Consider the following 55,850-nt stretch of genomic DNA (forward strand, 5'->3'; position numbering starts at 1 on the left):
ACCCGCGCGGCCAGGTCGGCGTCCGCACCGGAAACGTGCTGGGCGACATCGGCGTTCTGGTGAGCGGCGGTGTACAGGTACACCGCGCGCAGGCCTTCGGCGTAGGCCTTCTGCATCATCAGCGACCGGCGCACGTCGGGGTGCCGGGTGATGGTCACCTTCGGTGCGGACTTGTCCGCCATCTGGGTCAGATCGCTGCCCTGCACCCGGTTCTTCGCGTATTCGAGGGCATTGAGGTAGCCGGTCGACAAGGTGGCGATGGCCTTGGTGCCCACCATCATGCGAGCTTCCTCGATGACGTGGAACATCTGCGCGATGCCGTTGTGCACCTCGCCGACCAGCCAGCCCTTGGCCGGGACGCCGTGGCCGCCGAAGGTGAGTTCACAGGTGGCGGACGCTTTCAGGCCCATCTTGTGCTCGACGTTGGTGACGAACACGCCGTTGCGGTCGCCCAGCTCACCGGTCTCGTGGTCGAAGTGGAACTTCGGTACGAAGAACAGCGACAGGCCCTTGGTGCCCGGTCCCGCGCCCTCGGGGCGAGCCAGCACCAGGTGGGCGATGTTGCCGAACAAGTCGTCGGAGTCGGCGGAGGTGATGAACCGCTTCACGCCCTCGATGTGCCAGGTGCCGTCTTCCTGCTTGATCGCCTTGGTGCGCCCGGCGCCGACGTCGGAACCGGCATCGGGCTCGGTCAGCACCATGGTGGCGCCCCAGTTGAGTTCGGTGATGAATCGCGCCCAGCGCCGCTGCTGCTCGGTGCCGATGCCGTCGATGATGTGGGCCATCATCGGCCCGGTCAGATACATGTAGGCCGCGGGCTGCGCCCCGAGCACGAATTCGCTGATGGCCCAGCTGACCATCGAGGGGGCGGGCACTCCCCCGACCGCCTCGGACTTGCCGACGCGCCACCATTCGGCGTCGTACCAGGCGCGCACCGCCTTCTTGAACGACTCCGGCAGGCTGACCGAGTGGGTGGCCGGATCGAAAACCGGCGGGTTGCGGTCGGTTTCGGCATACGGTTCGGCGACCGGCCCTTCGGCCAGGCGCGCGGCCTCCGCCAGCATCGATCGCACGGTGTCGCCGTCCAGGTCCCCGAACGCTCCGGTCCGCGGGATGTCGTCGAGTCCGTACACCTCGAACAAATTGAACTCGAGGTCACGCACGTTGCTCTTGTAATGGCTCACGAGCCAGGGCCTTTCGAGAAACGGCCGGTGTACCGGCGAGGGATTCGGCGGGCGCACGGATAGGTGCTCACCCACGGCACACTGTGCGGCACCGATGCCGCGAAATCAATCTCATGTTAATAACCACTAAGTAGATGGTCGGATGTCCAACGGCATTCAATCCGCTGCTAGCACGTAATTGGCGCAGATAAGTTAATACTCGCTAAGTGGTGCAAATCACTGCGAGGGGGCGCGTCCGGGATTTCCCGCCGTTTCGATCCGCTCCCCGATGGCCACGAGGACATCGACGAGATCGGCGCGCCGCCGGAAGCGGGGATTGCGTACGGCATCGATGACGACGGTGACGATCGCGCGGCTGAGCACCCGCGCGACGGGCGCGGATAGATCCGGCCGCACCGCCTGCAGCATGCGGGCCCACTGGGCGATGCCGTCGAGGCGCACCCTCCGGTAGCGCTGCACCCCGTCGCCAGGAAGATGCCGGGTCTCGCTGACCGTGATCGCCAGGAGGTCGGGTTCGTCGACGCCCAATTGCGCGAAGCTGCGCATGAGCGAGCGCAGGGACTCCTCGGCGCTGCGGCCCTCGGCGATCGCCCGGGCGAGCAGCAGTCGGAGCCACTCGTCCTGGCGCCGGACGATCTGGTCCAGCAACTCCGCCTTGCTGGAGAAATGGTGATACAGGGCGGGTCCGGTGACGCCGACGGCCGCACCGATGTCCTCGATGCCCACCGCGGCATAACCGCGGGTGCTGAACAACCGCGCCGCCTCGGCGAGCATCCGCTCCGAGCGCAGCGCCCGGTCCAGTGCGGTGTTGCCGATCTCGGTGCGCGGTGGCCGGCTCGGCGCGTGGCCGTCCGGGTGTTCGGGCATCCGGGTCGTGATCACCGCCGCGACGGCGGCGTCGAGCACTTGCGCGGCGGCAGGGGCGGGCAACTCGGCGCGGTGATAGGAGGGGCTGACCGCGATCGACAGCACGCACCAGCTCAGCAGTTCGACATCGGCCGTGCTCAGTTCGGGTCGGCGTAGGTGGATCGTGTGGCGTAGGTAGCGGGTGAGCCGCGCGGCGCGGACGAGCACCGCGGTCTTGTCGGCGGTGGTCAGATTGCGGAACTCCAGTTGCCACAGCCGCGGCAGGCCGCGCAACTCCAGCGCGACCCGGACCAATTCGGCCGTTACCGCGGCACCGGAGTCATCGGCGCGATAGGCGGCGTCCAGCCGGTTCAAGGTGTCGTCGAGGCCAACCAGCAGGCATTGGCCCAAAAGTTGCTGTTTGTTGCGGAAGTGTCGATACAACGCCGTCGCCGAGATGCCTACCGCCGCCGCGATGTCGGCCATCGTCGTGCCGTAATAGCCGCCGTGCGTGAAGGCGTCGACCGCGGCGTCCAGGATCATCTCGCGCCGATGCGGTGGTCTCCGCCGTGGTTGTCCGCTGTTCGCCTGTGTGCCCATCGCGGTCAGTGTCGCGCATCGGACGGTCCGCGCCGGCTATCGGGCCGCCTCCCCGGTCGACCCGATAGCTGGTGCGCCGTGGCGATCTGTCGCGGCCACCGGTCCGTATGACGATTTCGTCACAGGCCACGCCGATGTCCTACTGTCGAGTAGGCTTCCCGCAGCTATCACCAGCCCGGGGATCGTTGTCCCACCAGGTAAGCAGAGGGAGCCCGCCCGTGAGCGCTGACACCGCGGACGCCACAGCACTGTCCACCATCGCGGCCCGCCTGCGCATTGCGACGACCGTCATCCTGCGGCGCGCCCGGAGAGATCCCGACGAACGGCGGCTGTCCGCGACGCAATGGGCGGTCCTGGGACGGCTGCATCGATACGGCGCCATGGCCGCGGTCGACTTGGCGCGGCTGGAGATGCTGCGGCCGCAGACAATGCGCAACGTGGTCGACGGCTTGCGCGACCAGGGTCTGATTGTCGGTGTGCGCGACCCGAACGACGGACGCCGGGTGAATCTGACCCTCACCGACGAAGGTCGCGCGTGGGTGTGCGGACATCAAGCGTCCGCGAACGACGCGCTGGCGCAAGCGTTGTCGGAGAGTTTGCGGACGGGTGAGTTGCACAAGGTCGGCGAGGCGCTGGATCTGCTCGAGCGCATCGCCTACGGTGACCGGGGAGCGGATGCGCTGATCGCGGGCGGTCTCGGCGCCGGGTCACTGGTGGCCGACTCGCGATGACTCGGCCGCCGCCCGGCCGTTTCCAGCAGCGCCCGTGAGGCCTGCCGCAGGTGCCGTTCGGCGAGTGTAGAGCAGTGCGTCCGAGCACCTGGTCATGGCGCGGCCACCAAGTCCACATCGAGCGGGTGAGCGGCTCGTGATGCGCTCCGAGCCCGCGCCGGCGGGGTGGGTAAGGTCTGAAGCGTCGTGGAACGGACGCCACGATGCCGCCGCCGAACAGCTTCGCGCGGACGCGCCGCCCTGTCGAACGAAGAGAGCTGATTGATGCCGACCTCTACAGCGCGCGCACAGATCGGGGTCACCGGTCTGGCGGTCATGGGTAGCAACATCGCACGGAACTTCGCCAGGCACGGCTATACCGTTGCGCTGCACAACCGCAGCATCGCCAAGACCGACGCACTGCTCGAGGCCCACGGCGACGACGGCGAGTTCGTGCGAACCGAAACGATCGAGGAGTTCGTCGCCGCGCTGGAGAAGCCGCGCCGGGTGCTCATCATGGTGAAGGCAGGCGCCCCGACCGACGCGGTCATCGAGGAACTCGCGGACGCGATGGAGCCGGGCGACATCATCATCGATGGTGGAAACGCCCTCTACACCGACACCATTCGGCGGGAAGCCGCGATGCGCGAGCGCGGGCTGAACTTCGTCGGAGCGGGCATCTCCGGTGGCGAGGAGGGCGCCCTCAACGGCCCCGCGATCATGCCCGGCGGCCCCGAGGAGTCCTACGACTCGCTCGGGCCGCTGCTGGAATCCATCGCGGCGAAGGTCGACGGAACGCCCTGCTGCACCCACATCGGCCCGGACGGCTCCGGACATTTCGTCAAGATGGTGCACAACGGCATCGAGTACGCCGACATGCAGCTGATCGGTGAGGCCTACCACCTGTTCCGCGACGCGCTCGGTTTCGACGCCAAACAGATCGCCGACGTGTTCACCCAGTGGAACTCCGGCGACCTGGAGAGCTACCTGGTCGAGATCACCGCCGAGGTGCTGAACCAGGTCGACGCGAAGACGGGCAAGCCGCTGGTCGACGTGATCGTCGACGCGGCGGAGCAGAAGGGCACCGGTCGCTGGACGGTGAAGTCCGCGCTCGACCTCGGCGTGCCGGTGACCGGAATCGCCGAAGCGGTGTTCGCGCGGGCGCTGTCCGGTTCGCGCGAGCAGCGCAAGGCCGCCCGGGGTCTGGCTTCCGGGCGGCTGGCCGACAAGCCCACCGACGTGGAGCGGTTCACCGAGGACATCCGGCAGGCGCTCTACGCCTCGAAGGTGGTCGCCTACGCGCAGGGCTTCGACCAGATCGCCGCGGGCAGCGCCGAATACGACTGGAACCTGCGCCCGGGCGATCTCGCGACGATCTGGCGCGGCGGCTGCATCATCCGCGCCCGGTTCCTCAACCGGATCAAGGACGCCTACGACGAGAACCCGGCGCTGCCGAGCTTGATTCTCGCACCGTACTTCCGTGAGGCGATCGAGACGGCCATCGACAGCTGGCGCCGCGTTGTGGCCACCGCGACACTGCTCGGCATTCCGGTGCCCGCGTTCGCGTCGTCGCTGTCCTACTACGACGCCCTGCGCGCCGAGCGTCTCCCGGCCGCGCTCACCCAGGGGCAGCGTGATTTCTTCGGCGCGCACACCTACGAGCGGGTGGACGCCGAAGGCAAGTTCCACACGCTGTGGAGCGGGGACCGCAGCGAGGTTCGCGCCGACTAGCCGGACGCGCTGTCGCAGTGCGGGATTCGCTTCCGCACTGCGACAGCGGGCGCTGTCACTCCCGTGATCCGGCAGCTCGCTCCCACGCACCCCGGCGGAGCAGGCGTAGCCCGTTGAGCCCGACGAGGACGGTGGATCCCTCGTGCCCGGCGACGCCGAGGGGGAGCGGCAGGGTCCCGGCGAGGTCCCAGAAGACCAGCACGCCGATGCAGGTGGCGGCGATGGCCAAGTTGGCGATCACCACCCGTCGCGCCTGCCGGGACAACGCGATCACCGCCGGGATCGTGGTCAGGTCGTCGCGCACGACGACGGCGTCCGCGGTCTGCAAGGTCAGATCGGATCCGGCGCCGCCCATAGCGATGCCGACCTCGGCCGCGGCGAGCGCCGGGGCATCGTTGATGCCGTCACCGACCACGGTCAGTTTCCGCCCGTCTGCCTGCAACTCGCGCACCGCGATCATTTTGTCGTCGGGCAGCAGGTCCGCCCGGACGTCGCTGATGCCGACACGCGCGGCGAGCCGATCGGCGGTGGCGGTGTTGTCGCCGGTCAGCAGTATCGGCGCGCTGCCGGTCAGCGCGGTCGTCGCGCGCACGGCCGCCACCGCTTCGGGCCGGAGCTGATCGGTCAGTGCGAGCACTCCGATCGGTTCGTGCTCGCGGGTCACGACCACAGCGGTGTAGCCGCTCGCGTGGAAGGCGTCGACAGTTGTGTGGGCGTCGGGGGCGGGTTCCCACGCGGCGGGGGAGCCGACGCCGATGAGACGGCCACCGACACGGGCGGTCACGCCGCGACCGGGGTGGGCCGTGAACTCGGTGACCTCGGGCAGCCGCAGCTCTCGGGTGCGGGCCGCGCGCACGATCGCCGCCGCGAGGGGGTGCTCGCTCGGGTGCTCGGCCGCCGCGGCGAGCCGAAGCACCTCGGCGTCGGTGAATCGCTGGTCCAGGCACCGGATCTCGGCGAGTTCCGGGATGCCGCGGGTCAGGGTGCCGGTCTTGTCGAAGGCGATGTGCGTGGTGGCGCCGAGCTTTTCCATGACCACCGCGGATTTGACCAGGACACCGTGACGCCCCGCGTTGGCGACGGCCGCCAGCAGGGGCGGCATGGTGGCCAGCACCACCGCGCAGGGGGAGGCGACGATCATGAACGTCATCGCTCGCAGCAGCGCTCGCCGCACGTCGTCCCCGAGCAGCAGCGGGATGGCGAACACCGCGAGGGTGACCGCGACCATGCCGGCGGAGTAGCGCTGTTCCACTTTCTCGATGAAAAGCTGGGTGCGCGCTTTGGTTCGGGCCGCCTGTTCGACCAGGGCCGCGATGCGCGCTACCACCGAGTCCCGCGCGCGGCGCACGACACGGATGCGCAGGGCGCCCGTGCCGTTGAGGGTGCCCGCGTACACCTCGTCGCCCTCGGTTTTGTTCACCGGCAACGGTTCGCCGGTGATGGTGGCTTGATCGACCTCACTGCCGCCGGAGAGGACGGTCGCGTCCGCGGCGATCCGCTCGCCGGGCCGCACCACGAGGACGTCTCCGACGCGCAGTTCGGTGGCGTGGACCGTCTCTTCCTCGCCGCCGCGCGCGACCCGGGTCGCGGTGTCGGGGGTGAGGTCGAGCAGTCCGCGCACCGAGTCCTCGGTCCGGGCGGTGGCCAGCGCTTCCAGGGCGCCGGAGGTCGCGAAGATGACGATCAGCAACGCGCCGTCGGTGATCTGGCCGATGGCCGCCGCCCCGATCGCCGCGGCGACCATGAGCAGGTCGACGTCGAGCGTCTTGTCGCGGAGAGCCTGTAGGCCGGCCCACCCGGGTTCCCAGCCGCCTGCGGCGTAGCAGGCCAGGTACAGGCCCCAGCGCAGCCACTGGGGGCCATCGGTCAGCTGCACCGCCAGCCCGGCGCAGAAGAAGACCACGGCCGCTGCGGCCCAACATGCTTCGGGCAGAGTGAACAGCCGGGTCCGGCGCAGGGGCACGCGACCGGATGGCGGAGTCGGACGGGTCGGCGCGAGCGTCGGCGCGGCCACGGGTCACCTCCAGAACGGCAACGAACAGACGGCCCGAACCATACCAGAACACATGAACACGTATTCATTTGTTCCTAGAGTATGCTGTTCAATCATGGGACACGGCGTCGATGGCAGGGACCGCCCCGCCGTGCGCTTGGATCCCGAATCGGCCACCCATGTGGCGACCACGTTGCAGGCGCTGGCCACACCGAGCCGCTTGATGATCCTCACCGAACTGCGCCAGGGGCCACTGCCGGTGAGCGCGCTGGCCGATGCCATCGGCATGGAACAGTCCGCCGTCTCCCACCAGCTTCGGCTGCTGCGCAATCTGGGTCTGGTCACGGGCACTCGCACCGGCCGCAGCATCGTCTACAGCCTCTACGACAACCACGTCGCTCAACTGCTGGACGAGGCGATCTACCACAGCGAACACCTGCGCCTCGGCTTGTCCGACCGTCCTGACGCCGCGGTCTGACCGACCCCGCGCACTGGCGATCCGGCTGCTCGGCAAGTCTTTCACCCGCTTCGGGTGATGTCGGCCCGGTGCGGCGGTGGCACCGTCCAGGAAATGACGGCCCCGGCGATGGTGGACAACCGGTACGAGTTCGCGAATGGCTATCCGATCGAGTCTTCCGCGACTCGGGCATGGGATGACAGCGTGTTCCAGCGCGCCGTGGTCGCGTACCGGTTCTGGTATCCGACCGTGTCGATGGAAGGAATCTTCAACGGCAACAGGGAGATCGGACTGAACGACAACCGCGCGGTCGGAATCGCCTCTACCGGGCCGCGGCATATCGGGTTCACTCTGAATTCCGATACCCCGTATGGTGCCGCGGTGCTGGATCTGTCGGCGGGGCCGATGGTGGTCGAGCTTCCGCCGGGACCGTACATCGGCCTGGTCGGCGATCATCATCAACGGTGGATCACCGATCTCGGCATTCCCGGGCCCGACCGAGGGCAGGGTGGCACTTACGTCATCGTTCCTCCCGGCTACGCGGGTGCGCTGCCGGATAGGGCGCACGTCGGGCGATCCGCGTCCTTCAAAGTGCTGCTCGCCGTGCGCGCGCTGCCGCTCGGTGGCGACCTGGCCGAGGCGATGGATGCGCTGCGGGCGGTCCGGGTGCATCCGCTCGAGGAGGCGGGCGCGGTGCTGGACCTGATCGGCACCACCGAGGTGGCCATGGACTCCACCTGTTTGTGCTGGGAAGCCGACATCTCCTACTGGCGGGTGCTGCACGGGATTCTCGAGACGGAACCGGTGGTGCCGGAGTTCTTACCGATGTACGGGCTGCTCGGGGCGATCGGTCTCGAGCGAGGCGTTCGGTTCGCGCCCGACCGCCGGTCCGCGGCGCTGTTGACGGCCGCGGCGCGGACCGGGCGCGGTCAATTGCTCGTCTCCGCGTTCGCCAGTGGCCGGCCGGACCGCATGGCCTGGCCGGACCGTCGCTGGGAATGGGTGGGACTGGTCACCGACAACGGCGACTTCCGGACCGCCTCCGGTCTCGACCTCGAAGCGCGCGACCGGTGGTTCGCCCAAGCGATCATCGCCGCACCGGCCATGTTCCGGCGGCAGGTGGGCGGCGGATCGCTGTATTGGCTCGCCGTGCGGGACGGGCGAGGGGATTACTTGGACGGCAGTGCCACTTACACCCTCGATATACCGCGGCCGGTGCCGGCCGGGCTGTTCTGGTCCGTGACGGTCTACGACGCGCAGACCCGCTCGCAGGTCCAGGCAGACCAGGGCAAGGCCGCCCTCCGGTCGCTGTTCGAGTTGTGCGACCTCCCGCCCGACGGCCCCGTGCGGCTGCACTTCGGCCCCATTCCTCCTGACGGAGCGGAGAACCGCTGGCTGCAAACCGTCCCCGGCCGCGGATGGTTCGCCTATCTGCGCATCTACGGACCCGAGGAAGCGGCGTTCGACCAGACTTGGCGGCCCGGCGATTTCGAGCGCACGAGCTGATCGAGTGTGGGCGACGGCCTCGTCTAGCGTTCGAGGTATGAAAAATCTCGTACCTGATGACGCGCCGTACGTCCTCGTCGGTTTCGCCCACCCCAAGCGGGAGCGCGCGGCGGAACTGCGTGAGCTGCTGCTGTCCTTCGTCGAGCCGACGCGCGCCGAAGAAGGTTCGTTGGAGTATCACTTTCACGAGGACAAGGACCGGCCGGGCACGTTCGTCTTCTACGAGGTATGGCGGTCCAAGGAGGATCTCGATCGCCATTTGGCCCTGCCGCGCATGCGGGCGTTCTGGGACGAGCGCATGGACTACCTCGAACGGGATCTCGACATCCGCTGGCTGTCGATGCACAGCCCGTATCCGCGCCCGGTCGCTGGCTGACAACCTGATCGATCCGCTGCTTGACCTGGAGCGCACTCCAGCACTTAGGGTGCGCTCATACAGGGTTGTCCAGGAGAAGGGATCACTTCATGGAGCTCGGTTTTCACATACCAATCTTCGATATCGACGGTGGCACCACCGCCATCGCCGGTGAGCTGGCAAGGGTGGGGGCGGCGGCGGAGGAATCCGGCGCGACGTGGCTGTCGTTCATGGACCACTACTTCCAGATCGAGCCGACCGGCCTGCCCGCGGAGGCGAACATGCTGGAGGGGTACACGACCCTCGGCTACCTGGCCGCGCACACTTCGCGCATCGACCTCGGATTGCTCGTCACCGGCGTGACCTACCGTCACCCCGGTCTGCTCGCCAAAATCGTCACCACCCTCGACGTCCTGTCGGGCGGCCGGGCGGTCCTCGGGATCGGCGCCGCGTGGTTCGAGCGCGAGCATCGCGGGCTCGGTGTGCCGTACCCGCCGACCGCCGAACGGTTCGAGCGGCTGGAGGAGACGCTGCGCATCTGCCGCCAGATGTGGGACCCGCAGGACAACGGGCCGTTCGACGGGAAGTACTACCAGCTGGCCGAGACGCTGTGCTCGCCGCAGCCCATCAACCGGCCGAAGGTGCTCATCGGCGGCGGGGGAGAGCGCAAGACGCTGCGATTGGTCGCGCAGTACGGCGACGCCTGCAACCTGTTCGGCTCATCGCCCGCGGACGTCGAGCACAAACTCGACGTGCTGCGCGGGCATTGCGACGACGTCGGCCGCGACTATGACGAGATCCGCAAGACGATCATCGCCAACAACCCGCGGCCGAGCCCGGAAAACCGCGACGAATTCGTCCGGCAGATGGCCGACTACGCCGAACTCGGCATCGAGACCGCCATCGTCACTCCGACCACCGGCTCACCGGCGGCATGGATCGATGGCATGGCGCCTGCCGTCCAGCAACTGGCGGAACTCGGCTGAAGTATCCGGCGCGGGCCCGGATCGCTTCCGGGCACGGCCGGTGCGCCGATCATCGGCGCGCGCCATATGAACCGGCGGGGCAGCGGTCCTACAGTTTGTAGCCGATCTGACGCAACAGCTGCTTCCGGGCCGCCTGGTCGTCGGCATCTTCCACGCCGAGCGGCGCCGAACCGTCGATCACTCCGATGATTCCTCTGCCGAGTTCGGTTTCCGCGATCAGAACCTCGACGGGATTGGCTGTGGCGCAGTAGATTCCGCAGACCTCCGGGACCTGCTGCACGGCGTTCAGCACGTTGACGGGATAGCCCTCGCGGAGAAAGACGATGAACGAGTGTCCCGCACCGATGTCGACCGCGTTCTTGGTGGCGAGCTCGACGAGTGCGTCGTCGTTGCCGGAGCGGCGGACCAGGCGCGGTCCGGAGGCCTCGCAGAACGCCAGCCCGAAGCGCAGGTGCGGACCGACTCCGACCAGCGCCTCGTGCAGGTCTTCCACGGTCTTGATGAAATGGGACTGTCCGATGACGACGTTGAGATCATCCGGTTTGTCGATGCGCACGGCTGTCAGCTCCACAGCGACATACTGCGCCCCGACGACGTCGATTCATAGCATTTCGACATTTGTTCCGCGCGTCGCGAACGGTCCCGTCATCACCCGCCGTGGGTGCCCCCCGGCCGGAAAGGCAGGTCCACGACCAGTGCCGTGGCGTTGTCCCTTCCACCGGCCAGGAGGGCGGCATCCACCAAAGTGTTCGCGATCGTGGGGGCCGCGTCGCCCTGCGCGAGGATGGCTTTGACCGCGGCGATGCCGAGTGGCTTGTGTACGCCGTCGGTGCTCAGCAGGAGTCTGCCCGTGCTCGACCCGGTGGCGGCGTACCCGATCGCGTCCGGCCGCACGGTGCGCGCCGAGGTGGTGACCAGATGATCCATTCGCGCGGTGGAGGCCAGCCCGCGGGTGCGGTACAGCTCGGCGACGGTGTGGTCGGTCGTGATCTGGTGCAACACTCGCCCGTTCCAGCGATACGCGCGACAGTCGCCGACCCACGCCACCTCGCAGGGTCCATCGGCCTGATCGGCGGCCGGAAGCACCGCGACCACGAGCACGCTGTCGGCCGAAGGCTCCGGGACCTCGCGCAGGAGTTCCTCCTGGGCCGCGAGAATTCCCGCGCGCGCTCCATCGGCGGCGGCGCAGCGCGCCGCCGCGGCGGCGACCGTGCGTGCCGCGCGGGCTCCGAGCAGATGATCTCCGACGCCGTCGGCGACGACATACGCCGTCGCTCCGGTCACGGCGTCGGTCTCGATCGCCACCGCGTCGGCGTTGATCGACCGTGACGCGCGCCGACTGGCCGAAGCGCCGGTCGGGCCGCCCAGCCGCGGTGTCGGGATCCGCGGCATGCTCGCGGTGGTGCCGGTAAACACGAACTGGTCTCCTCGTTGCTGGGCTCTGAGTGCTGCCGACCAGCACCCTTCAAGGACACCGCATCAGTATTTGGACTTGGCGAGAGTCCGTTGTGTGAACGCTGAGAATTCGCTTTCGATCAGGTCACGACGGGCGTCCCGGCCGGTGGCGCCGCCCGCCTTCCGGCCGGAGCAGACGCTGCCGCCGGTGGGCGGACGAAGGGCGCATTGACCGATCACCCCTGTACCTTGTGCCGCAGTCCACAGCGCGGGATGCATTTCGCAACAATGTTTCTGGATTCCGGCAATCGCTCGGCTCACTGTTCGTTGCTCGGCGCATTTACGTTCTCGGCTGTGCAGCAGGGGTGCACGCAGCACACAAATCACCGAAGCCGGTCACTTTTGTCCGGTTTGTTCGGCTCTTGCCGCACAATTCGACGGATATCTGCGGCGACCGCAAATTCGGAGCCGTCGGCTCGTTACGTCCCAGCACAGCTGCCGGAACGGTGCGTGTCCATGTCTGTTCGGCGCTGACGCAGCCGACAACCTCTCTGCCACAAATCAATCGACGCGCCGAGTCGGGTCGTGCAGCGGATCCGCCGGCGTCCGATAACGCGCGCCGCCCCATGCGCAGGCGTGTTCGGGAACGGAGTACCACGTGGTCATCGGTCCCGCCGAGGACGCTTCCCTGCGATTCGCGCCGCGGCTGATCCCGCCGCGCGGAGGTGTGCCCACCCCGGTGCTCGTGGTCGCCGCGATGGTCAGCATCCAACTCGGCGGGGTCATCGCCAAGCATCTGTTCACACTCGCGTCGCCGGTAACGGTCGCGTGCGGCTGGATCATGCTCGCGGGCTTGTTCGCCGTGCTGGTGCGGCGGCTTGGCGGCCTCGGCGGCGGTGGCCGTGCTCTGGTCGCTGCTGCCGCATGCCATCGAGATGGCGGCCTTGCGCCGGATCACGCCCGCGGTGTTCGGCGTCATGATGAGTTCGGAGCCCGTGGTGGCCGCGGGCGTCGGGCTGCTGTTGCTCGGCGAGCAGATGCGGGCGGCGCAGTGGTCGGGTATCGGCCTGGTGGTCGTGGCGTGCGCAGGAGTGGCGCGTGGTTCCCGTGCCGACGCCGTCGGCGATCGGGCGTATGCCGAAATGGCGAATGGCGGTGTCCAGCGCTGTAGACAAGACCACACAGGTTTTCCGGATGTCGGCATCGTTCACGTGTTTCCGTCGCGGCTACCGACAGACATGATGACTAGGCAGAATGCATTCCGCACGCGACGATTTCGCTAGGGGAGAAGTTGTCGGTGACGTAGACAACATCCGAAACTCGGCCGATTTCCCCGCATTACCGGCGGGTACGTGATCGAATGCTCTGCAACTGATGTCGCGAACCCATGTGATGCACCGGGTTCAGTAATCCGGGAGGTTGTGGCTGTGGCCGACGCAAGCGTGCCCACGCTGCGTCCGTCCGAGCTGGAGAGGTTGGCTCAGCTCGACGAACACAACGAACTTTCCGCCGACCAGGTGCGATCGAGTTCGCAGCGGCTGGGCGTGCCGGAGGAGGACCTGTGGCGGTGGCTGGAGGACCGCCGCAGTGCGTCCGCGCCCACCAGACGCATCGATGTCCCCGACTCCCCGACCGCCCACGTCGATGTTCCCGACCCGCCCACCACACGCGTCGATGTTCCCGACCCGCCGACCACGCGCATAGATGTCCCTGATCCGCCGACCACCCGGATCGATGGCCCTGAGCCACCGACCAGGCACGTGGGGTATGGGGAGATCAACCACCGGCAGTCCCGCATCATCACGCTTCCCGAAGCGGCCGGAGGCGGGCTGCTTCCGCAGATCTCCGACGGGGACGTCACCACTTTCCGGGCCGATGCCTACCGGAGCCTGCCATCGGAAGAATTCGCGCGCATCGACGCCGTCTACGCCGACGGGATCCAGCTGGCCTGCCGGTGGCTGGCCGAACACACCGGCCGACCGTGCAGGCACGACCTGAACCAGAACGGCGTCGGCAGCTGGCTGGGGCCGCGCGGGGCCGGCCTGGCCGAATACATGCTCTCGGTGCTGCAACCTCGCCTCAGCGTGCCGGACCGCTTCCAGCAAGGCGCCGGTCTGGTGGACGAGTGGAACGACATTCTCAGCCTGTACCGATTCCTCGGCGGCCTCGTCGCCGACAGCCCCAGCCGCGGGCACACGATCACGCGCCTGCGCGGCGCGCAAGCGGCGTTCCTGTTGCACGGAATGCGCCTGGATCTGCCGCCGGACCTGGCCTACTCGGTCGGGCCGGGGCTGACGACGGTTCCGATCGACGACGACCTGGTCGCCCGGGTCCGGGCCAGGACCGCCGATCCGGTGGACGCGGCGGCGATCGTCACCGCGCTCTTCACCGGCGCCACCGCGATGGAACTCAACGCGATCCCCTGCGTCGCGCTGGCCGCGGACGCGCTGATCTTCAACGGCCCGATCGGTTACACCCACGCTCCGGACCTGTACGTGTGGGTGATTCCGCCGTCGGCGCGCCCTCTGCTGTACGAAGCCCGCATCCACCAGGAATCACGCCCCACACCGAACACCAAGCTGTTCGCCGGCGCCATCGGCGGAGCCGGTTTCCGCCTCCGCAGGCTCGCCGCGGCGTGCGAGGTTACGCTGCCGGATCTGTACCACTGGCATCACAGCTGGATCCGCGAAGCCGGACTGCTCCGGAAGTCCGAACAATCCACACCGGTCCGGAATACCGATCTGCTCTTCGGTCTGAAACTCGCGCCACGGCCACGCCGCCGCCGCGCACGCTGACGCCGGGGCGTCGAGCAGGTCACCCCGCGTCGTCGAACAGATGCCGTGGCGCGGCCTGCCGCCACGAGTCCTGCACGATGGCTTCGAGTTCCTCCCGGTCGTCGAGGGCGGTCAGCCGCGCACGGACCCAGGCGTTGCCTGCTTCGTGCGCGGCGATCCAGAACTTGTCCGGTTCGGCGACGACGAGTTCGTCGCGGTCGGCGATGGGGCAGCGGACCGCCATCGAGGTCTCGGACTCAGGAAGGGTGAGGAACAGCTTGCCCGCGACCCGGAAGGTCGGCATCCCCCAGGTGAATTGTTCGGATGTCTCCGGTAGCGACAGCGCGAAGGCCCGGACATCGTCCCCGGTGAAACTCATGCACCGAATCCTGCCAGCTCGCAAGGGAAGTCTCGGACGCGGTCGGATCATGTGCGGAGATTGCCCACGCGATGCCGGGCCGATCCATAGGGCACCGTGCCAACGCGGCCGTCCGGGCGTTGTGAGCTACCCAGTAATCGACTCGGCGCCACGGCGTTCGCCGTCCAGCCCCCTATCGTCTGCGCAACAGCCAGTGAGGTCGAGAGGCAGTTTCGGATGGTCGGCACGCGCGAGAAGTTGGAGCAGTTGCGGGGCACCCTCGCGATCGCCGAGGAACCTGCCGGTGCGTCCGGCATCGCGAAACGACAGAACAAAGGCATCCCCAGTGCCCGCGAGCGGGTGCGATCGCTGCTCGACCCGGGAACGTTCGTCGAGATCGGCGCACTCGCGCGCACGCCGGGAGCGCCGGACGCGAAGTACGGCGACGGAGTGGTCACCGGGCACGGTCGCATCGACGGACGGCCGGTCGTAGTCATCGCGCACGACCAGACGGTCTACGGCGGCTCGGTCGGCGAGATGTTCGGCCGGAAGGTCGCCCACATCCTGAAGTTCGCCTTCGAGAAGGCGTGCCCGGTGGTGGCGATCAACGATTCCGGTGGCGCCCGGATCCAGGACGCGGTCACTTCGCTGGCCTGGTTCGCGCACATGAGCCGGCGCCAGGAACGGCTGTCCGGGTTCGTTCCGCAGGTCTCCATCATGCTCGGCAAGTGCGCCGCCGGTTCGGTGTACGGCCCGGTGAACACCGACGTGCTCGTCGCGACCGAGAACTCCTACATGTTCGTCACCGGACCCGAGGTGATCAAAACGGTGACCGGCGAGGACGTGACCGCGGAGGAGCTGGGCGGCGCCCACGTGCAGGCGCGCAACGGCACGATCCATCACGTGACCGCCACCGAGCAGGAGGCGTTCGACTGGGCCCGCAAATACCTGAGTTACCTGCCGTCGAGCTGCCTGGAGCAGGCTCCGATCGTGAACCCGGGCCTGGAACCCGAGAACACCGCCACCGATCTCGAGCTCGAGTCGATCATCCCGGACTCCGACCGCGAGGGATACGACATGCACGAGATCCTGCTGCGCATCTTCGACGACGGCGATTTCCACGAGATCCGTTCGGCCACCGCGGCGAATCTGATCACCGGCTTCACGCGGGTGGACGGCCGCAGCGTGGGTGTCGTCGCCAACCAGCCGCTGGTTCTCGGCGGCGCGGTCGACGCGAAATGCTCCGACAAGGCAACGCATTTCATCCGGCTGTGCAATGCCTTCGGCATTCCCTTGGTTTTCGTGGTCGACACTCCCGGCGTGCTCCCCGGCGTGGAGGAGGAGCGCAACGGTGTCATCGTCCGCGGCGGTCGGGTGTTCCGCGCGATCATCGAGGCGACCGTGCCCATCATCAACGTGGTGGTGCGCAAGTCCTACGGCGGCGCGTACGGCTTCATGGCATGCAAGCAACTCGGCGCCGACATCAGCTTCGCCTGGCCCACCGCCCGCATCGCGGTGATCGGTGCGGAGAGCGCGGTCGACATCGCGGGCAGGCGTCAGCTGTCGCAGGTGCCGGAGGAGCAGCGCGCGGCCGTACGAGAGTTCATGATCGACCAGTACAACGCTACCGTGGCGACTCCGTGGATCGCGGCGGAGCGTGGATACATCGACGCCGTCATCGAACCTTCCCGGACCCGGCTGGAAATACGGCACGCGCTGCAGCTCCTGCGGGAAAAAGAGGCGGCTGCCGAACACAACCCGCGCAAGCACAGCCTGTACCCGATGTAGTAGCGGTTTCCCTGCCGCCGGGCCGGGTATGCGCCCGGATGGGAACGAAGGTCCGCGGTCGGAGGAGTTGCGGGCATGGACTGGTTCACCGCATCCGAATATTGGTTGAGCAGGCAGCTGCTGACTCGCGGTGTCGCAGCCGTCTACCTGATCGGCTTCGTGGTCGCCGCCCGCCAATTCCGGGCGCTGATCGGGGAGCACGGCATGCTGCCCGTGCCGCGCTGGCTGGCCCGGCACTCCTTCCGGCGCACGCCGAGCATTTTCCATGTCCACTATTCCGACCGGTTCTTCGCCGTCGTGTCCTGGTTCGGTGCGGCGTTGGCCGCGGCGATGGTGGCCGGCGCCGCCGATCTGGTGCCGCTATGGGCAGCGATGCTGATGTGGGCGCTGTTGTGGGTGCTCTACCTGTCGATCGTCAACGTGGGGCAGGACTGGTACGCGTTCGGGTGGGAGTCACTACTGCTGGAATGCGGGTTCCTGGTGATCTTCCTCGGCAACGACCGCACCGCGCCGCCGGTGCTGGTGCTGTGGCTCGCCCGCTGGTTGCTGTTCCGGGTGGAGTTCGGCGCCGGACTGATCAAACTGCGCGGTGACCGGTGCTGGCGCGATCTGACCTGCCTGTATTACCACCACGAGACGCAGCCGATGCCGGGGCCGCTGAGCTGGTTCTTCCACCATTTGCCCAAGCCGCTGCACCGGGCGGAGGTACTGGGCAACCACTTCGCGCAGCTCGTCGTGCCCTTCGGGTTGTTCGCGCCGCAGCCGGTGGCGAGCATCGCCGCGGCCGTCATCGTCATCACCCAGCTGTGGCTGGTGCTGTCGGGCAATTTCGCCTGGCTGAACTGGCTGACGATCGTTCTCGCGTGCGGCGCCGTGAGCGGGTCCGCGGCCTCGGCGGTCCTCCCGGTGCCCGCAGCGCCGTCGCTGCCGGGACCGCCGGCGTGGTTCACCGGCCTGGTCATCGCGTTCGCCGCGTTGGTGGTTTTCCTCAGTTACCGTCCCGCCCGCAATCTGATCTCGAGTCATCAGGCCATGAACCGGTCTTTCGACCCCTATCACTTGGTCAACACCTACGGAGCCTTCGGCAGTATCGGCCGCACCCGTTACGAGGTGGTCGTGGAAGGCACCGACGAGCCGACCGTCACCGACCGGACGCGGTGGAAGGAATACGAGTTCAAGGGCAAGCCCGGTGATCCGCGCCGAATACCGCGCCAATGGGCCCCGTACCATCTGCGGCTGGACTGGCTCATGTGGTTCGCCGCCGCCTCACCGCGTTACGCGCAGTCGTGGCTGGGCGCCTTCTTGATACGACTGCTGGAAAACGACGCGGCCACGTTGCGACTGCTACGGAACAATCCGTTCCCGCAGGCCGCACCGCGCTTCGTCCGGGCGCAACTGTATCTCTACCGCTTCACCACACCTCGCGAATTGGCTCGCACCCGAGCGTGGTGGGACCGCACGCTGGTGACCCGATACGTTCCGCCCCTCTCACTGGACGACCTGTATTACGGCAGCCATTCCGGTCGGCAATGACGCGTTGGTCGGCTCCACCGCGGGCCGAGAATCCATGCCGGACAGCGGCTTGCGCTCGAAGCGCACGCCGCGGGTGGCATTCGCCACAACGGGCGTGGCGAAGATCGACAGAGAAACCGGGTATGCGCCCGAATGACGCAATCGACCGAAGGAGGATGTCATGTCCATCTCGGCCTCGCGCTTGCAGTATCGCGCCGCCCGACGCGGCGGCAGCGGCTATCCCGGCACGGAGCTTCCCGTCGAATGGACCATCGCGGCATGGGTTCTGGTGCTGACGGTGCTCACCATCGCGCTGGCGCTCCTGTAAGAACACCACCTCGGCCCCGGCTGGAGGGCCGCTTCACCGGAGCCGGAATCGAAGCATCGCATTGCATTCAGAAGGAGTTCGATCCGTTGGAGGAAATACTACGGCCGCTCATCGTGGTTCTCGGCACGGTGGCTATCACCGTGACGGCCGGTCTGCTGATCGATCGCTTACTGCGTTACAGCGCCCGCCGACGTCCGGGCAACCAGCTTCCCACCCTGTTGCGCCGGGTGCAGTTACCGATCCAGGTGCTGCTCGGCGCGATGGCCTTGCACGCCACCTACCCGTTGGCCCACCTGGATCTGCGCCAGGACGCGATGATCAGGACCGTCCTGGTGACGGCGGCGATCATGGCAGCGGCATGGAGCGTCATCCGCGCCGCCGACGCGGTCGCGGAGAACACCCTGCGCTCGTATGCCCGGCGCACCCAGGACATCACGCGGGTGCGGCAACTGCGCACCCAGCTCGGCCTGGTCCGCCGGATCGTCACCTCGGTCCTGGTGGTCACGACCGCCGCCGTCGTGATCCTGCTGCTGGTGCCGAGCCTGCGGACCCTGGGCACCTCGCTGCTGGCCTCGGCGGGGGTGATCGGCATCATCGCCGGTGTCGCCGCCCAGTCGACACTGAGCAACCTGATCGCCGGATTGCAGATCGCGTTCGGGGACTCGGTCAAGATCGGGGACACCGTTGTGGTGGAGGGAGAGTGGGGCATCGTAGAGGAGATCACCCTCGCGTTCCTCACCGTCCGGATCTGGGACGACCGCAGGCTGACCATGCCGGTCTCCTACTTCAACAACAAGCCGTACGAGAACTGGTCGCGTGGCGGGCCGCAGATCACCGGGACGGTTTTCCTGTACCTGGACCACAGCACACCGGTGCCGCTCTTGCGTGAGCACTTGCAGGAGTATTTGCGAACGCGCGCGGATTGGGACGGTCGCGACTGGGGTCTGCAGGTCACCGACAGCACGCCGACGAACATCGTGGTGCGCGCGACGATGTCGGCCGCCGACGCCGACGACGTGTGGAACCTGCGCTGCGCGGTCCGCGAGGAAATGCTCGACTGGCTCGGCCGCAACCACCCCTACGCCCTGCCGAAGATCTCCACCGCGATCACCGAGACCGCCACCGACCGTCATCTGGCGCTGGCGGGCGACCGCGGCGACTGAGGTTACTATCGAGTCTCCGTGTCGGTTCTTCGATGAGCTCGTCCGGCGCCTGCGTCTCGACGGCGCCGGACGCCCTCCTCGATATGGGCTGCGGCACAGGCCAACTCACCGTCCCGCTCGCGCGGCACATGGCCGACGCGGTGGGCATGTATCCCGAACCCACGATGCTCGTCGAAGCCGCCCGCCGTGCGGAAGCCGCCGGGGTTGCGAACGTCGCGTGGACGCGAGGCGGTTCGGCGGATCTACCAGCTGGGCTCGGCCGCTTCCGGCTGGTGACCATGGGCCGGTCGTTCCATCGGATGCTTCTCGGCGACCGGCGGCCGCTTTCGAACAGCTGGTCACCGACACATTGCTGGCGATCGACCCGGCGGACGTTTCATCGAACCGGTGACCCTGGAAGTGCTGACCGCGACCAGGCGCTGAGGCGAGTGCGCACTGTGGGAAGCCGGCGATCGGAGTGCGGTGCGCCGAGAGGTCAGCGGTTCGGAATGGTGTGCAGCATTACCCTGCTCAGCCGCCCGGATTGTATTCGCGCGGTGAGATAGGTGTGTTCCGGTTGGCGGCGGCGGTCGGTCGGCGAGCCGGGATTGAGCAAGCGCAACCCGCTGTCCGCGACGCTGTCCCACGGAATGTGGCTGTGGCCGAAGACGAGTACGTCGGTATCCGGGAAGTTCCGGGCGCAGCGTTCCTCCCGGCCCTTCGCGGGTCCGGTTTCGTGCACCACCGCCAGCCGGAGTCCGTCGAGTTCGGCACGGGCGACCTCGGGCAGTCGCGCACGCAGCTCCGGACCGTCATTGTTGCCGTAGACACCGACGAGGCGCGCGCTACGTGCCTCCAGGCGGTCCAGCAAGGCGGCCTCCACCCAGTCGCCCGCGTGCACGACCACGTCGGCGGCGTCGACCGCGCGCCAGAGCAACTCCGGCAGATCACGCGCACGCTCGGGCACGTGCGTGTCGGAGATGATGAGCAACCGCATGGTGACCGGTCTACCACGGTTGCGGCGGAGCGCCGATTGTCCCGGTCGTCCGACAGACGACGTGGCAGATCGCTGGTGTGATATCTATCACATCATCTCGGGCTGCCCGGTCGAGATTGGACCTCCGGTCGTGGGTATGCCGGGCGTGACGGTGACGCAGTACAGCGCACCGGTGCGACAGTTTCCATCGCGTTGTCCGGGAGGGCTTGTGTCTTCGATGCTTTCGTTTCTCATGCTCATGCTGATGCTGCCGGGGATGGCGACCGTCGCTGCGTATGTGACGGTGGCGATCAGTGTGTGGCTCGAGGAGCGTCGCGACGCCGCCGACCCCGCGGTCCGGGTCGAAGCGCGCCGCTCGTAGGCCGGGGCCGGTCCGAACGCAGGGCAGGCCTATCCGCGTCACCGGCGCAGCCAGCGCGTTATCGCCCGGCGGCGAGGTGTGGCCCTCCAATCGACACCGGTGGCGGTCGCGAAGGCGGCGGCGTCGGCGGAGGTGGTCGTCTTCGGATGATTCCGGGCCCATGCCGTGAAACGGGCGGTGAAGTCACCCTCGCACGCGTGCACCAGCAGCGGGAAACGGCGTGCCACCTCGCCGGCGCGCTTGCGCAACAGGGCCTCCGCCGCGGCGCCGACGGCCTCGGCATCGAATCCGGGCGGCACCGTGGCTCCCGCGACGAGCGCACGCACCAGCGCTGCTTGCCGCTGGGCCAGCGTCGCGTCGTCAGGCGGCCACGCCGGTCGGGACGCGGCGCTCACGCCAGTACCGTCCTGGCGCCCGCGGTGATCGGCGGGCGGTCGACGGCGGCCGCGATGGCGTCCAGCTCATCGAGCAATTCGGCCGCGCGCGGATAGTTGCCGTCGCGCTCCAGCATGATCGGCGCCGAACGATGCGCGGTGTATTCCGCCACGAGCGCGAGAACTTCGCCGGGAACCGGGTCGGTGTGCGTGTCGTGATAGCGGCCGCCGGATTCGTGCCCGCCCGCGACGTGGCAATACGCCACGCGTTCGGCGGGCAGGCGAAGGAGCTCGGCGAGCGGGTCGCGACCGCGGTTGCGGGCGTTCGCGTAGACGTTCGCGAGATCGAGCAGCAGCCATACCCCGGTGCGTTCGACGAGTTCGGACAGGAACTCCGCTTCGGTGTATTCGTCGTCGGGCCAGTCGAACAGCGTCGCGATGTTCTCCACCGCGAGCGGGACGTCGAGCGCCGCCTCGGTCCGGGCGATATTGCGGGTGAGTGCGTCCAGCGCTTCCCGGGTCCGCGGTACCGGTAGCAGGTGACCTGCCTCCAGGCCGCCCGCGCGGACGAAAGCGACATGCTCGCTCACCAGCGGAGCCGCCACCGCCGCCGCGCAGGCCGCCAAGTGCTCGACGCGATGGCCCGCGACCGGCTCCGCGCCGCCGAGCGACAGCGAGATGCCGTGCGGCACCACGGCGACGCCGCGCGCCCGCAGAGCGGCCAGTTCCTCGGGGACGGCGAGCTGCCCGGCGCGGCGGGGGTCCCGGGGTAACGACTCCGCGATGACCTCGCAGAATCCGAGCCCCGCCAAGGCGGCTATCACCCCGCAGATCTCGGGTCGCCAGCCGATACCGAGCGCGTCCGGTGGCAGCGGGCCGGGGCGCTCATCCACCGCATCCGCCGCATCCGCCGCCGCACCCGCCGCCACATCCGCCTCCGTCCCCGCCACTGTCCCCGCCGCCGTCGCCCCCGCTGTCCCCACCGCCCGACGCGCTCGGCGGCGCGACTGCCTGGGCAAGTCCGGGATCGAGCGCGACGAGCGCACCGATGCCGAAAACAGCTGCCGCGAGTGCCGCGCTCTCGGCGCCATAGGTCGCGTAGGAAGGCGAATTGCTCGGCCGCAGATGCCGATTGCGCTCCGACGCGCTGTCGCGGGCACGCACACCCAACGCGGTTAGCCGGGGCTTGCGCACCACCAACCAATAGCCGAGCGCCTGCGCGATCACCAGCACCACCAGCACCCCGACCGGGTTCCCATGCGAAGCGCCCGCGATGATCCGCACCACGCCGAGCGCGCCGGTGACGAGAAGCGGCATGCCCGCGTCACGCAGACCGTGGCGCATGCCGGGGCCGGGGAAGTACCCGAGGTCGACCATCCTCGTACGCAGCGCGTCGAGCGACCCGCCGGCGATCGCGCCGACGGTCTTGCGCTGCCCCGCCGCCAGCCCGTCGTACACCGACAGGGTGAACGGATCCAGCTGCCCACGCTCCTGCGCGGTGAGGGCGCGAACCGGCGCGGCGCCGGAATCAATCGCGTCGACGCCGCGCAACCGCGCCATCGCCGCGAGTACGGCGTTCTGGTCGCCGTAGAGCATTCCCAGCTCGGGTGAGGTCAGTTCCGCGCCCGGCGCGGCGGCCGTGTCGGTTTCCGGATCCGCGCCCGTCACCCGTGACCGCAGCCAGATCCCCACGAACAGGGCCACCAGCACGAGCGGTATATAGACGGCGAGGAACTGCGGCCCGGAAATACCCCAGGTATCACCGGCCGCGACAAGTCCGTCCGAGCCCACCCCGATCACCTTCATCTCCCACCTCGGAATCGGTCCAACCTGCTCCAAGTATCGGGCCGCCGCGGCTCACACGCCACAGCGAATCGCCGTGGCGCGCATCGGCAGCGGTTGTGACTCGACGGCCCGGCTCACTTCACGCGGCCGAGGCCGAGTTGCTCGCAGAGCATCAGGGCGACTTCGGTCTCCAGCCGATTCACCGTCAACGGATGACCGAGCACCTCTTCGGCCCTGCGTATCCGGTAGTGGACGGTGTTCTTGTGGACGTGCATGCGCGCCGCGGCGTCGGTGAGGCTGCCGCGGGCCTCCAGATACGTCTGCACCGTCTCGCGCAGACGAGCGGCGGTCTCGTCGTCGCGCATGAGATCGCCGAGCACCCGATGGACCCACGCTCTCGTGTCGGGCAGATGGTCGATGAGCAGGCTCGCCAGCGCCACCCGGGAGTGCACGGTCAGCGGACGAGCGGGATCGGCGAGCAACGCGAGGCCACGAGCGCGCTGGGCATCGCGGAAGGTCTGCCGGAAGCCTGCCAGTCCGGCGCCGGGATCGCCGATCGCGACGCGAATTCCCGGGTGGCGGCGCAGGTCTCGCTCGAGCCGGTCGGCATCCAGTGCAGGTTTGCCGACCGACGATATCCACGCCCAGCAGTTCTGCTCGTCGACCAGGACCGTCAGCGGGTGCTTGCCGGTCGCGGTGGCGAGTATCGAGGTTCCGGCGCGCAACAGCTCGATCGATGACGCGACGGGTTCGCGAACCCAGAGGACGGCGGCCATATGCCACCCCCGCAGCGAGGCGGACAACATCTCCTCCGCGGAGGCCACGTCGAGATTCTCGGTGTCGAGCACCGCGCGGATCTGGGCCGCGCGGGTGGTGTCCGAGCGCGCGTCCCAGCGGCGTCGTTCGCTCTCGTAGATGTCGATGACGCCTTCGATGACCTGGTCGATGTAGCTGTTGACCAGCACGGCGACCCGGCTGGTGGTCGCCAGGGCGAGGTCAGCGGGTGTCTCGGCGCGCCGGAGTACGGCGATGGTCTGCTGCATGAACATGTGTTCGCCGAGGCGGTAGGCACGCAGCAGGGCCTCCAGGGACATCCCGTGCTGGGCGAACCGGCGAGCGTACTCGGCGGCGGCGGGCGGCACGGTGATGTCGTCGCGCGAGATGCTCAACATGAGCATGTCGAGGATCGCGGTGAGGTTGGACGCGGTGCTGGCGATCATCAGCCGCCGCACTTCGTCGTCGTGGCGGAATTGCGGGATCACCTCGGTGAACATCGCGGTCATCTCGGCGGTCAGCCGGTCCAGATCGGCTTTGACGCGTCCGGCGACATCGCGGATGGTCGTGTCCACGTCAACGCTCATGCCGGGACCGTACCGGAACCGGTGCGGCGGCTCCGACGCATTCCGCTTTCTTTTGTGCCATCGGTACAAAGCCCGCCGAAAACTCTGGGATGCGGGCCCGTAGCCGGGTTCTCGCACCCGATCTAACTTGGACTGTAATCCCCGTCACCCCGAAGTAGGTGAGGACATAAGTGCAGCACGTTGTAGAAATTCCGGAGGTCAGGGCGACATGGAATCCGTCCGGCCCCTGTATTGCGGACGACCGCGAGCAACTCGACAATCAGGCTTTCGTGAAAAGGGTACGTACGGCCGCCGCCGTCCTGTACGCGAATGGCGTTCGTGAAGGCGACGTCGTCGCGGTCGTACTGTCGAATCGACTCGAATTCGTCGTCATTCTTTTCGCGGCATGGCGGCTGGGTGCCGCGGTCAGCCCCGTGAAGCCGGATTCGACCATCGAGGAGGTGCGTTATCAGGTCGAGGACTGCCGGGCGAAGGTGGTCGTGACCGAAGGTGGACGCGGAGGTGCGACGCTGGATGTGACCGAGGTGGCCGGGCTGGGCACCGAGGTCGCCGGGCCCGAACCGGCGCCGGTGGATCCCGGCGCCGCGGCGCTGATCATCTACACCAGTGGTACCACCGGGCAGCCGAAGGGCGTGGTGCTCGACCACGCCAATATCGCCGCCATGTGCGAGATGCTGCTCGCGGCATTGGCATTGAACGACACCGACCACAGCCTGCTGATCCTGCCGCTGTTCCACGTCAACGGGATCGTGGTCAGCGTCCTGTCGCCGCTGCTCGCCGGTGGCCGGGCCACCATCGCGGGCCGATTCTCGGCTTCGGCGTTCTTCGGCATCGTGGAACGTGTTCGCCCGACCTATTTTTCGGGCGTTCCCGCGATCTACGCGATGCTCGTCGCACAGCCGGAGAGTTCGGCGCCGGACACGTCGTCGTTGCGCCGTGCGATCTGCGGAGCCGCGCCGATGCCCGCGGAACTGATCGCGCGGTTCGAAACGCGTTTCGGTGTTCCGATCGTCGAAGGCTACGGACTGTCCGAGGGTACCTGCGCGTCGACGCTGAATCCGCCCGGCGGACCGCGGAAGCCGGGCACGGTCGGGCGGCCACTGCCAGGGCAGACCGTGGCGATCATGGATGCCGACGGTCGGGTCGTGCCCGCCGGGACGAGAGGGGAAGTGGTCATCCGGGGTGCGAACGTGATGCGAGGCTATCTCGGCCGACCCGAGGCGACCGCGCACACGGTGGTCGACGGCTGGCTGCATACCGGTGACGTCGGCTATTTCGACCCGGACGGATACCTGGTGCTGGTCGACCGGATCAAGGACATGATCATCCGGGGTGGCGAGAACATCTATCCCAAGGAGATCGAGAACGTCCTGCACGCCCATCCCGCCGTTCTGGAAGCCGCGGTGGTGGGAGCGCCCGATCCGGTCCTCGGCGAGGTCCCGGTCGCCCATGTGGTGACGATGCCCGGCGCGCGGGTCGATGCCGCGGATCTCGTAGAGCACTGCCGGAGAAGTCTCGCCCGCGCGAAGGTTCCGGTGTCGATCGAACTCACCGAAGCGCTGCCGCGGAATCCGGTCGGCAAAATCGACAAACGAAAGCTCCGCGCGCTGGTCGCCGACGCGATCGCCACCACCGCATAGGAACAGTCCGCTCGGCGGTGAGCGGAAAATTCATGATCCGAACCGCATTCGGCCGGGTCCTTGCATGCGCTTTATTCATCGGATAAGAAAGGTCCGAACAATGGGATTCAAAACAGCGGATTTCCCGCCCGTCGACGTGACGACTTTCCTCGATCAGCCGTTGCGGGAGCGGATGAGAACTTTGGCCCTGCATTGGGTCGAATTCGGTTTCGGCTCGCCGAGGATGATTCACACGATCTATCTGCTCAAGGTTCTGCTGGTCTCGGCGCTGGGCGGCGTCGCCGTGGCGACCTGGAGTTCCGGCGTCGGCCCGTTCTGGGATGTCGCGGCCTGGTGGAACGAGCCGATCGTCTACCAGAAGTTGGTGCTGTGGACCGTCTTGATCGAGGCGCTCGGTATCGCCGGGTCGTGGGGGCCGCTCGCGGGCAAGTTCAAGCCGATGACCGGCGGAATCATGTTCTACGCCCGCCCCGGCTCGATTCGCCTGCGGCCGTGGCGACGGGTGCCGTTCACCGGCGGTGACACCCGCACGTTGGCAGATGTGCTGCTGTATCTGGCGTTCCTCGGGACGCTCCTGGCGGCGATCGTGCTGCCGGGCGTGCCGAGCGCCTCGCTCAGCGCGGCGCTGCCGGACAACACCTCCGGCCTGGTGAATCCCGCGCTGCTCGTCGCTCCGATCGTGCTGTACGTACTGTGCGGCTTGCGGGACAAGACGATCTTCTTGACCGCGCGCGGCGAGCAGTACCTGCCCGCACTGGTGTTCTTCGCGGTGCTGCCGTTCGTCGACATGATCATCGCCGCCAAGTTGCTGATCTGCGCGGTCTGGATCGGAGCGGGCGTGTCCAAGTTCGGGCAGCACTTCACCAACGTGGTACCGCCGATGATCTCCAACAGCCCGGGCGTGCCCGCGAAGTGGATCAAGCGGCTGCACTACCGTGACTTCCCCAGGGACATCCGGCCGTCGAAGGTCGCCTCGTTCATGGCCCATGTCGGAGGCACGACCGTCGAGATCGTCACGCCGCTGGTGTTGCTGTTCTCCACCAACCACTGGCTGACCCTGGCCGGAGTGGTGCTGATGGTGGTCTTCCACGCATTCATCACCTCGACGTTCCCGCTGGCGGTGCCGTTGGAGTGGAACGTCCTGTTCGCCTACCTGAGCATCTTCCTGTTCCTGGGCTTCCCCAACGGGGGCGGCTACGGTCTGGGCGACATCTCCTCGCCGTGGCTGGCCGTGGCCATCGTCGCGGCACTGGTGTTCTTCCCGATCCTCGGTAATCTGCGCCCCGATCTGGTGTCGTTCCTGCCATCGATGCGCCAGTACGCGGGCAACTGGGCCTCGGCCCTGTGGGCCTTCGCGCCCGGTGCGGAGGAGAAGCTGAACACCATCGCGCACCGGCCCACCGTGAACCAGATCGACCAGCTGCGTGCGATGGGTTACCCGCCCGAGGTCGCGGAGATCACCATGCAACAGACGATCGCGTGGCGCTCGATGCACAGCCAAGGCCGCGGCCTGTTCTCCCTGCTGTACTCCCACATTCCCGACATCGATCGCTGGACCGTACGGGAAGCGGAATTCGGCTGCAACTCGCTGATCGGGTTCAACTTCGGCGATGGTCACCTGCACAATCTGGACCTGATCGAGGCCGTGCAGTCCCGAGTGGGATTCGCTCCGGGAGAATGGATCGTGGTGTGGGTGGAATCGCAGCCGATCCACCGCGGCGTCCAGGAGTATCAGGTCATCGACGCGGCGCTCGGCGTCGTCGAACGCGGCACCTGGCGAGTGCGCGACGCGGTCGAGGCGCAGCCGTGGCTGCCGGACGGCCCGATCCCGCTCGAGGTGACGTGGCGGCGCGCGGGCTACACCGTGCCGACGCCACTGGAGGAATCGACTCGGGTGCTCGCGCCGCAGACGGTCGGCTGACGGTCGGCCACGAGGGACGGAGGGCGACATGAGCAGCGCAGTCGTGGTCGGCGGCGGCCCCAACGGTTTGGCCGCGGCCATCACCTTGGCCCGAGCCGGTTGGGACGTCACCGTGCTGGAGGCCGCCGACGAGATCGGGGGCGGCACTCGCACCGGTGAGGCGATCGTGCCCGGTCTGCTGCACGACCACTGCTCGGCCATCCACCCGATGGCCGTCGGCTCTCCATTCCTGCGCGGTCTCGACCTGGAGCGCTACGGATTGACCTGGGCGTGGCCGGAGATCGACTGTGCCCATCCGCTCGATGACGGCACCGCGGGCGTGCTGCTGCGCTCGGTCGCGGAGACCGCGGCCGGGCTCGGCGGTGACGGCCGAGTGTGGCGACTGCTGTTCGAGCGGACGTCGGCGGGCTACGACCGGATGAGCCCCGACATCATGCGGCCACTGCTGCGCGTGCCGCGCCACCCGATGCGGCTGGCGCGGTTCGGGATTCCTGCTGTGGTCCCGGCCACGCTGCTCGCCGGACTGTTCCGCACCGAGCAGGCGAGGGGGTTGTTCGGCGGCGTCGCCGCGCATGCCTTTCATCCGCTGCATCGGCCGCTCAGTGCGAGCATCGGCCTGGGCATCCTCACCGCGGGCCACGCCTACGGTTGGGCGGTCGCCGCGGGTGGATCGCAACGGATCACCGACGCCATGGCGGCGGCCCTCGGCGACCTCGGCGGAAAGATCGAAACGGGCGTGCGGGTGCGGTCGGTGTCCGATCTGCCGCCGGCGGAATTGACCATGTGGGACCTGGCGCCGACCGCTGTCGCGGAGATCCTCGGCGACCGCCTGCCGTCTCGAATCCGGAAGTCGTACCAGAAGTTTCGTTACGGCCCTGGTGCCTGCAAAGTCGACTTCGCGGTGCACGGCGGCGTGCCGTGGACGGCGGAGGCGGCGCGCCGGGCGGGGACGGTGCACCTCGGCGGCACGTTCGCCGAGATCGCCGCCACCGAACGCGAGATCCATCGCGGTCGCATGCCCGAACGGCCTTTCGTACTGGTGGGGCAGCAATATCTCGCCGATCCGCAACGTTCGGCGGGCGACGTCCATCCGATCTGGGCATACGCCCATGTCCCGCACGGCTATCCCGGCGACGCCACGGCGGAGATCACCGCCCAGATCGAACGCTTCGCCCCCGGTTTTCGCGACCGCATAGTCGGAACCAGCGTGCGCAGCGCGGTGGAATTCGCCGAATACAACCCCAACTATGTGGGCGGCAACATCATGACCGGCGCGAAGGACATCACACAGCTGCTGTTCGGTCCGCGTAGGACTCTGCAGCCCTACGACGTAGGCGTGCCGGGTCACTACCTGTGCTCCGCGGCCACACCGCCGGGCCCGGGGGCGCACGGGATGTGCGGCGTGAATGCCGCGCAGCGGGCGCTCCGGCGAGAGGCGCGGCAAGAAGAGCTGTCGTAGGCGTGGCCATCGTCTCGATCCTCGCCTTCGCCTGACGCTGCCGCGGCGACACCACCGGCTGGTCCGGGGTGACCAGCCGGTTTCCCGTGGGATCACCCGGGCAATCGGTCACCATGGATGCGGAGAACACCAATGCAGCAGACACGTCGTCGAGCGGCGCACAGCGTTTCGGCCGAGTCACGGCGGATGATCTACGCAGGTTGCTGGCCACCGGCCAACCGGACGCGTACCTGGTCCTCGAGGAAGGGCAGATCAGAATCGAAGGTGCCTTCGGGTCCGAGCCGCAAGGAATGCTCATCCTGTCGCGGGCCGAACTGGCCGCCCGGATCGGAGAGGATCCGGACGCCGCCGCGCTGACCGAGACCGCGGCCGAGCTGGAAACCGAAGTTCGTCTCCGGGGTGCCTGAAACGTCGGCGGCCCGCTCGGCTGGCGATGGGATCTGCCGGAAAACGCTTTGCACGGTCACCTGCCGGATGGCCACGATATCGGTATGAGCATCGAACCGTGCTCGGCCCTCGCACCGGGCGTCGTGCCACCGGAACGGGTCGCACTGGACGACCTGCTGTTACGGCGATGGCAGCCGGAGGATCTGCTGCCGCGACTCGAGGCGATCAACGCCTCGTTCGACGAGATCCACCCCTGGATGGACTGGCTCGCCGAACCGGCGACACTGGAGAGTCAACGCGCTTTCGGCCGGGAGACGGACGAGAGCTGGCCCAGCGCCGCAGGCAGTTTCAACTTCGGCATCTTCGCCGCCGACGGCAGCGTGCTCGGCGCGGTCGGTCTGCACGATCGGCTCGGCTCGCGAGCCGTGGAGATCGGCTACTGGTGTCACACCGCGCACTCCGGCCAGGGGGTGATCACTCGCAGCGCAGCTGCTTTGACCCGTATCGCATTGGCACTGCCGGGCGTCGATCGTGTGGAGATCCACTGTGACGAGGCGAATGTCCGCAGTGCCGCGGTAGCCCGGCGGCTCGGCTACCGGCTGGACCGGATCGAGCCACGCGAAAAACGTGCGCCCGCGGAGTCGGGCCGTGGAATGTGCTGGGTCAAGGAGCGATGATCAACCGCCGGTTCGCTCAGCCGGTGGCAACCGAGGCGGCGACGGGCCCGGCGGGTTCGTGGACATCCGAGCCGAGGTCGGGTGCGTAGAGCCCGGCGATTTCGGTGGCGTATTTCTCGGCGATCACCCGGCGCTCGAGTTTCATCGTGAGGGTGACTTCGTCGCCGCCCGCTTCCCAGAAGGTGGGCAAGACACGGCCGCGTTGTGCTGGAAGGCGGCGGGGAGCGTGTCGAAGCGGGGCGTGCTCACGAGAGGGATTCCCTCGGGTCGGACGGCGCATGCTGCGGGCGGACCGTGCTGAGTGGAGATGCGATGGGCGACCTGGAGCCGTCGTGACCGGCATACGGCGACGGTGTCGCGCGCGCTTCGACCCTGCGCAACAGGTCGTGCACGCGGCTGTCGTGAGCGAGTGCGCTGTCGAGCACGACATTGACCGCCCCGCGCAGCAGCGCGTAGGGCTCCCACCCTGCCGGTGCGATGGTGCGCGCGGCGCGACGCTCGATGCCGTCCGCGATGGTTCCGGCCGCTTGCGCCGCCGAGATTCGCGTGTTCAACGGCCACGGCAGCAGGTCGTCCAGCTCACGGCCGAGTTCGTCGTGATCGAGAGTGTCGTGCGTCATCCGGGTGTCGACGATGCCGAAATAGGCGATGCCCGCCGAAGCGCCGAAGGGCGCCAGTTCCACACGCAACGCCCGACCCAGCTGTTCGACCGCGGCTTTGCTGATCATGTACGGGGCTCCCGCCATGCCGGGAGCGAACGCCGCGCACGACGACACCACGACCACATGACCTTCGGCGGCGACGACGTGGTCGAGCGCCGGGCGCACGGTGTTGAACACACCGGTGAGGTTGATGTCCATCACCCGGTCGAAGTCCGGCCCGTCGAGCGTGCGCACCGTCGCCGGGCGGGGCACCACGCCCGCATTGGCCACCACCACGTCCAAGCGTCCGAAATGGTCGGCGGCCCGGTCGATGACCGCCCGCATCGCCGAGCGGTCGGCGACGTCGGCGGCGATGGCGAGGGTTCGGTCGCCCAATGCGGCGGCTGCCGCGTCGACCGCGTCCCGGTCGAGATCCACCAGCACGACCGAGGCCTGCTTGCGGTGCAGTAGCGCCGCCAGTTCGCCGCCGATGCCGCGCCCCGCGCCGGTGATCAGCACGACCTTGCCCGCGACCGAATACCCGCGCCGCCCCCTGGCGATCCGGAGCATGTCGCCGATCATCGGATCACCTCGTAGGCAGCGGTGTCGAATCGGCTGGTGCGCTGCCGGTATTCGAAGCTCCAGTTCGGGTAGAGACCGGCATTGAGCCCGTCCGGCGTCTGGTAGTAGCTCTGGCATCCGCCCGTGAGCCATACCGTCGACGAACTACGGCGAGCCATCTCCGCGACGAAATCGGCCTGCGCTGCCGGTCGCACCTCGATCCGGCGTGTTCCGCGGGAGCGCGCGTCGCGCAATGCGTCGACGATGTAGGCGATCTGGGATTCGATCATGTAGATCGCGGACTGGTTACCGGCGGCGCCGAACGGACCGAGCGTGCAGAAGAAATTGGGGAACCCGGACAGCGCGACACCGAGATAGCTTTGCGGTCGTTCCCGATAAAGCTGCGCCAGCGTTCGCCCGTCGCGCCCGACGTAGCGCTCGTAGGCGGTCGGAATCGAGGTGAAACCGGTTCCGAAGATGAGGGTATCCACCGCGTGCTCACTGCCGTCGCGCAGCAGAATCGAGTGCGGCCGGATCTCGGCGATCGGCTGGGTGACCACGTCGACGTTCGGCTGGTCGAGTGCCGGTAGGTAGGTGTCGGAGAAGATCGCTCGTTTGCAGCCGATGACGTAGTCGGGGGTGAGCTTTTTGCGCAGGTCCCGGTCGCGGACCTGCCGCAGCAATTGCAGTCGGCCCAGCGCTTCGTACGGGTGCCGGAAGCGCTGATCGACCAGCGAGATGAGCCCGAAGGTCTCGATCGCCGCGTAGAACCCGCCGCGAATCGCCTGCTGCGCCAACGGGATACGGCGCAGCAGCCGTCGCTCGAGTTCGAGGGTGCGGCGATCCATGCGCGGGACGATCCAGGGGGCCGATCGCTGGAACAGCAGCAGCTGGGCCACCTTCGGCTGGATCTCCGGCACGAACTGCACCGCCGAGGCGCCGGTGCCGATCACCGCGACCCGCTCGCCGGTGAGATCGTGGTCGTGGTTCCAGTGCAGCGAATGGAAGGACGTGCCCGCGAAGGAATCGATGCCGGGCAGCCGGGGATACTTCGCCTCCGCGAAGAGCCCGGTGGCCGAGAGCAGGAAGTCCGCGGTCAGGGTGCCGCGCGAGGTCTCGATCCGCCAGAGCGAACCTTGCTCGTCCCACCGGGCGTCGAGCAGTTCGGCACCGAACCGGATGTGGCGGACGACGTCGTGCTCGATGGCCACCGAGCGGATGTAGTCGAGGATTTCGCGCTGCCGCCCATAGGTGCGCGACCACTCCGGATTGGGCGCGAAGGAATAGCTGTAGAGGTGGGACGGCACATCGCAGGCACAACCGGGATAGGTGTTGGCCCGCCAGGTGCCGCCGAGGTCGTCGGCGCGTTCGAGGACCACCAGATCGTCGAATCCGGCCTCGCGCAGTTTGATCGCCAGGCCGATGCCGCCCAGACCCGCGCCGACGATCGCGATAGGGGTGTGCTCGATCGGATCGGAGGTCACCGGCGCTTCCTTCCGTGCAGGACCGCGATGAGCAGGTCGACGACCGTGTCCACGCGGTGGTCGCGCCGGAACGAGGTGAGCGGCAATGGAGACGGGAAACGCTGGCGCGTGGTGGCTTTGGCGTAGGTGAATTCCTTCAGCCCGTCCGGCCCGTGCACGCGGCCGAATCCGGAGGCGCCGACGCCGCCGAGCGGCAGCGCGGGGATGGTGGCGTGCGCGACGAACGCGTTGATGGAGGTGCCGCCCGCCCGGATGCGGTCGGCGATGTCGCGCCCGTTGCGGCGGGCGAACACGGTGCCGCCCAGCCCGTAGGCGCAGCGGTTGACCAACTCGACGGCCTCGTCCATGTCCCTGACCTTGGTGACCGTCAGGGTGGGACCGAAGGTCTCCTCCGTCACCGCGGGCGCGTCCTCGGGGACGTCGACGAGGATGGTCGGCTGGACGAACTGGCGATCGATGGCATCCGGGCCGCCGAGCACCGCCCGGGCGCCACGTGCGACGGCGTCCTCGATGTGGCGGCGAATGATCGACAGTTGCTTCGGCATGGTGATCGGGCCGATCTTCGAATCCGCCCTCCCGGCGTCGATCTGTCCCGCCGCCGCAACCAGCTCGTCGAGGAAGTCGTCGTAGACGTCGGCGTGGACGTAGACGCGCTCCACCGCCAGACAGGTCTGCCCCGCGTTGGACAACCCGCCCCACACCGCCGCGTCGGCGGCGGCGGAGAGGTCGGCATCGACGTCGACGATCAACGCGTCCTTGCCGCCGCACTCCATCAGCACCGGCGTGAGGTTCTCCGCGCACGCCGCGAGGACGAGTTTGCCGGTGGCCGTGGATCCGGTGAACCCGATTTTGCCGACGCCGCTGCGGCACAGAGCGTTTCCGGTGTCGCCGAGCCCGGTGATCACTTGCAGCACCGGCTCGGCGGGCATGGTGCGTGCGAACGCCTCCGCGAGCCACAGCCCGACGCCGGGGGTGTACTCGCTGGGTTTGAACACCACCGCGTTCCCGGCGGCCAGCGCGAAGGAGATGGAGCCGAGCGGAGTGAAGACCGGGTAGTTCCACGGTCCGATCACCCCGACCACGCCGAGGGGAAGGTATTCGACCGTGGCCGCGTGGTTGAGCGTCAGCATGCTCGACGGCACGGAGCGACGGCCGAGCACTTTCCCGGCGTTGCGGGCCGCCCATCGCAGGTGTTCGAGGGCCATCGCGATCTCGAGTTTGGCGTCAGAGACCGGCTTGCCCATTTCCCGGTGGATGATCTGGGCCAGTTCGTCACGGCCGGTGGCGATCTCGGCGCGCCAGGCGTCCAGATGCCGAGCGCGTCCGGCGAAGCCCAGATCGCGCCACCAGGCCGCGGCCTCGTAGGCGGCGGCGACGGCGGTGTCCACGGCGTGGCGGTCGTGGACCGGGTAGGTTCCGACCACCTCGCCGGTGGCCGGATCGTGCACGTCGAAGGTCGACACGACCGACGGTGCGTGGTTGTTTGTGGAGACGCTCATCGGGTCGTCTCCCTCGATCGGCAACGCATAGACAACGCTGTCCCTTTCGTATGGCGGTCTCAGAGGTCGACGACGAGGTGTTCGCCCGCGGCGCGGGACACGCAGGCCAGCATCTGGTTCTCGCGTTCGGCCGCGGTGAGCACACGATCCCGGTGGTCCACGGCGCCGGAGACGACCGCGACTTTGCAGGTGCCGCAGAAACCCTGGCGGCAGGAGTAAGGAGTTTCCGGCAGTGCGCGGTGAATCGCGGTGAGCGCCGTTTCGTCGGCCGCGACCCGGACGGTGGTCCCCGTGCGCGCCAGAGTGAGGTCGAATTCCGCGCCGTCGACGACCGGGAGCGCGGAGAACCGTTCGGTGTGCAGCGAGGCCGCCGGGTTGAGTTCGAACAGGCACCGCTGCGCCGCCTCGAGCATCGGCGGCGGCCCGCACACGTACACCGCCGCACCGGGTTCTGCGCGCGCCAGCAGTGCGGCGACATGCGGAGGGCCGAATTCGTCGTCCGGCCTGACGTCGGCGCCGGGCAGGTCGGCCAGGAACGGCATGGTCTCGCGTGAGCGGCCGACGTACACCAGTCGCCCACGCGCGCCCGCGGCCTCGACCATCGGGATGATCGGGGTGATGCCGATGCCACCGGCCAGGAACAGATACGACGGCGCCTCGACGAAGGTGAACGCGTTGCGCGGCCCGCGAATGCGCAGATGGTCGCCGACTCGCAGCGAATGATGGATCTCGCGCGATCCGCCGCCCCCGTCGGGAATGAGCCGCACCGCGATGCGATACCGGAACCGGTCGTTCGGGTCGCCGCACAGCGAGTACTGGCGCTGCCGTCCCGAGGGCAAGAAGACATCCACGTGCGCGCCCGGCCGCCACGTGGGCAGCGGACTGCCATCGGCCGCGCGCAGTGTCAGGCTCACCACGTCGGCGGCTTCGCGTTCGATCCCGGCGATCGTGACGTCCGTATCGAAGCCCGTGCGGCGCACCGTGTTCGGGCGGGACAGGAGTGCGGCGGTGCGTCCGGTGACGAACACCTTCCGATAGATGTCCATGACATCGCCGATCAGGCGCAGTCCCCCGGGCGCCGAGCGCTCGGCCAGGGCGGGTGATCCGTTCATCGGTGCGCCGCCCGCGCGGCAGACGAGTGCGCCAGATAGCGCAGGGCCTTGTCCATCGGACCCAGCTGGGACGGATGGAAACCCGGCCGCAGGTACCGCGGCATCTCGGTGACGAAGACCGTCCACTTCGGGATGACGCCCCGCCGGGTCGCGCTCCAGAACTGCAGGCCCCAGAACCGGCCCTTCTGCGGCGACGGATCCTTCCGGTAGAGATAGGCGGTGGAGACGATGAACAGCGGCAGCAACGTCGCGCTGGCCAGGATCGCCGTGCGGGCTTTCCGTGCGTAGCTGCCGTCGATATGCATGAAAGCGTCGTAGACGACGCTGCGGTGCTCCACCTCTTCGGCGCCGTGCCACCGGACCAGGTCCAGCATCGCCGGATGCATGCCCTTCTCCTCGAGGATGTCCGCGTTGAGCAGCCATTCCCCGAGTACCGCTGTGTAGTGCTCCATGCCCGCGAACAGACCCAGCCGTTCCTTGAGCCACTCCTCCCGCGCCCGGCCGGTCAAGCCGTGGTCACCGAGGATGCGATCGACCAGCCAGGCGACTTTGCCGACGTAGGAATCGACGTCCAAGCCGATCGATCGCAGGTGGGCGCGCGCGGCTTCGTGACTGTTCGCGTGCATGGTCTCCTGCCCGATGAACCCCGTCACCTCCTCCCGCAATCGTTCGTCGTCGATGTGCGGCAGGGCTTCGGCCAGCGCCTGCGCCATGGCTCGTTCCCCTTCGGGCAGCACCAGGTGCATCACATTGACGATGTGGGTGGCCAAGGCCTCGCCCGGCACGTAGTGCATGGGCACGGAGTCGAAATCGAAATGGACGTCGCGCGCATGGATGGCATGCGCTTCGTCGCGATACCGGCGCTGCGTCGCGCCTGCCTGCTCAGCCATGACCCGACCGTACAGAACAACAAATCTCATTGCAATGTTGCAGCAACAACTCGGGCTGAATGTTGCACGATGGATTCGTTTTGCTAGCGTTGGCCCATGCCCACCGCGTCGAAGGCCACTGCGAGCAGCGAGAATGTCGCCGGTACCCTCGTCACCCGGATCTTGGACGCGGCTCTGGTCCTCTTCGAGCAGGTCGGCGTCAAGAAGACGACGATCGAGGAAGTGGCGCGGAAGGCGGGCGTCGACCGGGTGACGGTCTATCGCCATGTCGGTGGCCGCGACGATTTGGTGCAAGCCGTGATCAGCCGGGAGGTGGCCGCGGTGCTCTCCGAGATCACCGAGATCGCCGACCGGCACGACGAGCTCGGCGATCTGGTCGCCGACATCTTCGTCACCGTGATCACCCGCTGGCGCACGAATCCGCTGGTGGACCGCATGCTGGCGCTGGAACCGGCGCGCGTTGTCCTGAAACTCACCGTCGATGGCGCGGTCCCGTTCGCGATGTCCGTCCACGCGACGGTCACCGCGCTCGAGCGTGCTGTCGAACGGGGAATTCTGCCGCCCGCAACGGATCTGACTACTCGTGCGGAAATCGTGTGCCGGATCGTCCACTCGCTGATCCTCGCGCCGCACGGACTCACCGAACTCCGGACCGACGGGCAACTCGACGATTTCGCGCGCACATACCTGGTACCGGTGGTGGCCGGACCGAACGTCGCGCCCAGCTGACGCCGGACGCACCGGGCCGGTCGCTCCGTGGAATGCCGCGCGCGGATGTCCAACGGGCGAACGCTCGGTGGTACCGCGGCAACCGCATTCGCCTGCTTGTAGGGTGTGCCCGGAGCCGGGAGAGTATCCGGCGCAGGCGCGGAGGAAGGAACGGAAAACCGCTGCGCCGCAATTCATCAGAAGACGCCTTTGTTCACTTAGCGATCCCGGATGTGCCGTTGAGCAGCGCCACGTCGAATCCGGCGCGTTCGGCGAAACGGTCCTCGGCATCTGCCGCGCTCTCGTCGCGACGGGACGCTCGGCCGTACCGGCGACAAGGCCCGGCTAATAGCGGAGAGTGTGCTATTTGACGGGCGATCGATCTCGAATGACCGCGTGGTGAGGGGTGCCCGCGGCCGTCAGCGGATCGTCGAACATCGTCCCGTTGATCATGTGATGCGCGGTGTTTCACTGTGGCCCCGTACTTCTGGCATATGGATCCCAGCAGTCAACCGCTGGATGTCTTTCCATCCAGAAGCCTTCAGCCAACGAAGAGATGAGGGTAGCTGCATGTTGACTGTGTGATGATGAAGGAGGAGGGGTGGCGATCGCGATGACCTACAAGGTGGCTGTCGTCGGAGCGGGTTTCGGCGGCATCGGGATGGGAGTCGGATTGCGGCGAGCCGGGATCACGGATTTCGTGATCTTCGAGCGGGGCGGCGATGTCGGCGGGGTTTGGCGAGACAACACCTATCCGGGCTGCTCCTGTGATGTGCCGTCCCACTTGTATTCGTTCTCGTTCGCGCCCTACCGAAGTCGGCGCATCCGATATCCGCGCCAGGCGGAGATCCTGGAGTATCTGCGCCGGGTCGCCGCCGACCACGGTTTGGTTCCGCATCTGCGATTGGGCACCGAGATCAGGGAAGCCAGGTATCTGGAAACCGAGGGCGGGTGGGAACTGACCACGTCCGACGGGCGGCGTGCGGTCGCCGAGGTGGTGATCTTCGCCGTGGGCCAGCTGCACCGGCCGAGCATTCCCGATCTCGCGGGCCGGTCGGATTTCGCCGGACCGTCGTTCCATTCCGCGCGCTGGGACCACGACCAGGACCTGCGCGGCAGGGACGTGGCGGTGATCGGCACCGGCTCCAGCGCGGCACAGATGTTGCCGACACTGGCCAGGAAAGCCCGGCGGGTCCGCGTCTTCCAGCGCACACCGCACTGGGTACTGCCCAAACCACCCGCCGACTTCGGGCCGCTCGCTCGAACGGCGCTGCGGCTGCCCGGCGCTCACCATCTCTTTCGCCGAGTCCTGTACTACGGCTCCGATGCCGTGCTCGCGCCGATCATGCGCCGAGGTTGGTCGGCGCGGCCCGCCGAATGGGCTGCCCGGCGGTACCTGCACAGCCGGATCGCGGACCCGCGGCTGCGGGCGAAACTCACCCCCGACTATCCGATCGGGGGCAAGCGCATCATCTTCGACAGCCACTACTATTCGGCCTTGGCCCGCGAGAACGTCGAGCTGATCACCGCCCCGATCGCCCGGATCACCCGCGACGGACTGCGCACCGCCGATGGTGCACACCATGCCGCGGATGTGATCATCTACGCCACCGGTTTCCGTGCTCCGGAGTTCCTGGTCCCGATCACCGTGCGTGGACGCGGGGGCGTGGTGCTGCACGACCAGTGGCGTTCCGGAGCGACCGCGCTACTGGGCATGGCGGTTCCCGGCTATCCGAATGCCTTCCTGATCGCCGGGCCGAACAGTTTCAACCCCGCGGGCAGCAATCCGGGAATGAAGGAGTGTCAGGTGGACTACATCGTCCGTTGCCTGCACTGGCGTGACCGGATCGGCGCGTCCGCCATCGAGGTCAGGGAAACCGCGATGCGGGCACATCAGCAGTGGCTCGAGCAAGCGGTCACCAAGACGGTGTGGCCCGCGATGAGACCGAACTGCTGGTACAAACACGCCAGCGGGCGCGTCACCAACCCGTGGCCCGCCTCGGCGCGTGCCTTCGATCGCGCATTACGGCGACCGCCGTCCGAATCGTTCCGTGCGGTTCCCCCCGATCCGGCGAACCCGGCAGATCCGGCCGCATCGGAACCGGCCGCCGGAATCCACTCCGAGTGACAATGCCCGGCCGAGCCGTATTTCGTTGCTACTCGGATGTTTCCGGTCGCTGGGCCGAATTCGCACCCGAGATCGGTTCATAGAGGGCGATGTGCCAGGCGGAGCCGGGCGTCGGCCGTATCACGGCGCGGCGTTCGTGCGGTCCGATGACCGGCTGCGCGGCTTCGAAACCTCCGGCGCGCAGCCGGTTCAACGCGGCATCCAGGTCGTCCACCTTGATCGCGAGGAACGGGCTGTCGTCGTCGCGGTCGGTGCCCGCGAGCATCACGCGGACGCCATCGCTGTCGAACTGGGCCCAGCGGTCGCCGTCGACGACGGTGGGTTCGGTCGCGAGGACGGCGGCCAGCAGTGCCACCGTGGCGGGCAGGTCGTCGGTGGGGTAGGCGGGGCCGATCCGTTGGATCGTCATGGGTGGGTCCTAACAGTGCGTGGTGCGGGCTCGTTCAGGAACGCCGCTCGGCGTGGGCGGCGCGTACGACCTCGTAGGTGGCGGTGTTGGCCCGGACCGCCTCGGGCAGCTCGTCGGCCATGCTCAGGAAGCCGTGGAACATGCCGTCGCAGCGGTGGATCGCCGCCGGGACTCCGGCTTGCCGCAGCCGCTGTCCGTAGTCCTCGCCCTCGTCGCGAAGCGGATCGAACTCGGCGGTGACGATGTGTGCGGGCGGGAGCCCGGACAGGTCGGCGGTGAGTGGGTTGGCGTACGGATCGGCGCCGTCGTGGGAGCCCAGGTACTGACGCCAATACCAGCGCAGGTGGGCGGCGGTGGTGAAATAGCCGTCCGCGTTCTGGCGGTAGGACGCCGTGGCGCAGGCCGGATCGAGCATAGGATACAGCAGCAGTTGCCGGGCGATCTCGGGGCCGCCTCGATCGCGTGCCATCAACGTGCTCACCGCGGCGAGGTTGCCGCCCGCGCTGTCCCCGGCCACGACGAGGCAGGCGGGATCGCCGCCCAGCGTTTCGGCGTGGTCGGCGACCCAGCGCAGCGCCGCGTACGCGTCCTCGGCCGCCGCGGGGAACCGGTGCTCGGGCGCCTGCCGGTAGTCCACCGACACCACGATCGCCTCCGCCCCGACGGCCATGGCCCGGCAGAACCGGTCATGGCTGTCGAGGCTGCAGATCACGAATCCGCCGCCGTGGCAGAAGATCACGATCGGAGGCGGTTGCACCGCCGCGGCGGGACGATAGATGCGGACCCGGATCTCGGGTGCGCCCGGCGGGCCGGGAACCAGTCGATCCCACACCTCGGCGACGGGTATCGGATCGACGAGGGGCGCGGGGCGGGCGGCGAGCAGCCGCCGCGCCTCGGCGGCGTCGAGCACTTCGGTCCCCAATTTCGGGAACGCGGCGCCCGCGGCCTCGACGATCGCCCGCGCCTGTGGTGTCAGCGGCATCGCGGCTCGCTCCTTTCGCTACTGCTCGAGGTCCGGTGGCAGGAACTTGCCCGCCGCCAGGCCGCCGTCGATCGTCACCTCGGCGCCGGTGATGTAGGCCGAGGCATCGGAGGCCAGGAACGCGACCAGTTCGGCGACCTCCTCCGGCGCGCCGGTGCGTTGCAGCGGCAGGGACGGGAAGCTGCCGGGGCCGGTGGTCAGGTACGGGACCATCGGCGTCGCGATCGGGCCAGGATGCACCGAGTTGACCCGGATTCCGGCCGGACCCAGCTCGAGCGCGGCGGTCTTGGTCAGCCCGCGCAGTCCCCACTTCGAGGAGCCGTAGGCGGAGTGGCCCATCAGTCCCTCGAGGCCCGCCTGCGAGGAGATGTTGACGATCGAGCCGCCGCCCGCCCGCGTCATCGGCCCGATCGTCGCCTGGATGCCGCGGAACGGGCCGACCAGATTCACGCGCAGGATTCGCTCCAACTCCTCCGGCGCGGTGTCGGTCAGCGGCTTCGCGGTGTAGATGGCGGCGTTGTTCACCAGGACGTCCAGCTTGCCGAACGCCGAAACGGCCGTGCCGACGGCGGCCTCCCAGCCGTCATCGCTGCCGACGTCGTGCCGGACGAAACGCGTGGCGGCGCCCAATGATTCGGCCAGTTGCGTGCCTTCGGCTTCCAGCACGTCGGTGATCACCACGCGGGCGCCGCGCTCCACGAACAGCCGCGCCTCGGCGGCGCCCTGTCCCCGGGCGGCGCCGGTGATCAGGGCGACCTTCCCACTCAGGTCAACCATGTCGAACTCCTCGATGTCGTGGCGGGTCAGCTGTTGCGGAAGTGGGGGATGACCTTCTCGCCCCAGTGCCGGATGGTTTCCAGGCAGGCCTCCTGCGGCACGGTGCCCATCTGGATGAGGCAGAGGATCTCGTCGGCGCCCGCGGCCTGCAGACGCTCGACGTAGGCGATGGCGTCCTCGGGGCTGCCGTAGGCGTGCTCGACGTTGAAGACCGAGGTGGCGCCGGTCTTCACGGGGATCTTGGCCTCGTGCAGGTAGGCCACGTGGTCGTCGGCGGCCTGCTTGATGGCGGCGACTTCGTCCGCGTTCGGGTCCACGGCCTCGTCGGGAGCCGGACCCGCGCCGTAGTAGTGCTTAATGGACTGGGCGAAGAAGCGCTGTCCGCGGGCGCCGATCTGCTGGGCCTTCTCCCGGTCGTCGAGGACGATGGTGGGGCACAGCGCCGCGAAATGATCGTTCACGACGGTCGAGACGAAACGCTCACCGGTGCGCGCTGCGATCGCCTCGTCATAGGTGCGCCGGAGTTCGGCGATCTCCTCCACGCCGGCGAAACCCAGCACGAGCGCGCCGATTCCGTAGTCGGCGGCCATCTTCAGCGTGTCCTTCTTGGTGCACGCCATGAACAGCGGCGGATGCGGCAACTGTTGCGGCCGCGGCAGCAGCGAATGCGGCGAGACCTGCAAGAGTTCGCCGTTGTACTCGAATTCGGCTTCGGGATCCTGCCATGCCTTGCCGATCATGCGCAGCGACTCCTCGACCTCCTGGTAGGTGCGCTCGGGGTCGACACCGCACATGGAGGTCTCCACCGACGTCGCGCCGCGGCCCGCGCCGAGGTTGAGCCGGCCGCCGGACAGTACGTCGAGCATCGCGGCGCGTTCGGCCGCCCGCACGGGGTGGTTGAAGTTGAACGGCATGCACACCACGCCGTGCCCGATCCGGATCCGTTCGGTCTTGGCGGCCACCCAGGTCAGGAAGACCTCAGGGGCGCTCATGTGCGCGTACCACTTCAAGCCGTGGTGCTCGACCGCCCAGACGGTGTCGAATCCCATCTCGTCGGCGAGTACCGCCTGCTCGACACAGTCGCGCAGCACCTGGTGCTCATGCTCGCGCGAGGGGTTGGCCATCTGGGCCTCGAAGATCATCGAGAACTTCATCCGGTCTCCTTCTCGATCGCCCGATCGGGCGTTTCCGGTTTCGTCGGGGTGCTTCGTCCCGCTGCGGGACAGTCGGAAGCTGTATGCCTAATCGAAATATGACCGCTGGAACTTCTCAGGTCAGGAGCTAGTCCCGCTGGCCGGGACCGTCCGGTGCCCGCGCCCCGGTGGGCGACCTAGCGTCGGTGCGCAAGGGACGGTCAGAGAGGACGGAAATCGGTGGGACAACTCGACGGCAAGGTGGCGCTGGTCACCGGCGGGGCGCGCGGGATGGGCGCCGAGCACGTACGGCAGTTCGTGGCCGAGGGCGCGCGGGTGGTGTTCGGTGACGTGCTGGATCACGAGGGAACGGCGCTGGCCGCGGAACTGGGTGACGCCGCGCGGTACGTACACCACGATGTAACCAGCGAGGCCGATTGGTCCGCCGCGGTGTTGGAGGCGGTCGGCCACTACGGGCGGCTGGACGCGGTGGTGAACAACGCGGGCATCCTGCGGTTCGTCCCGATCGCCGAAATGGCTCTGGCGGATTTCACCGCGATCATGTCGGTCAACGTGACCGGCACCTGGTTGGGCATCAAGACCGCCGCACCGGCGCTCGCCGAGACCGGAGGCGGTGCGGTCGTGAACGTCTCCTCGGTGGAGGGGTTCGTCGGCGCCGCAGGCCTGTCCGCCTACAGCGCGAGCAAGTTCGCGATCCGCGGCATCACCAAGTCCGCCGCCCGCGAGCTCGGCCACTTGGGTATCCGGGTCAACTCGCTGCACCCGGGCGGCATCGCCACGCCCATGACCGCGGCGGTGTCCGGTGCGTCCGGCGTCGACGGCGACGGCTTCTTCGCGAGCCTGCCGATCCCGCGCTGGGGGCAGCCCGTCGAGGTCTCCCATGTGGCGGTGTTCCTGGCTTCGGACGCGGCGAGTTATTGCACCGGAGGCGAATTCGTGGTCGACGGCGGCATGCTCACCGGCTGCGGGTACTGACGGGAAGCGACGCGATGACTCAGGAATTCGAATTCGACGTGGTGGTAGTCGGTTCCGGCGCCGCCGGCATGACCGCCGCCCTGACGGCCGCCTACCGTGGACTTTCGGTGACGCTGATCGAGAAAGGCCGAGCGTTCGGCGGCTCCACGGCACGGTCCGGCGGCGGCATCTGGATTCCCAACAACCCGGTACTGCAGAGCGAAGACGTGCCCGACAGCCCGGAACTGGCCCGCACCTATCTCGCGGCAGTGGTGGGCGATCGGGTGCCGGAGGCCAGGCAGCGGGCGTTTCTCGAGCGCGGACCGGAGATGATGCGCTACCTCGGCGCTCGTAGCAAATATTGGGAATTCGTCTACGACCGCGGCTATTCCGACTACCACCCCGAGTTCCCCGGTGGTCTCGCCCAGGGACGCAGCATCGAGCCCGCCCCGCTGGACGGACGGCTGCTCGGCGGCGACCTGCACAAGATCAACCAGCCGACCATGTCCGGTCCCAAGGGCATCGCCTTCACCGTCAGCGACTTCCACGATCTGAACATGATCGCCCGCACCTGGGCCGGGAAACGCACCGCGATCAAGGTCGGTATCCAAGCGGTGGGGAACAAGCTGCGCGGACGGCTGCCGCTGAGCCTGGGCAAGGCGCTCGCGGCCCGGCTGTGGCTGTCGCTGCGCGACGCCGGGGTGCCGGTGTGGCTGAACACGCCGCTGACCGAACTGATCACCGAGGGCAACGCGGTGGTCGGCGTACGCGCCGAGCGCGACGGGACGCCGGTGGTGATCAAGGCGCGCCGCGGCGTGGTGCTGGCGGCGGGCGGCTTCGAGCACAACCTGGAGATGCGTCGGCAGTACATGAGCGGCCCCCAATCCACCGAATGGACGGTCGGCGCCACCGAGAACGTCGGTGAGGGCATCGTCGCGGGCCAGAAGGCCGGTGGCGCGGTCGATCTCATGGACGACGCCTGGTGGGGGCCGTCCGTGCGCAATCCCGACGGGCCGCCGTTCTTCTGCCTGGCCGAGCGCTCCCAGCCCGGCGGCATCATGGTGAACCACGCGGGCGAGCGGTTCGTCAACGAATCGGCGCCCTACGTGAACGTCGTGCACAAGATGTACGAGCAGGAAGCGGCGGGCGTCGGGCACATCCCCGCGTACTTCATCATGGACCAGCGGTTCCGGGACCGGTACCTGTTCCTCGGCAACTTCCCCAAGCGTCCGCTTCCGCAGAAGTACCTGGATGCCGGGATCATCCGGCAGGCAGACACTTTGGCCGAGCTCGCGGCGAAGATCGGCGTGCCGCCCGCGGCGCTCACCGCGACGGTGGAGCGGTTCAACGGATTCGCCCGCGCCGGTCGTGACGAAGACTTCCGCCGTGGTGATTCCGCGTACGACCGCTATTACGGCGACCCGACCGTGCGCCCGAATCCGTGCCTGGGACCGATCGAGCAGGGCCCCTTCTACGCCGTCGAGATGGTGCCGGGCGATCTGGGCACCAAGGGCGGTCTGGTCACCGACGAGCACGCGCGCGTCCTCGACAGCGACGACCAGCCCATCCCCGGCCTGTACGCGGCGGGGAACAACTCGGCCTCGGTGATGGGCAACGACTACGCGGGCGCGGGCGCGACCATCGGTCCCGCCATGGTGTTCGGCTACATCGCGGCCGGTCATATCGCGGGAAACCAGCCGGGAACGACCGAACAGCGAGCGCGGACATCGGAAGGAGCGCGTTGATGGGACGCGTCGAGGGTAAGAACGTGATCGTCACCGGCGGCGCCCGGGGAATGGGTGCGGCCTTCGCGCGGCGGCTGGTCGCCGAGGGCGCCAGGGTGGTGATCAGCGACGTCCTGGTGGACGATGGCGTGGCTCTGGCCGCCGAGTTGGGCGACGCGGCGACCTTCCTCCCGCTCGACGTCACCGACGAGTCGGCCTGGAACGACGTGGTCACCTACACCGAGAAGGTCTTCGGGCCGGTCTCGGGCCTGGTCAACAACGCGGGGATCGTTCATGTCGATCCGATCGAGAAGCTGTCGGAAGCCGATTTCCGCAAGGTGATCGACGTCAACCAGGTCGGGGTCTTCCTCGGCATGAAGGCGGTGCTGGGGTCGATGCGCCGGGCCGGAGGCGGCTCCATCGTGAACATCTCCTCGATCGGCGGCATCATCGCCTTCTCGAACATCCTCGGCTACACCGCGTCCAAATGGGCCGTGCGCGGCATGACCAAGACCGCCGCGCAGGAGTTCGCCGCCGACGACATCCGCGTCAACTCGGTGCATCCCGGCGTCGTGGTCACCGAGATGACCGCGGATTCCGCACGCTCACAGGGCATGTCGGGCAACCAGCCGATCCGCAGGCCCGGCCGTCCCGAGGAGCTGGCGAACCTGGTGCTGTTCCTGATCAGCGACGAGTCGAGCTTCAGCACCGGCTCGGAATTCGTGGCGGACGGCGGCTACACGTGCCTGTGAGGACTTCCGGCAGGGCAAACCGGCGGGCCGACCGCCGAGCGAGACAAGGAAATCGACCGTGAAGAATTTCGAGGGCAGGACCGCGGTGATCACCGGCGCGGGCGCGGGCATCGGCCGGGCGTTGGCGGTCGAACTCGCCCGCCGCGGCGCTCGGCTGGCGCTGTCGGGCCGCAACGTGGAGAACGTCGCCGAGACCGCGGCGCTGTGTAGCAAGGAAGGCGCGCAAGCCCGCGCGTACAAGCTGGACGTGACGGACCGGGCGGCGGTGTACCGCCACGCCGACGAGGTCGCCGAGGACTTCGGCGGGATCAATCTGGTGGTCAACAACGCCGGAGTCTCGCTGACCGCGAACGTGGAAGAACTCAGCTGGGGCGACTTCGAATGGATCGTCGGCATCAACTTCTGGGGCGTGGCCTACGGCACGAAGGCGTTCCTGCCTCATGTCATCGCCTCCGGTGACGGCCATATCGCGAACGTGTCGAGCATGTTCGGCCTCGCCGCCTGCCCCAGCCAGGGCGCCTACAGTGCGACGAAATTCGCCATTCGCGCCTTCACCGACGCGCTGCGGCAGGAGATGAACATCGCCGGGCACGCGGTGGGCGTCAGCAGCGTGCATCCGGGCATGATCAAGACCGAGATCGCCTGGAAGGCGCGGGCGGGCGGCGATCGCGATCGCGACGCGCTGGCCGCCAACTTCGACCGCCTGGCCAAGACCACCCCCGAGCACGCCGCGCGGGTCATCGTGAGCGGTATCCGCAAGAACAAGGCGAAGATCTTGATCGGCGCGGACGCCCACGTCATCGACTGGCTGCCCCGCCTTTTCGGCGCCGGTTATCAGAAGATCCTCACCGCCCAGATGAAGAACGAGGTCGCCTGACAGTGTGTCCGGCGGTGGTCCACCACCGTCGGACACACTCAGTCGTCGTCCTCGATCAGCAACAGACAACTCGCCTCCAGGTGCACGATGCACTCGTCCGGGCGATGCAGGCGGTGGATGTACCGCAGCTCACGTGCGCGTTCGTGGGTCAGGTCCAGTAGGTGCACCCGACACATGAACTCGGCAAGCATGCCGTCTGCTTGGACAAAGACTCTATGGTGCAGATGATCCGGCGATGCCACGATGACGCTCCTGCTTGCGGTGCCATAGTTCGTGAAGAAGGGCAGCGGTGCGTTTTCGGTCGTCCAGACGCTGGACGACATGGTGATGTCCCGTCCGCATTCGGATGCATGGCGACACTCCACGACTGAGTGACGACCAGGGGTCAGTCCCACAACTCGGCGCACGGCAGCGGCGGTAGGTTGCTACTCACGTCGGCATCGACCGTGACAACGAGCTCTCGGTAGCCCTGTGCCAGTGCGTCTGCGACGCTCTGTGCTTGTTCGGCACCGGCCTGGTAATCCAGCGTCAAGACGCCGATCTCGATGTGGAGGTGGCGGACGCGCCGGAAAGAGCGAGATGCCGCATGGCGGGTCACTGCGACGGGACTACCCGGACGGCCGCGTTCGATGCCCGCAGGGTATTTGATTCGCAGGGATACTTCCGGTTCGGCAAGCCTCGTGGGAATGCGTCGACGTGCGCGTCCGGTCGATGATGCGGGGGATGTGCGGGTGCACGGTGTGCTTCGAGCCGAGTCAACATGGCAAGTTGGTGGATCGCGAGGGTCATATAGGGCATCGGGCCAGCGCCTTCCTGTCGCGCATCATCGGTTGGGGAGCGCCCGATACCAAGGGCTTTCGCCACCCGCTCCGGCTCACCGGAGTAGGTGCGCCGCCCTGGGGGATACGGCGTCGGCTTGGTACCGGGCACGGGTCCAACAATGCCCATGTGGCCCTTTTCGGCGCGATCGCGTAATGGTTGGGTATTGTCCGGTCATCGGGGTACTTACCAGGTCATACTGCGTTTAGTGCGGCCGGGATACGACGGACTCGTTGGTATGCGCAGCAAGTAGTCCACCGACTCAGAAGCTGGCGGCCCCCTGGGACGACCGCGTGCGCTACGCTACCGTGAGCTTTTTGCCCAGGTCAGGCGACGTAACGTAGGTGGGGCGATGGTCAGGGGTTGGCAATGGACCGGATTCGAGGCGGCGGCGCTCCAAGAGGCGATGCGGCGATCGGTACGTGACTTCGCAGTACTGCTCGGAGTCGAAACTACGACAGTTGTGAACTGGCGCTCTGGTCTGAGCGCTGTGCGGCCGCGCTCGAATACCCAGGCAATGCTGGACACGACTCTGGACCAACGGGCCACAGTCGATGATCGTGCCCGGTTCGAGCAGATCCTCAGCGAAGGGGAAGCAGCTTGGCGTGAACGGCACCCGGTGACACCGCGCAGAGAGGCGAAGGACGATTCGGGTACGGGTCTGCTCGAAACCTCTGCGGCCCGGTCCAGCGGAACCCTGGCTGCCTCATCTTCGAGTCGTAAGGCGCGGGCTACTGTGGATCGTGGCCACGCCGCCGGGCTCGGCGGTGACTACCCCACGGAGATTACGGACATGAACCGGCGCGAGTTGCTGCGGCTACTGAGTATCGCCACAACTACGCTCCCAGCTCCAGGAGCCCTCGACTGGGATCGGGTGCACTTCGCCGTAGCGTCTGGCCGGGTGGACACGACCGTCCTTGATCAGTACGGCCGCTTGAATCAGATGCTATGGAAGAGCTATGGGCAGGCGGAGACGAAGGCTGCGGTCTTCGTCGCAGCGCGTGAGCACTTGGCGGTCCTCATCGAGAGTCTTCGCAGTTCCAGGAGCGCAGAGCTGCGACGTCGTCAGCTCCAACTGATCGCTGATGCGCTTCAGTTGACCGGCGAAATTCTCCTGGACAGCAACCACTTCGCCGAGGCTGCCCACTGCTACGCCCTGTCGGGTACATTCGCGGCCGCCGCTCGTGCGTTCGACCTATGGGCCTGCGCCTTAACGCGACACGCTTACGTCGGCGTCATCGACAATCGCTTCGGTGACGCGTTGCCACTGGTGGAGGAGGCGGCCGGGGTTGCTCGCCGTGGCGATAGTCTGCTGCCAACGCGCTATTGGGTCGAGAGTGTCCGTGCACAGGTCGAAGCAGGCCTCGACAATGCCAGTGAATGCGAGCGGTCGTTCGACGCCGCCCGAGGCGTACTCGGCTTGGGCGAGACGCCCTCGCTGGGCTGGCTGCGATTCTCCGGGGCGCGTATCGACGAGGAAATAGCCAGCTGCCTTATTCGACTTCGTCAACCAGAGTCGGCTGAACGCATCTTGACGGCACTGTTGGATCGTCCCCTGTCAACTCGTCGCCGTGCCAGCGTCTTGGTCGACCTCGCCGCAGCGGGGGCACTAAGAGACGATCCGATCCAGGCGGTGTGGTACGGCGGCACGGCAGTCGACATCGCCCGCCGAACCCGTTCCGGGTACCTCGAGCGACGCCTGAACCAGTTGCGGCCGCATCTGGTTGGCATGCGAGGCGATCGTCATGTGGCGCATCTCGAGCACCGGATCACTACGCTGGCCACGTCGACCGCACATTGATGAGGAGCACTGTGAGCAATGACGACGACCACGGCGGCAGGGTCTTCCGCGAAGCCTGGATCGCCGGCGTCACCGCCTACTATCCAGGTACGCCGAAAGGCAGTTACATCGCGCCTTGGGAGGACATGCCCGAGTGGGAGCGGGCCAGTGCGGCGGCGGTCTACGGTCAGGTGGTCGCCTTCCTCGAACTCACGCGGAACGCGGCAGCTCGCCTGAGTCCGGAGCTGAAAGGGCAATTCGTGGCGATCTGCTGGATCGGTCAGATCTTGGCGCGAATACCGGATCCGAAGCCTGGCTATATCGCGCCGTGGGAGCAGTTGCCCGATTGGCAGAAGAAGACCGATATCGGGATTTTCGAGGCAATTGAGCGCCAAGTGGAAGTGTCCGGATCCACCGCCGCCTCATAGCAGGTGCCGTGAAGTGCTCAGGACAGGGCCCCCTGCGAGCGTAGGACGCGTTTGAGGACTTTGCCGCTGGCGTTTCGAGGTAGTGCGGCTACGACCTCGATGTGGCGGGGGATCTTGTATCCGGCCATGCGGGTGCGGGTCCACGTGAGGATCTCTGTGGGGTCGATTTCGGTGCGGCCGTTGGGGACGACGTAGGCGTGGGCGGCTTCGCCGAGACGAGCGTCGGGGACGCCGACTACCGCGGCCTCGGATATATCGGGGTGGGTGCGGAGGATTCGCTCGATCTCGGCGGGGTGGACGGTGAATCCGCCAACGATGAACATGTCCGTCTGGCGGCCGGTGATGCGGAGGTAACCATCGGTGTCGAGGGTGCCGATGTCGCCGGTGTGCAACCAGCCGCCGGAATCGATGGCGGACCGTGTGGCCGCGGGGTCGTCGAGGTAACCGTGCATCACGGTGGGGCCGGAGATCACGATCTCGCCGGGCGCTCCGACCGGTACCGGTCGTCCGGAATCGTCCACGACCCGAATGTGGACGCCGGGCAATGCCTTTCCTACGGTCTCGGCGAGGAGTCCGGCGGGGGTGTCGGGGGTGCAGACCGTGGCGACGCCCGTGGATTCGGTCAACCCGTACCCGGTGAAGACCTGTTCGGCGCCCAGTTCGCGGCGGATCCGCTCCACCGATTCGGTCGGCACACTCGAACCGCCCGTGCCCGCCAGGCGCAGCGAACTCAGATCGCGGCCGACCAGACCGCCGTGCGCGAGCAGGTCGTGGAAGAGGGTCGGAGGGCCGGTCAGCACGGTGATCCGCCGTCGCTCGATCACATCGAACACTTGCTCCGGCTCGAATCGGTCCATCGGCGCCATCGTGGCGCCCCGCAGCAGGCACGCGATGATCCCTGCCTTGTAACCGAAGGTGTGCGAGAAAGGGTTGACCAGCAGATATCTGTCGTCGCCGGACAGGGTGACCGCATCGGCCCAGTGGCTGAACGCCTCGATCGTCTGCCGGTGGGTGGACGGCACGCCTTTCGGCACTCCGGTGGTACCGGAGGTGAAAAGGATGTCGGAGACCGAATCCGGGTGTACGGACCGGCTCCGGGCACATGCCTCTGCGACGGATACTTCGTCGCCGAGCGCAAGAAAACGCGACCACGAGGAATCCTCGGACGCCTCGTCGAGCAGGACGGTGGTCCGCAACTCCGGTAGCGGGCGCCCGGCCTGACGCAGCATTTCCGGGTAATCGACGCCGAGGAATGCACCCACGGTCAGGAGCATGCGGCAGCGGCTGCGCGCGAGGATGTCGGCGGCCTCTGGACCGCGCAGGCGGGTACCGATGGGCACGAGCGTCGCGCCCGCGCCGAGCACGCCGAGCGCGGCGACTATCCATCGCGGGGTGTTGGGCGCCCAGATCGCCACCCGGTCACCGGGCCGCATCGATCGCGCCAGCACCGCCCGGGTGACGCGCTGCGCCGCCGCAGCGAGTTCGGCGTAGGTCAGCTGCCCCTGCGGCGTGATCACCGCGAACCGCGCGCCGTCCCGGCGTGCCCGGTCGGCGAGCACTGCCGGAATCGTCGCGGAGTCGTGCTGTGGACGGTCGGGCGCGGCAGCCGATTGTGATCCGAGCCCACCGGCCGCTCGCCGTCGATCCATGCTCTGATCGTGCCGCACCGGCAACTCGACACGGTCCGATCGCGGCGGGACATCCCGCTGACCGGGAACCTGATTCCGGTCGAGAGATCGCGCGGCGCCGCCCCGCGCGGGTATCGGCACCGGCGCTGCGCGCCGAGGGCGACGCCCGGCAGCTTCGGACAGCGTGCCGGCCGGCTCGTGCGGTGCCGGTCGTCCTGCTCAGCGGGACCACGGGTACGGCAGGTGACCGGCGGCACGGCAGGCTCGAATCGAGCGACAGGTGTGCGCCGCGGTTCGCGCCGGGCACGGTCCGTCGCAAGAGATGCGAATCGCGCTGGAGCGCAGCACGTTCGGTGATTGCTAAGGAGTGACATGACGGCCGGAGCAGAGCTAGTGGAGCGAAACGACGAGGCAGCGGGCGCGGGGCCGGTCGTCGAACTCGACGGCGCCTGTCCGCTGTCCCGGGACCGTATCGGCGGGAAGGCGTGGAGCGTCAACCGCATGCGCGCGCTCGGCCTGTCGGTGCCGCCCGCGTTCGTCATCACCATCGAAGGCTGGGCCGACTTCTCGGCGCGCGGGGAGATCGGCGAGGACATCTGGCACGGTGTCCGAGCGGGCATCGCCGCCCTGGAGCGCGGCACCGGACGTGTTTTCGGCTCCGGCACCCGTCCGCTACTGGTATCGGTCCGCTCGGGCGCCGCGGTGAGCATGCCCGGGATGATGGACACAGTGCTGAACCTCGGCATGAACGAGGCGGTGGCGCGAGCGCTGGCGGCGGAGACCGGGAACCCGGGCTACGCGGCCGACACCCGGGAGCGGTTCCGCACCCAATACCGCGAGACCGTACTGGGTGACCCCGCCGGTGCGGTGCCGGAGGATCCCTGGGAGCAGCTGCGGGCGGCCATCAGCGCGGTGTTCCGGTCCTGGGATTCGCCTCGGGCGCAGACGTATCGACGCAATCGCGGCGTGCCGGGAACCTTGGGCACCGCCGTCACCGTCCAAGCCATGGTCTTCGGCAACCTCGATGACAAGTCCGGCACCGGCGTGCTGTTCAGCCGCAACCCGAACACCGGGGAACGGGCGCTGTTCGGCGAATGGCTGGTCGGCGGGCAGGGGGAGGACGTGGTGTCCGGCCGGACCACTCCGCGACCGCTCGACGAACTGGCGACGTTGCTGCCCCGGGTGCACGCCGAACTCGCCGCGGCGGCCGACCTGCTGGAACGCGATGGCCGCGATATCCAGGACATCGAATTCACCGTCGAATCCGGCGCCTTGTGGCTGTTGCAGTCGCGGCCCGCCAAACGATCGGCGCGCGCGGCCGTGCGCGCCGCGGTGGCGATGGCCGAGGAAGGGCTCATCGGCGCCGACGAGGCACTGAAGCGGGTCACCGCCGACCAGGTGCGCACCGTGCTGCGTCCGGCGACCGGGGAGTACAGCGGGACACCGCTGGCTCGCGGCGAAGCGGCGTGTCCCGGCCTGGCTTCGGGTGTCGTCGTCACCGATCCGCATGAGGCCGAGCGCCGCGCGGAGGCGGGCGAGGACGTAATCCTCGTACGCCCGACCACCAGCCCCGACGACCTGCACGGCATGATCGCCGCCAAGGCGATCATCACCGAATTGGGCGGAGCCACTTCGCATGCCGCGCTGGTCGGTCGCGAGATCGGCAGGCCGTGCGTGGTCGGTTGCGGCCCCGGCGTCGTCGAGGCCCTCGCCGGTCAGGTGGTGACCGTGGACGGCGGTGCGGGCAGCGTCTGGCCGGGCCGGGTCGAAGGCAAACTCGTCGATGCGAGCACCCTCGCGGACGTCGGCCGATTGGCCGGGTGGGCGGGCACCGATGCCGACCGGTTGGCGGCGTGGCTCGACGCGCGCGCGACCGATGTCTCGGTGAAAGTAGATGTGGCATCCCCGGCGACCGTGACGGATATTCCCGACCTCGATTTGCTGCGGCTGATCGGCATCAAGGGCCGGGCCGCCCATGACGCGCTGGCCGCGGGCGTAGGTGCGTCTGCCGAGCCGGTCGCTGCTCGATGCGAACAGCTGGTAACCGCGGGCTGGTGCGCCGCGACACCGATCGGAGTGCGGCTCACACCCGAGGGCAGACAGCACCTGGACGGCCTGCTGGCGGCGGAGCGACGGACCGTCGACCGTGCCGCGATCGCCTCTGTCTACGCCGAATTCTGCGATTTCAACGGCGTTGTGAAAGAAGTCGTCACCGCCTGGCAGATGAAGGATCCGGCCACCGTCAACGATCATGCCGACGCCGAGTACGACGGTGCGGTGCTGACCCGGCTGACCGACCTGCACGGCGCGGTGCAACCGCTGCTGCGGCGAATCGGCGACGTCGCGCCAAGGCTGGCCCGGTACCGCGCCCGCTTCGCCCACGCCGTCGAGCGGATCTCCGCCGGTGACCACGCGTGGGTCGCACGGCCGGTGCTCGACAGCTACCACACCGTGTGGTTCGAGTTGCACGAAGACCTGATCGGACTGTGCGGCCTGAGCCGCGCCCACGAGGCGGCGGCCGGCCGTGCCCACTGACAGCACGGGCGAAGCCACCGTGCCCGGTGACCGGTGGGTCGAGTTCGCCCAGATCGACAACGTCCGCGACCTGGGCGGGCTGCCCGTACAGAACGGCGGCACAACCCGTTTCGGCGTCGTCTACCGTTCCAGCACGCCGCAGAATCTCACCGAGTCCGACCTGGCGAAGCTGCTCGGACCGATCGGTCTGCGCACAGTGATCGATCTGCGGCTGCCCGACGAGGTGGAGCGCGAGGGCTACGGACTGCTGGCCGGCGCCGATGTGCGGCGGGTCTGCCTCCCGGTGCGGAAATCGCCGCAATCCTCGCTGGCCGCGCGGGATCTGGTGCCCGACTCGAGCCGGGTGGATCTGGTCGACTTGTACGACAAGCTGCTGGCGGGCAGCGTCGAGTCCATCGTCGGGGCGGTCCGGCTCGTCGTCGACGCAGGCCACCACTCGGTGCTGTTCCACTGCGCGGCGGGCAAGGATCGCACCGGAGTGCTCGCAGCGGTGCTGCTGGACGCGGTGGGCGTGCCGCCGGAGGCGATCGCGGCCGACTACGCCCTGACCGGCGAACGCATGCACCGGGTCCGTGACCGGCTCGACGCGCTTCCGTCCTACACGGGGCTGCCCCCGGTCAGCACCGGCATTCTCGGCGTCGAGGCCGAAGTGATGCGGCGTTTTCTCGCGAAACTGTCCGCGGACCACGGCGGCGCGGCCGAGTGGTTGCTGGCCAGCGGGCTCACCACAGGGGAGCTGGCACGACTGCGTGCAGTGCTGATCGCGCCGGAATAGGACATCGCGGCCCGGTCCGGCGCGCTCACCGAGCTGCTCCGGCAGGTCAGTCCTTGACCGGGTCGGCTCCGGCCCGCTTGCTCACCGAGTCGCCGACCTCCAGCACCTTCCACAACGTCCGGTCCACACGGATCTTCATCGTGCTGCCATCCTGCAACCGAACGTGCAAGCGCCGATACAGATTCGCGCCGTCCAGCAACCCACGCGACTTCTTCACGACCGTTCCACGCCACTCCTGCTGTCCCATCGACCTACTTCCTCACTCGACTCGACGCTGACGCCGTAGCGATGCCCGACCGGCGTGGTTCCAGTGTTGCCACCCACCGCGCTGGAAACATCACCATTCAGAAGTAAGTCCGCGTGCCGAAAGTCGCACACCCCGTCGGGCGGTCGGTTGATGCCGCATGCCACCGGAGGGTGATTATGGGTCCGGCGGACACCTCTGCGTGCTGGTGGCGGCCCGATCCTCGAGCACGAATTCGTCACCCGCATCCGCTCAGCGGCGCGGTCGTCCGGTGGGTGCCGAAACGACTGAGCGGGGGGGGGGGGTGTTCATGAACCCCACCCCCCCCCCGCGCCCGCAACCCCGGGCCCCCGAAGGGTTTT

General features: G+C 68.0%; 54 protein-coding genes. 29 read left to right on the forward strand and 25 right to left on the reverse strand.

Annotated elements, in window-relative coordinates; all coding sequences use genetic code 11:
* A partial coding sequence (locus ACWEO7_RS26325; RefSeq protein ID WP_452427015.1) for an acyl-CoA dehydrogenase family protein occupies positions 1–1,184 on the reverse strand: 1,184 nt, incomplete at its 3' end.
* Positions 1,185–1,400: 216 nt separating this feature from the next.
* Complete coding sequence (locus ACWEO7_RS26330; RefSeq protein WP_452427016.1) at positions 1,401–2,630, reverse strand: TetR/AcrR family transcriptional regulator; 1,230 nt, start codon at positions 2,628–2,630, stop codon at positions 1,401–1,403.
* 218 nt (positions 2,631–2,848) lie between these two features.
* On the opposite strand from ACWEO7_RS26330, the gene ACWEO7_RS26335 reads away from it, so the two are divergent.
* A complete protein-coding gene (locus ACWEO7_RS26335; RefSeq protein ID WP_452427018.1) occupies positions 2,849–3,361 on the forward strand; it encodes a MarR family winged helix-turn-helix transcriptional regulator in 513 nt (170 codons plus the stop codon).
* Positions 3,362–3,625: 264 nt separating this feature from the next.
* The gene (gene gndA, locus ACWEO7_RS26340; RefSeq protein ID WP_452427020.1) at positions 3,626–5,071 is read left to right on the forward strand and encodes an NADP-dependent phosphogluconate dehydrogenase; all 1,446 of its coding nucleotides are present in this window, start codon (positions 3,626–3,628) and stop codon (positions 5,069–5,071) included.
* A 55-nt stretch (positions 5,072–5,126) separates the two neighbouring features.
* Here gndA and ACWEO7_RS26345 read toward each other — a convergent pair whose 3' ends face one another.
* Positions 5,127–7,085 (reverse strand): heavy metal translocating P-type ATPase, encoded by a 1,959-nt coding sequence (locus ACWEO7_RS26345; protein WP_452427022.1) that lies wholly within the window; start codon positions 7,083–7,085, stop codon positions 5,127–5,129.
* 94 nt (positions 7,086–7,179) lie between these two features.
* Here ACWEO7_RS26345 and ACWEO7_RS26350 point away from each other — a divergent pair, with 94 nt between their 5' ends.
* The 4 genes from ACWEO7_RS26350 (at position 7,180) to ACWEO7_RS26365 (ending at position 10,368) form a co-directional block, all read left to right on the forward strand.
* Positions 7,180–7,542: an ArsR/SmtB family transcription factor gene (locus ACWEO7_RS26350; RefSeq protein ID WP_452427024.1), complete on the forward strand. Its 363-nt coding sequence runs from the start codon at positions 7,180–7,182 to the stop codon at positions 7,540–7,542.
* Between the two features lie 93 nt (positions 7,543–7,635).
* Positions 7,636–9,027: a DUF1214 domain-containing protein gene (locus tag ACWEO7_RS26355; RefSeq protein WP_452427026.1), complete on the forward strand. Its 1,392-nt coding sequence runs from the start codon at positions 7,636–7,638 to the stop codon at positions 9,025–9,027.
* Between the two features lie 37 nt (positions 9,028–9,064).
* Positions 9,065–9,403: a putative quinol monooxygenase gene (locus ACWEO7_RS26360; RefSeq protein ID WP_452427028.1), complete on the forward strand. Its 339-nt coding sequence runs from the start codon at positions 9,065–9,067 to the stop codon at positions 9,401–9,403.
* 89 nt (positions 9,404–9,492) lie between these two features.
* Positions 9,493–10,368, forward strand: a complete 876-nt coding sequence (locus ACWEO7_RS26365) for an LLM class F420-dependent oxidoreductase (protein WP_452427030.1) — start codon at positions 9,493–9,495, stop codon at positions 10,366–10,368.
* An 88-nt stretch (positions 10,369–10,456) separates the two neighbouring features.
* Here the strand turns inward: ACWEO7_RS26365 and ACWEO7_RS26370 are convergent, their stop codons facing one another.
* The 3 genes from ACWEO7_RS26370 to ACWEO7_RS26380 all read right to left on the reverse strand — a co-directional run bounded on the left by ACWEO7_RS26370 (position 10,457) and on the right by ACWEO7_RS26380 (position 12,549).
* Positions 10,457–10,939, reverse strand: coding sequence for an adenosine-specific kinase (locus ACWEO7_RS26370; RefSeq protein WP_450025290.1), 483 nt, complete (start codon positions 10,937–10,939; stop codon positions 10,457–10,459).
* Positions 10,940–11,016: 77 nt separating this feature from the next.
* Complete coding sequence (locus tag ACWEO7_RS26375) at positions 11,017–11,784, reverse strand: PP2C family protein-serine/threonine phosphatase (protein WP_452427032.1); 768 nt, start codon at positions 11,782–11,784, stop codon at positions 11,017–11,019.
* A 540-nt stretch (positions 11,785–12,324) separates the two neighbouring features.
* Positions 12,325–12,549, reverse strand: a complete 225-nt coding sequence (locus tag ACWEO7_RS26380) for a hypothetical protein (protein WP_452427033.1) — start codon at positions 12,547–12,549, stop codon at positions 12,325–12,327.
* A 92-nt stretch (positions 12,550–12,641) separates the two neighbouring features.
* Here ACWEO7_RS26380 and ACWEO7_RS26385 point away from each other — a divergent pair, with 92 nt between their 5' ends.
* Both ACWEO7_RS26385 and ACWEO7_RS26390 read left to right on the forward strand, forming a co-directional pair.
* Positions 12,642–13,046: an EamA family transporter gene (locus ACWEO7_RS26385; RefSeq protein ID WP_452427035.1), complete on the forward strand. Its 405-nt coding sequence runs from the start codon at positions 12,642–12,644 to the stop codon at positions 13,044–13,046.
* Positions 13,047–13,190: 144 nt separating this feature from the next.
* Positions 13,191–14,558, forward strand: coding sequence for a hypothetical protein (locus ACWEO7_RS26390; RefSeq protein WP_452427037.1), 1,368 nt, complete (start codon positions 13,191–13,193; stop codon positions 14,556–14,558).
* A gap of 19 nt (positions 14,559–14,577) precedes the next feature.
* On the opposite strand, the gene ACWEO7_RS26395 is transcribed toward ACWEO7_RS26390, so the two are convergent.
* A complete protein-coding gene (locus tag ACWEO7_RS26395; protein ID WP_450018884.1) occupies positions 14,578–14,916 on the reverse strand; it encodes an MmcQ/YjbR family DNA-binding protein in 339 nt (112 codons plus the stop codon).
* 216 nt (positions 14,917–15,132) lie between these two features.
* Here ACWEO7_RS26395 and ACWEO7_RS26400 point away from each other — a divergent pair, with 216 nt between their 5' ends.
* The 5 genes from ACWEO7_RS26400 (at position 15,133) to ACWEO7_RS26420 (ending at position 20,231) form a co-directional block, all read left to right on the forward strand.
* Positions 15,133–16,683 carry an acyl-CoA carboxylase subunit beta gene (locus ACWEO7_RS26400; RefSeq protein ID WP_452427039.1) on the forward strand — a complete coding sequence of 517 codons (1,551 nt, stop codon included), beginning with the start codon at positions 15,133–15,135 and terminating at the stop codon, positions 16,681–16,683.
* Positions 16,684–16,758: 75 nt separating this feature from the next.
* On the forward strand, positions 16,759–18,216 hold the full coding sequence (locus ACWEO7_RS26405; protein WP_452427041.1) for a lipase maturation factor family protein: 1,458 nt from the start codon (positions 16,759–16,761) through the stop codon (positions 18,214–18,216).
* A gap of 160 nt (positions 18,217–18,376) precedes the next feature.
* Positions 18,377–18,523, forward strand: a complete 147-nt coding sequence (locus tag ACWEO7_RS26410) for a hypothetical protein (protein WP_452427043.1) — start codon at positions 18,377–18,379, stop codon at positions 18,521–18,523.
* 86 nt (positions 18,524–18,609) lie between these two features.
* Positions 18,610–19,686, forward strand: coding sequence for a mechanosensitive ion channel family protein (locus ACWEO7_RS26415; protein WP_452427045.1), 1,077 nt, complete (start codon positions 18,610–18,612; stop codon positions 19,684–19,686).
* A gap of 32 nt (positions 19,687–19,718) precedes the next feature.
* Entirely contained in the window at positions 19,719–20,231 is a 513-nt protein-coding gene (locus ACWEO7_RS26420; protein ID WP_452427047.1) for a methyltransferase domain-containing protein, read from the forward strand.
* Here ACWEO7_RS26420 and ACWEO7_RS26425 read toward each other — a convergent pair.
* The gene (locus ACWEO7_RS26425; protein ID WP_452427049.1) at positions 20,162–20,662 is read right to left on the reverse strand and encodes a metallophosphoesterase family protein; all 501 of its coding nucleotides are present in this window, start codon (positions 20,660–20,662) and stop codon (positions 20,162–20,164) included. The two genes, ACWEO7_RS26420 and ACWEO7_RS26425, sit on opposite strands and share 70 nt — an antisense overlap.
* A 208-nt stretch (positions 20,663–20,870) precedes the next feature.
* Between ACWEO7_RS26425 and ACWEO7_RS26430 the strand changes: the two genes are divergently transcribed.
* The gene (locus ACWEO7_RS26430) at positions 20,871–21,023 is read left to right on the forward strand and encodes a hypothetical protein (protein ID WP_355075386.1); all 153 of its coding nucleotides are present in this window, start codon (positions 20,871–20,873) and stop codon (positions 21,021–21,023) included.
* A 38-nt stretch (positions 21,024–21,061) separates the two neighbouring features.
* Here the strand turns inward: ACWEO7_RS26430 and ACWEO7_RS26435 are convergent, their stop codons facing one another.
* From ACWEO7_RS26435 to ACWEO7_RS26450, 4 genes are all read right to left on the reverse strand, one after another.
* Complete coding sequence (locus ACWEO7_RS26435; protein ID WP_452427051.1) at positions 21,062–21,418, reverse strand: hypothetical protein; 357 nt, start codon at positions 21,416–21,418, stop codon at positions 21,062–21,064.
* On the reverse strand, positions 21,415–22,290 hold the full coding sequence (locus ACWEO7_RS26440; RefSeq protein ID WP_452427052.1) for a DUF692 domain-containing protein: 876 nt from the start codon (positions 22,288–22,290) through the stop codon (positions 21,415–21,417). Before ACWEO7_RS26440 ends, ACWEO7_RS26435 begins: the two co-directional genes overlap by 4 nt.
* Complete coding sequence (locus ACWEO7_RS26445) at positions 22,283–23,203, reverse strand: TIGR04222 domain-containing membrane protein (protein WP_452427053.1); 921 nt, start codon at positions 23,201–23,203, stop codon at positions 22,283–22,285. Before ACWEO7_RS26445 ends, ACWEO7_RS26440 begins: the two co-directional genes overlap by 8 nt.
* Before the next feature lie 113 nt (positions 23,204–23,316).
* On the reverse strand, positions 23,317–24,543 hold the full coding sequence (locus ACWEO7_RS26450) for a PucR family transcriptional regulator (RefSeq protein WP_452427055.1): 1,227 nt from the start codon (positions 24,541–24,543) through the stop codon (positions 23,317–23,319).
* Between the two features lie 170 nt (positions 24,544–24,713).
* Here ACWEO7_RS26450 and ACWEO7_RS26455 point away from each other — a divergent pair, with 170 nt between their 5' ends.
* The 5 genes from ACWEO7_RS26455 to ACWEO7_RS26475 all read left to right on the forward strand — a co-directional run bounded on the left by ACWEO7_RS26455 (position 24,714) and on the right by ACWEO7_RS26475 (position 30,627).
* Positions 24,714–26,183, forward strand: coding sequence for a class I adenylate-forming enzyme family protein (locus ACWEO7_RS26455; RefSeq protein ID WP_452427056.1), 1,470 nt, complete (start codon positions 24,714–24,716; stop codon positions 26,181–26,183).
* Between the two features lie 100 nt (positions 26,184–26,283).
* The gene (locus ACWEO7_RS26460; protein ID WP_452427058.1) at positions 26,284–28,104 is read left to right on the forward strand and encodes a DUF3556 domain-containing protein; all 1,821 of its coding nucleotides are present in this window, start codon (positions 26,284–26,286) and stop codon (positions 28,102–28,104) included.
* A 28-nt stretch (positions 28,105–28,132) separates the two neighbouring features.
* Positions 28,133–29,563 (forward strand): phytoene desaturase family protein, encoded by a 1,431-nt coding sequence (locus ACWEO7_RS26465; protein ID WP_452427060.1) that lies wholly within the window; start codon positions 28,133–28,135, stop codon positions 29,561–29,563.
* A 113-nt stretch (positions 29,564–29,676) separates the two neighbouring features.
* Entirely contained in the window at positions 29,677–29,970 is a 294-nt protein-coding gene (locus ACWEO7_RS26470) for a hypothetical protein (protein WP_452427062.1), read from the forward strand.
* 84 nt (positions 29,971–30,054) lie between these two features.
* Positions 30,055–30,627: a GNAT family N-acetyltransferase gene (locus tag ACWEO7_RS26475; RefSeq protein ID WP_452427064.1), complete on the forward strand. Its 573-nt coding sequence runs from the start codon at positions 30,055–30,057 to the stop codon at positions 30,625–30,627.
* A gap of 16 nt (positions 30,628–30,643) precedes the next feature.
* Here ACWEO7_RS26475 and ACWEO7_RS26480 read toward each other — a convergent pair whose 3' ends face one another.
* Genes ACWEO7_RS26480 through ACWEO7_RS26505 form a run of 6 tightly spaced genes read right to left on the reverse strand, consistent with a single transcriptional unit; the run spans position 30,644 to position 36,814 of the window.
* Complete coding sequence (locus ACWEO7_RS26480) at positions 30,644–30,817, reverse strand: hypothetical protein (RefSeq protein ID WP_452427066.1); 174 nt, start codon at positions 30,815–30,817, stop codon at positions 30,644–30,646.
* Positions 30,818–30,872: 55 nt separating this feature from the next.
* A complete protein-coding gene (locus ACWEO7_RS26485) occupies positions 30,873–31,850 on the reverse strand; it encodes a short-chain dehydrogenase/reductase (protein ID WP_452427068.1) in 978 nt (325 codons plus the stop codon).
* Positions 31,847–33,313 (reverse strand): flavin-containing monooxygenase, encoded by a 1,467-nt coding sequence (locus ACWEO7_RS26490; RefSeq protein WP_452427070.1) that lies wholly within the window; start codon positions 33,311–33,313, stop codon positions 31,847–31,849. Before ACWEO7_RS26490 ends, ACWEO7_RS26485 begins: the two co-directional genes overlap by 4 nt.
* Positions 33,310–34,812: an aldehyde dehydrogenase family protein gene (locus ACWEO7_RS26495; protein ID WP_452427072.1), complete on the reverse strand. Its 1,503-nt coding sequence runs from the start codon at positions 34,810–34,812 to the stop codon at positions 33,310–33,312. The genes ACWEO7_RS26490 and ACWEO7_RS26495 overlap by 4 nt, the downstream gene beginning before the upstream one ends.
* Positions 34,813–34,871: 59 nt before the next feature.
* Positions 34,872–35,924 (reverse strand): PDR/VanB family oxidoreductase, encoded by a 1,053-nt coding sequence (locus tag ACWEO7_RS26500; protein ID WP_452427074.1) that lies wholly within the window; start codon positions 35,922–35,924, stop codon positions 34,872–34,874.
* A complete protein-coding gene (locus ACWEO7_RS26505) occupies positions 35,921–36,814 on the reverse strand; it encodes a metal-dependent hydrolase (protein WP_452427075.1) in 894 nt (297 codons plus the stop codon). Before ACWEO7_RS26505 ends, ACWEO7_RS26500 begins: the two co-directional genes overlap by 4 nt.
* Positions 36,815–36,910: 96 nt before the next feature.
* Here ACWEO7_RS26505 and ACWEO7_RS26510 point away from each other — a divergent pair, with 96 nt between their 5' ends.
* Both ACWEO7_RS26510 and ACWEO7_RS26515 read left to right on the forward strand, forming a co-directional pair.
* Positions 36,911–37,543: a TetR/AcrR family transcriptional regulator gene (locus ACWEO7_RS26510; RefSeq protein WP_452427077.1), complete on the forward strand. Its 633-nt coding sequence runs from the start codon at positions 36,911–36,913 to the stop codon at positions 37,541–37,543.
* 580 nt (positions 37,544–38,123) lie between these two features.
* Complete coding sequence (locus ACWEO7_RS26515) at positions 38,124–39,650, forward strand: flavin-containing monooxygenase (protein WP_452427079.1); 1,527 nt, start codon at positions 38,124–38,126, stop codon at positions 39,648–39,650.
* A 28-nt stretch (positions 39,651–39,678) separates the two neighbouring features.
* On the opposite strand, the gene ACWEO7_RS26520 is transcribed toward ACWEO7_RS26515, so the two are convergent.
* Genes ACWEO7_RS26520 through ACWEO7_RS26535 form a run of 4 tightly spaced genes read right to left on the reverse strand, consistent with a single transcriptional unit; the run spans position 39,679 to position 42,972 of the window.
* Positions 39,679–40,059: a VOC family protein gene (locus ACWEO7_RS26520; protein ID WP_452427080.1), complete on the reverse strand. Its 381-nt coding sequence runs from the start codon at positions 40,057–40,059 to the stop codon at positions 39,679–39,681.
* A 34-nt stretch (positions 40,060–40,093) separates the two neighbouring features.
* Complete coding sequence (locus ACWEO7_RS26525) at positions 40,094–41,041, reverse strand: alpha/beta hydrolase (protein ID WP_452427082.1); 948 nt, start codon at positions 41,039–41,041, stop codon at positions 40,094–40,096.
* Between the two features lie 18 nt (positions 41,042–41,059).
* Positions 41,060–41,818: a glucose 1-dehydrogenase gene (locus ACWEO7_RS26530; RefSeq protein WP_452427084.1), complete on the reverse strand. Its 759-nt coding sequence runs from the start codon at positions 41,816–41,818 to the stop codon at positions 41,060–41,062.
* 26 nt (positions 41,819–41,844) lie between these two features.
* Positions 41,845–42,972, reverse strand: coding sequence for an LLM class flavin-dependent oxidoreductase (locus ACWEO7_RS26535; protein ID WP_452427086.1), 1,128 nt, complete (start codon positions 42,970–42,972; stop codon positions 41,845–41,847).
* Positions 42,973–43,191: 219 nt separating this feature from the next.
* Between ACWEO7_RS26535 and ACWEO7_RS26540 the strand changes: the two genes are divergently transcribed.
* Genes ACWEO7_RS26540 through ACWEO7_RS26555 form a run of 4 tightly spaced genes read left to right on the forward strand, consistent with a single transcriptional unit; the run spans position 43,192 to position 47,279 of the window.
* Positions 43,192–43,947 carry a glucose 1-dehydrogenase gene (locus tag ACWEO7_RS26540; protein WP_452427088.1) on the forward strand — a complete coding sequence of 252 codons (756 nt, stop codon included), beginning with the start codon at positions 43,192–43,194 and terminating at the stop codon, positions 43,945–43,947.
* Positions 43,948–43,961: 14 nt separating this feature from the next.
* The gene (gene kstD, locus ACWEO7_RS26545; protein WP_452427090.1) at positions 43,962–45,671 is read left to right on the forward strand and encodes a 3-oxosteroid 1-dehydrogenase; all 1,710 of its coding nucleotides are present in this window, start codon (positions 43,962–43,964) and stop codon (positions 45,669–45,671) included.
* A complete protein-coding gene (locus ACWEO7_RS26550; RefSeq protein ID WP_452427091.1) occupies positions 45,671–46,402 on the forward strand; it encodes a glucose 1-dehydrogenase in 732 nt (243 codons plus the stop codon). Before kstD ends, ACWEO7_RS26550 begins: the two co-directional genes overlap by 1 nt.
* A 58-nt stretch (positions 46,403–46,460) precedes the next feature.
* A complete protein-coding gene (locus ACWEO7_RS26555; RefSeq protein ID WP_452427093.1) occupies positions 46,461–47,279 on the forward strand; it encodes an SDR family NAD(P)-dependent oxidoreductase in 819 nt (272 codons plus the stop codon).
* A gap of 38 nt (positions 47,280–47,317) precedes the next feature.
* Here the strand turns inward: ACWEO7_RS26555 and ACWEO7_RS26560 are convergent, their stop codons facing one another.
* Complete coding sequence (locus ACWEO7_RS26560; RefSeq protein WP_452427095.1) at positions 47,318–47,470, reverse strand: hypothetical protein; 153 nt, start codon at positions 47,468–47,470, stop codon at positions 47,318–47,320.
* A gap of 1,529 nt (positions 47,471–48,999) precedes the next feature.
* On the opposite strand from ACWEO7_RS26560, the gene ACWEO7_RS26565 reads away from it, so the two are divergent.
* On the forward strand, positions 49,000–49,899 hold the full coding sequence (locus ACWEO7_RS26565; protein WP_452427097.1) for a hypothetical protein: 900 nt from the start codon (positions 49,000–49,002) through the stop codon (positions 49,897–49,899).
* A gap of 11 nt (positions 49,900–49,910) precedes the next feature.
* Positions 49,911–50,306, forward strand: a complete 396-nt coding sequence (locus ACWEO7_RS26570) for a hypothetical protein (RefSeq protein ID WP_452427099.1) — start codon at positions 49,911–49,913, stop codon at positions 50,304–50,306.
* Between the two features lie 17 nt (positions 50,307–50,323).
* Here the strand turns inward: ACWEO7_RS26570 and ACWEO7_RS26575 are convergent, their stop codons facing one another.
* Complete coding sequence (locus ACWEO7_RS26575; RefSeq protein ID WP_452427101.1) at positions 50,324–51,955, reverse strand: FadD3 family acyl-CoA ligase; 1,632 nt, start codon at positions 51,953–51,955, stop codon at positions 50,324–50,326.
* Between the two features lie 351 nt (positions 51,956–52,306).
* On the opposite strand from ACWEO7_RS26575, the gene ACWEO7_RS26580 reads away from it, so the two are divergent.
* Both ACWEO7_RS26580 and ACWEO7_RS26585 read left to right on the forward strand, forming a co-directional pair.
* Positions 52,307–54,469: a pyruvate, phosphate dikinase gene (locus ACWEO7_RS26580; protein ID WP_452427103.1), complete on the forward strand. Its 2,163-nt coding sequence runs from the start codon at positions 52,307–52,309 to the stop codon at positions 54,467–54,469.
* Entirely contained in the window at positions 54,459–55,244 is a 786-nt protein-coding gene (locus tag ACWEO7_RS26585; protein ID WP_452427105.1) for a tyrosine-protein phosphatase, read from the forward strand. Before ACWEO7_RS26580 ends, ACWEO7_RS26585 begins: the two co-directional genes overlap by 11 nt.
* Positions 55,245–55,290: 46 nt before the next feature.
* Here ACWEO7_RS26585 and ACWEO7_RS26590 read toward each other — a convergent pair whose 3' ends face one another.
* A complete protein-coding gene (locus ACWEO7_RS26590) occupies positions 55,291–55,491 on the reverse strand; it encodes a DUF7489 domain-containing protein (protein WP_452427107.1) in 201 nt (66 codons plus the stop codon).
* Positions 55,492–55,850: the final 359 nt, after the last annotated feature.

It is taken from the genome of Nocardia sp. NPDC004260, from assembly GCF_053603155.1.

Excerpts from the sequence above, each read along its gene's own strand:
- ACWEO7_RS26365 (WP_452427030.1), top strand. The coding sequence starts at position 9,493 with ATGGAGCTCGGTTTTCACATACCAATCTTCGATATCGACGGTGGCACC.
- ACWEO7_RS26400 (WP_452427039.1), top strand. The coding sequence starts at position 15,133 with ATGGTCGGCACGCGCGAGAAGTTGGAGCAGTTGCGGGGCACCCTCGCG.
- ACWEO7_RS26330 (WP_452427016.1), bottom strand. The coding sequence starts at position 2,630 with ATGGGCACACAGGCGAACAGCGGACAACCACGGCGGAGACCACCGCAT.
- ACWEO7_RS26460 (WP_452427058.1), top strand. The coding sequence starts at position 26,284 with ATGGGATTCAAAACAGCGGATTTCCCGCCCGTCGACGTGACGACTTTC.
- ACWEO7_RS26380 (WP_452427033.1), bottom strand. The coding sequence starts at position 12,549 with ATGACCCCGCCGAGTTGGATGCTGACCATCGCGGCGACCACGAGCACC.
- ACWEO7_RS26500 (WP_452427074.1), bottom strand. The coding sequence starts at position 35,924 with ATGAACGGATCACCCGCCCTGGCCGAGCGCTCGGCGCCCGGGGGACTG.
- ACWEO7_RS26505 (WP_452427075.1), bottom strand. The coding sequence starts at position 36,814 with ATGGCTGAGCAGGCAGGCGCGACGCAGCGCCGGTATCGCGACGAAGCG.
- ACWEO7_RS26535 (WP_452427086.1), bottom strand. The coding sequence starts at position 42,972 with ATGAAGTTCTCGATGATCTTCGAGGCCCAGATGGCCAACCCCTCGCGC.
- ACWEO7_RS26580 (WP_452427103.1), top strand. The coding sequence starts at position 52,307 with ATGACGGCCGGAGCAGAGCTAGTGGAGCGAAACGACGAGGCAGCGGGC.
- ACWEO7_RS26425 (WP_452427049.1), bottom strand. The coding sequence starts at position 20,662 with ATGCGGTTGCTCATCATCTCCGACACGCACGTGCCCGAGCGTGCGCGT.
- ACWEO7_RS26470 (WP_452427062.1), top strand. The coding sequence starts at position 29,677 with ATGGATGCGGAGAACACCAATGCAGCAGACACGTCGTCGAGCGGCGCA.
- ACWEO7_RS26590 (WP_452427107.1), bottom strand. The coding sequence starts at position 55,491 with ATGGGACAGCAGGAGTGGCGTGGAACGGTCGTGAAGAAGTCGCGTGGG.
- ACWEO7_RS26350 (WP_452427024.1), top strand. The coding sequence starts at position 7,180 with ATGGGACACGGCGTCGATGGCAGGGACCGCCCCGCCGTGCGCTTGGAT.
- ACWEO7_RS26530 (WP_452427084.1), bottom strand. The coding sequence starts at position 41,818 with ATGGTTGACCTGAGTGGGAAGGTCGCCCTGATCACCGGCGCCGCCCGG.
- kstD (WP_452427090.1), top strand. The coding sequence starts at position 43,962 with ATGACTCAGGAATTCGAATTCGACGTGGTGGTAGTCGGTTCCGGCGCC.
- ACWEO7_RS26465 (WP_452427060.1), top strand. The coding sequence starts at position 28,133 with ATGAGCAGCGCAGTCGTGGTCGGCGGCGGCCCCAACGGTTTGGCCGCG.
- ACWEO7_RS26395 (WP_450018884.1), bottom strand. The coding sequence starts at position 14,916 with ATGAGTTTCACCGGGGACGATGTCCGGGCCTTCGCGCTGTCGCTACCG.
- ACWEO7_RS26410 (WP_452427043.1), top strand. The coding sequence starts at position 18,377 with ATGTCCATCTCGGCCTCGCGCTTGCAGTATCGCGCCGCCCGACGCGGC.
- ACWEO7_RS26510 (WP_452427077.1), top strand. The coding sequence starts at position 36,911 with ATGCCCACCGCGTCGAAGGCCACTGCGAGCAGCGAGAATGTCGCCGGT.
- ACWEO7_RS26445 (WP_452427053.1), bottom strand. The coding sequence starts at position 23,203 with ATGAAGGTGATCGGGGTGGGCTCGGACGGACTTGTCGCGGCCGGTGAT.
- ACWEO7_RS26485 (WP_452427068.1), bottom strand. The coding sequence starts at position 31,850 with ATGATCGGCGACATGCTCCGGATCGCCAGGGGGCGGCGCGGGTATTCG.
- ACWEO7_RS26550 (WP_452427091.1), top strand. The coding sequence starts at position 45,671 with ATGGGACGCGTCGAGGGTAAGAACGTGATCGTCACCGGCGGCGCCCGG.
- ACWEO7_RS26525 (WP_452427082.1), bottom strand. The coding sequence starts at position 41,041 with ATGCCGCTGACACCACAGGCGCGGGCGATCGTCGAGGCCGCGGGCGCC.
- gndA (WP_452427020.1), top strand. The coding sequence starts at position 3,626 with ATGCCGACCTCTACAGCGCGCGCACAGATCGGGGTCACCGGTCTGGCG.
- ACWEO7_RS26560 (WP_452427095.1), bottom strand. The coding sequence starts at position 47,470 with ATGCTTGCCGAGTTCATGTGTCGGGTGCACCTACTGGACCTGACCCAC.
- ACWEO7_RS26475 (WP_452427064.1), top strand. The coding sequence starts at position 30,055 with ATGAGCATCGAACCGTGCTCGGCCCTCGCACCGGGCGTCGTGCCACCG.
- ACWEO7_RS26360 (WP_452427028.1), top strand. The coding sequence starts at position 9,065 with ATGAAAAATCTCGTACCTGATGACGCGCCGTACGTCCTCGTCGGTTTC.
- ACWEO7_RS26575 (WP_452427101.1), bottom strand. The coding sequence starts at position 51,955 with ATGGATCGACGGCGAGCGGCCGGTGGGCTCGGATCACAATCGGCTGCC.
- ACWEO7_RS26450 (WP_452427055.1), bottom strand. The coding sequence starts at position 24,543 with ATGAGCGTTGACGTGGACACGACCATCCGCGATGTCGCCGGACGCGTC.
- ACWEO7_RS26520 (WP_452427080.1), bottom strand. The coding sequence starts at position 40,059 with ATGACGATCCAACGGATCGGCCCCGCCTACCCCACCGACGACCTGCCC.
- ACWEO7_RS26355 (WP_452427026.1), top strand. The coding sequence starts at position 7,636 with ATGACGGCCCCGGCGATGGTGGACAACCGGTACGAGTTCGCGAATGGC.
- ACWEO7_RS26405 (WP_452427041.1), top strand. The coding sequence starts at position 16,759 with ATGGACTGGTTCACCGCATCCGAATATTGGTTGAGCAGGCAGCTGCTG.
- ACWEO7_RS26420 (WP_452427047.1), top strand. The coding sequence starts at position 19,719 with ATGAGCTCGTCCGGCGCCTGCGTCTCGACGGCGCCGGACGCCCTCCTC.
- ACWEO7_RS26495 (WP_452427072.1), bottom strand. The coding sequence starts at position 34,812 with ATGAGCGTCTCCACAAACAACCACGCACCGTCGGTCGTGTCGACCTTC.